The following is a 56,917-nucleotide window of genomic DNA, read 5'->3' as shown; positions in this document are numbered from 1 at the left end:
GGTAAGCCTGCTCGGCCTCCTGCACGCGCCCCGCCTCACGCAGCGCGGTCGCGTAATTGCCCCAGTGCAGCGAGTCGTCGGGATGGTTTTGCGCCAGCGCCGCATAAACCTCCAGCGCCTCGGCCAGCCGGCCCTGCTGCTGCAGGCCGATCGCAAGGAACAGGGTGAGGTCGGGGTCGTCCGGACGCTCGCTCAGGGCGGCCCTGGAAAGGCGCTCCACTTCGGCCGGCCGGCCGCCTTGCAGGGCGCTGAGAATGTCGTTGATCACGTGAGAGGCAACTTTCCAAAAAAAAGAGCCGCGCGGGTTGCCCGCGCGGCTCGTCAGCTTCAGCTACTCAGTGCTGTCCAGTCAATCAGAACGACACCGTCACGCGAGCCCAGTAGTAGCGGCCCTGCAGGTCGAAGTCGCTCGGATCGGTGTTGGCGTTGAGCGTGTTGTTGGCGTACAGGAACGGCGGCTGCTTGTCGAACAGGTTGTTCACGCCGACGTCGATACGGGTGTTGAGCGGCTCGAAGTTGTAGCCGAGCGACACGTCGTTGTAGATCGTCGCACCGTACTTGAGCACCACGCCCGGCAGGCCCTGCACCGGGTTCGTGTCCTGCGACGGGCTCTTCGAGCCGTTGCGGAACGCGCCGATGTAGCGCATGCGCCAGGAAGCACTCCAGTCGCCCAGGTTCCAGTTCACGAAGCCGTTGCCGCGCCAGCGCGGGAACAGGCACACGCCGCCACCGCTGGGGCAGGTCGACGCCTGGCTGGAGCCGAACGGCATGAAGTGGCCGGCGTCGTGGAACACCGTGTTGGCATTGGTGCCCGGCGCGGTCTGCTGGTCATAACGCGACATGTAGGTCGCATCCAGGCCGACCACGAACTTGCCGAACGAGAACTCCGGCAGGCTGTAGCGACCGGAGAAGTCGACACCCGCCACGTCCGTGCGGCCCAGGTTGCCGGTCGGCTCGACGATCTGCGCGATCTGGCCGGGGTTGGCACTGCTGGCCGGGAAGCGGGTGATCAGCGGGCAGTACTGGGTGGCGCCGTTGTAGCAGAGGTCGAGCACGGTCTGCGCGCCGATCGAGGAGATCGTGTCGTTCAGGTACAGGTGCCACGCGTCGGCACTGAGCGACAGCCCAGGCACGTAGCTCGGCGAGTAGACGAAGCCGAGGTCGAACGACTTGCCCTTCTCCGGCCCGAGCGGGAAGCCGGCGTACTGCGAGCCGGAGGAAATGCCCTTGATCTGCTGGCCGAGCGCCACGTCCTGGTTGACGAAGCTGCCGTTGGTCGGCACGCCCACGCAGGCCGGATTGGCGGCGGTGATGCCGTCGCAGGGGTCGCTGCTGAGCTTCGGTGCGTCGCTGATCGGCGCGCCGAAGACGTTGCCGATGGTCGGCGCGCGGAACACCTCGGACATCGTGCCGCGCAGCAGCAGGTCGGTGATCGGGCGGTATTCCACCGCGAACTTGGTGTTGTTGGTGCTGCCGAAGGTGCTGTACTTCGAGTAGCGGTCACCGATGGTGACGTTCAGCATCTGCGCGAACGGCAGGTCCGACAGGATCGGCACGAATACCTCGGCGTAGGCCTCCTTCACGTTGTAGCCGCCACGCAGCGGCGAGCTGCACTGGCTGCCCAGGGTGCAGTTGCCGGTGGCCGGGTCGATCAGCAGCAGCGGATCGATTTCCGAACGGGTGTATTCCTTGCGGTAGGAAGCGCCCGCGGCCAGCTGCACGGTGCCGGCCGGCAGGTCGAACAGGCCGCCGTTGACGTCGGCCGAGTAGACGCGCTCGATCGCGAAGTTGTTGCTGATCGCCGGCACCGCGGCGGCCTGCAGGGCCGCCACCGAGTTCGGGTCGAACAGGTTGAACGGGTTGAACGGCATGCAGCCGGCCGCGCCCGAATCGCACACCACCTTGCCGGTAGCAGGATCCAGGTGCGACGGACCCAGGTCCGCGTTGATCTTCTCCTGGTTGGGCAGGCCGCGGGTGATGGTCTGCTGCGAGAAGTGGCCGTAGCTCATGCCCACGTCCCAGTTCCAGTCGTGGTTCAGCAGGTTGAAGTCACCCTTGAAACCGGTGTGGATCTGGTCGGTGGTGGTGCCGAAGTTGGCCGAGCGGTTGCCGGCGGAGACCAGGCGCGCGCGGTAGTCCAGACCGGCCCCCGAATACTCCTGGCCGAACGGGTTGTAGTACGCATCCTTGGAGATCACCGCACCGTAGATCGAGCCCAGCAGCGCCGGGGCCAGCTGGAAGCCGGAGCTGGTCTTGTTGTGGTACGCGTCCATGTAGGTCTGGACGTGGTCACCGAGGTTGTAGGTACCCTTCAGCCACAGACTGGTGCGCTCCTGCGGGGTCTGGATCAGGTTGACCGTCGCGTAGTTGTACTTGTCGGCGTTGGTGAAGCAGTGGTAGTCGGTGGCGATGTTCTGGCCGCTGGCACCCGGGTTCAGTGCCACGTTCTTGCAGTTGTACTGCCCCGGGCCGGTGCCCCGATACTGGCTCGGCAACTGGACGCGGCCGTAGGCCGGGAAGCTGGAACCGCCGACGTAGCTGTAGATCGGGGTCTGGCTGCTGCCGTAGATCGACACCGCGTTCTTGGAGAAGTCGCGGTTCTTGGCCAGCACGGCTTCGGTCTTGTTGTAGTCGACGCCGCCCATGATGCTGCCCTTGTCGGACGTCTGGCCGAACGTGAAGGTGTAACCCTTCGAGCGACCGTCCGCATGGCCGGACTGACCGTAGTTCACCGTGAACTGGGCGCCCTGGTAGTCCTTCTTCAGGATGAAGTTGACCACGCCGCCGATCGCGTCGGAGCCGTACACCGAGGAGGCGCCATCGGTCAGCACTTCGATGCGCTCGATCATGTCGGCCGGGATCGAGTTCGGATCGCCGTTGATGATGCGCTTGCCGTCGATCAGGATCAGGGTGCGCTGGGCGCCGAGGCCACGCAGGCCGATCGAGGAGCCGCCGGTGCCGCCGCTGTTGTTGACCTGCGGGTTGATGTTGCCGCCGGTCACCGCCGGCAGCTGCTGCACGATGTCGCCCAGCGTCAGTTTGCCGGTGGCCTTGATCTGCGCGGCATCGATGGTCACGACCGGGTTGGACGTTTCCAGGTCCACGCGGCGGATGTGCGAGCCGGTGACCACCACCGTCTGCAGTGTCTGCGCCTTCTCCTGGCTGGGTTTGGTGGTCGTGTCCTGACTGCCCGTGTCCTGGGCGAAGACCGTGCCCGAGGCACCGACCGCGATGACAGCACCCAGCGAAAGCGCGAGGCGGACTGCCGAAGAAAGTTTTGTGACCCCAAGTTTCATTTAAGACACCCTCCAGTTAATTATTGTCATGGGTCAGAACCCGACTTGAATTCTGCCCAGAAGCACAATCCAGCCTGTTGTCAGACCCGTGGACTTCAGACTCACGAACCCCAAACCGGGCCGATACTAACAGGCAGATAACACTTGTGTGAACCCATATCAAACGCACACCCTGTCCGGGTGGCCCAATGACTGTTCTGCGCGTCCTGCGGTTTGGTCGATCATTCGCCCACGCTGCCGGCCCTCCGACGGCTACTTTATTACTTTGCGTTTACATATTGTCAACATTCTCAATACGAAACTTTTTGCACTTCGGCACGCAACCACCCCTCGGACGCCCACCACCGCCAGCGGCGGCTGTCCGTGGCAAGGGGACGCCGAGGGCGGTGTCCGAAGCTGGTCGGTTGCCCTGACGGCAGAATCCGACACGGCAGCCCCCGGCAACCGTCCCTGATGGCACAACAACCCCGCAGCGTGATGCCGGGTTCGGGCCGAGCGCCCCGTTGCCGCATCCGCGAGGCTCAGTCCGTCTCGACATCCGCCTCGAAGCGCAGGTGCTTCACGCTGCGCCCGTTGCGGCGCACCAGCTTGAGCGCCTCGATGCCGATCTTGATGTGCGCCTCGACGAATCGCGAGGTGATGGTGCGGTCGCTCGCTTCGGTCTTCACGCCTTCCGGGATCATCGGCTGGTCGGACACCAGCAGCAGGGCGCCGCAGGGAATCCGGTTGGCGAAGCCGGCGGCGAAGATGGTCGCGGTTTCCATGTCCACCGCCATGCAGCGGGTGCGCCGCAGGTAGGCCTTGAAGGTGTCGTCGTGTTCCCACACGCGCCGGTTGGTGGTGTACACGGTGCCGGTCCAGTAGTCGTGGCCGAGGTCGCGGATCATGGTGGAAACCGCGCGCTGCAGCTGGAACGCCGGCAGCGCCGGCACTTCCGGCGGCAGGTAGTCGTTGCTGGTGCCCTCGCCGCGGATCGCGGCGATCGGCAGCACCAGGTCGCCCAGCTGGTTCTTCTTCTTCACGCCGCCGCACTTGCCCAGGAACAGCGCGGCCTTCGGCGCGATCGCGCCGAGCAGATCCATCATGGTGGCCGCGTTGGGGCTGCCCATGCCGAAGTTGATCAGGGTGATGCCGTCGGCGGTGGCGTTCGGCATCGGCCGGTCGCGGCCCTGCACGTCCACCCCGTGCCACTGCGCGAACAGCTCCACGTAATGACCGAAGTTGGTCAGCAGAATGTGTTCGCCGAATTGCTCCAGCGCCGTGCCGGTGTAGCGCGGCAGCCAGTTCGAGACGATTTCCTGTTTGCTTTTCATCAGAGCTCTTGCCCGAATCGCGTTGCCGGCGACGCCACGCCGGCGGGATGCCAGATCAGTGGCGCCATCTTAGGGCCTGTTCGTCCACGCCCGGCGATCATGCCGACGCGCCGGCTTGCCGCCGTGCGGATGCCTCGTCGCCCCCGGCTTGCGGCCGCCGCCGTGCGACCATCGGACAAATGCCCGATCACGGCCAGCATGCTATGTTCCTCCTGCCATTGATGATCGGGGGGTCACGTGATGAGGATGGGCCTGGCAATCGATGCATCCTGCGATCTGTCGCAGGAGTTTCTGCAGAAGCACCGTATCGCGATCATGCCGATCACCGTGCGGGTGGACAGCGAGGTCTTCATGGACGACCGCAAGCCGGCCGAGATCCAGCGCTTCATCGATCGCCGCCTGGGCAGCCGCAGCCACTCGGCGGAAACCGAGCCTTGCCCGGTGGAAGAGGTGCAGAAGCTGTTCCTCGAGAAGCTGGTACTGGAACAGGACTGCGTGTTCTGCCTGACCATCACCGCCACCCGCAGCCCGATCAACGAGCACGTCAACAAGGCCAGCTTCGCGATCCTGAAGAACTACCGCCAGGTGCGCGAGAAGGCCGGCGTACCCGGACCGTTCATGATGCGCGTGGTGGACACCGGCAACGTCTTCACCGGCGCCGCCCCGGCCGTTTACGAAGCGGCCCGACTGATCGCCGCCAACGAGTCGCCGTCGACGATCCGCGAACGCCTGGTGCACATCGCCAGCCACAGCTACGGCTACATGCTGCCGCGCGACCTGATCCACCTGCGCAACCGCATCAAGAAGCGCGGCGACCGCAGCGTCAGCCTGCTCAGCGCGGTGGTCGGCACCGCGCTGGACATCAAGCCCATCCTGCGCTGCTTCCGCGGCGAGACCAGCCCGGTCGGCAAGGTGCGCGGTTTCGACCAGGGCGCGGAGGCGCTGTTCGGCTACGTGACGCGGCGGGTGCGCGCCGGCCTGATGGTGCCGGTGGTCTGCGTCAGCTACGGCGGCGACCTGGAGGTGCTGCCCCACTTGCCGGGCTACATCGAGCTGCGCCAGGCCTGTGCGGAATGCGGCGTCGAGCTGATGGAGGCGCCGATGAGCATCACCGGCATGGTCAACGTGGGCGAAGGCGCGGTGACCGTCGGCTTCGCCGCCGAGGAACACGAGGCGGAGTTCTGAGGCCGCCGCTCAGAAGCCGTAGTTCAGGAACCCGCCGTCCACCGCCAGCACCTGGCCGGTGACGTAGCTGGCCGCCGGCAGGCACAGGAAGGCGATCGCGGCGGCCACCTCCTCCGGCTCGCCGATGCGCTTCAGCGGCGTGCGCTCGAGCACCTCGTCCAGATAGTCGGCGTCGGCCAGCGCCGGGTCGGTGCGCTGGGTGCGGATGTACCACGGCGCCACCGCGTTGACGCGGATGCCGTCCACCGCCCACTCGGCGGCCAGGTTGCGGGTGAGCTGGTGCAGCGCCGCCTTGCTCATGCCGTAGGGCGCACCGGTGCGCACGTGGGTGATGCCGGAGACCGAGCCCACGTTGACGATCGCCGCATTCGCGTGCTGCACCAGCTGAGGGTGCGCCAACCGGCACATCTCGAAGGCGGAGAACAGGTTCTGCTCGAAGATCGCGCGGTAGTCGTCCTCGCGATAGTCCAGCGTGGCGCCGGGCTGGTTGCCGCCGGCGTTGTTGACCAGCAGCGACACCGGCGCGCCGAGGTCGGCGATCCAGTCGAACACCGCCAGGCGTTCCTCCGCCTCGGCCAGGTCCGCGCCGAACGCCAGCACCTCGACGTCGGCGAATTCGTCGGCCAGCTCCACCCGCACCTGCTCGAGGTAATCCTCGTCGCGCGCCACCAGCAGCAAGTCGGCACCAAGCCCGGCCAGCTCGCGCGCGGTGGCGTAGCCGATGCCCTTGCTGGCGCCGGTGACCAGGGCGGTGTGGCCGTGCAGTTGCCAGGCGTCGAGGCGGCTGTTCATGGCCACAGCTTAAAGCGCCCGGGCAATGCCTTGCCAGCGGCCGGGCGCGGCGGGACACTCGGCGCATCGACCACGCGCGAGAACCGCCATGAAGCCGCTGCCGCTCCTGCTCTGCGTCCTTGCCCTCGGCGCCTGTTCCAGCAAGCCGCCGGAACCCCAGGCCAAGCCGGCGGCGGCCGACACCGCCACGCCGTTCGACGCGCTGAAGGCGGACGAGCAGCGCGCCAAGGACGTGCAGAAGACGGTCGACAAGCAGGCCGAGGAACAGCGCAAGCAGATCGAGGCGCAGGAGCAGTAGGGGCTACCGCCTCAGCGCGGGCTGCACAGGCAGTCCGCGTAGATGTTAGGCGTGCCGGCCTTCGCGTTGCGCAACAGCTGCAGCTCCGGCGCCAGCGCGGGCAGCTGGGCGAACCAGGCCGGCAGGCGCACGCCCCACGACTGCAGCAGGTGCACGCCGGCGCCCTGGTTGAGGCCGATCAGGAAACGCTCGAAGCCGCCCAGCGGCGCCTCCACGTAACGCACCGGATAGCCCTTGCCCAGTCTGGCCACGCTGGCCGCCTCGGCGACGGCAGCCTGCAGCCCGCCGAGCTGGTCGACCAGGCCGCGCTCGAGCGCCTGCTGGCCGGTCCACACGCGGCCCTGCGCGATCGCGTCGATCGCCTCGTAGCTCTTGCCGCGCGCCTTCGCCACGTTGCCGACGAAGTCGCGATAACCCTTGTCGATGATCGCCTGGATCACCGTGCCGACCTTCGGATCGAGCGGACGGCTGATGTCGAACGCGCCGGCCATCGGCCCGGTGCCGACGCCGTCGCTCTGAACTCCGAGCTTGGCCAGCGTGTTCGGCACCGTGTAGTACATGCCGAAGATGCCGATCGAGCCGGTGATGGTGTTCGGTTCGGCGTAGATGCGGTTCGCATTCATCGCGATCCAGTAGCCGCCGCTGGCCGCCACGTCGCCCATCGACACCACTACCGGGATGCCCGCGCTGCGGGTCAGCTCGATCTCGCGGCGGATCTGCTCGGCCGCATACACTTCGCCGCCGGGCGAGTTCACCCGCAGCACCAGCGCCTTGGTCTTGCGGTCCTCGCGTGCGCTGCGGATCAGCGCCGCGGTGGATTCGCCGCCGACCGAACCGGCCGCGCGCTTGCCGCCGGCGATCTCGCCCTCGGCCACCACGATCGCCACGCCGGGCGCGAACGCATTGACGGCATGCGGCACGCCGGCCGCGTAACGGGCGAACTCGACCTGGCGGAAACTGTGGCCTTTGCGGTCGGCCGGGATGCCTTCCTTGCGCATCATCGCGATCAGCTCGGCGCGGGTGGCCAGGCCGTCGACCAGGTGCTGGTCCAGTGCCAGCCGGGCCAGGTTGCCCTGGGTGCTGGCGATGTGCTGCGGCAGGTTGTCGATGTCGTCGCGCAGCGTCGCCGGGTCCAGCTTGCGCATGGCCGCCACCTCGACGAGGTAGCCGTCCCACAGGCCGCCCATCCAGTAGCTGTCGGCCTGCTTGGCCTCGGCCGAGGCGTGATCGAGGATGTACGGCTCGGCCGCGCTCTTGAACTCGCCGACGCGGAACAGGTGCACGTCGACGCCGAGCTTGTCCAGCAGATCCTTGTAGAACAGCCGGTAGTTGGCCAGCCCGGTGATCATCACGCCACCCTGCGGATCGACCAGCAAGCGGTCGGCATGCGCGGCCAGGTAGTACTGGCCCTGGTCCAGGTTCACCGCCCACGCCACCACCGGCTTGCCCGCCGCGCGGAAGCGGTCCAGCGCCGCGCCGACCTCGCGCAGCGCGGCAAAGCCGCCGCCCTGCAGCTCGTCCGGCAGCAGCAGGATGCGGCTGATCCGGTGGTCCGTCGCCGCCGCGTCGATCGCGCCGACCAGGTCGCGCAGCTGCACCTGCTTCGGCTGCTCGCCGGACAGGCCGGCCAGCGCGCGCTGCAGCGGATCGATGCTGTACTGCTCGACCAGCTGCCCCTGCGGCCGGATCACCAGCACGCTGTCGTCCTGCACCGCGCGTTCCATCCGGCTGCCGGCCACGCCGGCGGTCACCAGCAACAGCAACACGAACAGCACGCCGAAGAACACCAGGTTGATGATCACCAGCCGCAGCAGGTTGATGCCGCGCCCGAGCGTGCGCAGGAAGGCCCAGAAACCGTGGCGGCGGGGCGGTGGCGGCGGTGGCAGCGTCATGTGGGTATCCGGATATCGTCGGGGCAAGCGTAGCCGGTCAGGCCGGCGCGGTCATTGGCAGGTGACGGCGCCAGCGCTGTTTCCACGCGCTGCGCCAGAAGCGGGTGAACAGCATCGCGGCGGCCACCGACAGGCCGGCGATCAGGCCGATCCACATGCCGCGCGCACCCATGCCGTGGTGGAAGGCCAGCCACCAGCCCGTCGGCATGCCAACGATCCAGTACGCGAACAGGGTAATCGCCATCGGCACGCGGGTGTCCTTGAGGCCGCGCAACGCCCCGTTGGCGGCGACCTGGACGCCGTCGGAAAACTGGAACAGCCCGGCCAGCATGATCAGCTGCGCGGCCAGCGCGATCACCTTCGGCTCGTGCGTGTACAACGACGCGATGAAGTGCGGCAGGCCCAGCATCAGGCCGGCCGAGAAGATTTGCGTGACCAGGGTCAGGCCGATCCCGCAGAAGCCGGCGTAGCGCACGCCGCGCTCGTCGCCGCGGCCCACCGCGTTGCCCACGCGCACGGTGATCGCCATCGCCAGGCCGAGCGGGATCATGAAGAACAGCGAGGCGATGTTGATCGCCACCTGGTGGCTGGCGATCACGTCCTCGCCCAGCGTGGCGATGATCAGTGCGGTGGCCACGAACAGCCCGGCCTCGGCCAGCAGGGTCACTGCCATCGGCAGGCCGATATGCACCAGCTGGCCGATCCGGCGCAGGTCCGGCCACTGGAAACGATCGAACAGGCCCAGCCCGCGATAGTTGCGCCGCAAGATCACGTAGACGCCGAACGCCAGCAGCTCCAGCCACAGCACGATCGCGGTGGCCACGCCGCAGCCGTGCGCGCCCTGCGGCGGGATGCCCAGCTTGCCGAACATCAGCACGTAGCCCAGCGGCACCAGCAAGACCAGCCCGCCGAGGCTGAAGTACATCGACGGCCGGGTCAGCGACAGGCCTTCGGACAGGCCGCGCAGCGCGAAGTAGCAGGTCAGTGCCGGCGCCCCCCAGCTGATCGCCAGCAGGAAGCGCTGCACGTCGTGGCGCAGGCTCGCGGTCACCCCGATCAGCTCGATCAGCGGCCCGGCGTGGCGCACCGCGAACCACAGCAGCGCGCCCATGCCCAGCGCCAGCCACAGCGCCTGCTGGAACACCGTGCCGACCTCGCCGCGGCGCCCGGCGCCGTCCAGCTGCGCCACCGACGGCGGCACCGCCATCATCATGCCGATGCCGCAGACGATCGCCAGCGACCAGATGCTGGCGCCCACCGCCACCGCGCCGAGCACGTGCGCGCTGACGTGGCCGGCCAGCACCGCGTCGATCACGTTGCTGCCGACCGCGGCCAGCTGCGCGGCGATCAGCGGCAGCGCGAGGCGCACGGTGGCGCGCACCTCGTGCAGCAGATGGGCGCGTTCGGGACGCAAAGATTTCATGGGCACAGCGGACTCCAGGGCCGGCCATTCTACCTGAGCCATTCGTCACGCCCGCCGAGCCGCCGCCGTGTGCGAAGATCGCCCGCTGCACCGGACGGGAACCGCGATGAAGCAGCTGACCAGCTACGAAGGCCTGCACTGCGCCAACTGCGGCGCGACCATGCAAGGCGAGTTCTGCCACCAGTGCGGCCAGTCGATCCACAGCGTGCTAAAGCCGATGCACCACATGGTCGAGGAAACCGTCGAGACGGTGCTGCACATCGATGGCCGCATCGTGCACACGCTGCCGCCGCTGCTGCTGAAGCCCGGCTTCCTCACCCTGGAATACTTCGCCGGCCGGCGGGTGCGCTACATCGCGCCGTTCCGGCTGATGTTCGTGCTGTGCCTGCTGTCGTTTTTCGTATTCCACCTGGCGATCGACCAGGTCGCCGACAAGATCCCCGCGAACGGCCATCCCCTGGTGAGCGTGGACAGCCGGGCGATCGAGACCGCGGCCAGCCCCGCCGAGGTGCGCAAGGCGCTGCAGGACGAACTGGATGGTCTGCAGCGCGCCCGGGACACCGGCGTGCTGCCGCCGAACGTGCTGGAGCAGGCGCGCGTCGGCGAGCAGGAACTGCGTCAGGCAGCCAATCGGCGCCTTGCCGCACTCGGCGCGGCGCCCATGCCGGTAGCCTCGCTTGCCTCGCCGCCAGCATCCACGGTGGTGAAGGCCAGCAGCGACACCAAGCCGCGCGACGCTGCACGCAAGGCGTTCGAGAATGAATCGAAATCGGTCCGGATCGCCTGGCTGCCGGACGTGGCCAACGCGCGCCTGACCGCGCTGGGCCGCCAGTTCCAAAAGAACTGGCACGCCTTCAAGCATGGCGATCCGGCGGCCAGCGCCGAAGCGAAGCAGCGCATGATCAACGGCGTCTTCGGCGCACTGCCGCCGACCATGTTCGTGCTGATCCCGGCCTTTGCCATCCTGCTGAAACTGTTCTACGTATTCCGCCGGCGGCTGTACATGGAGCACCTGATCGTGGCCCTGCACAGCCACGCTTTCATGTTCCTCAGCCTGTTGCTGATCACTCTCGTCGGCATGCTGTCGACCTGGCTGCGACCGCATGCGGCGTGGACCGGCTACGCGCTGGGCTGGCTGCAGGCCGCGCTGATCCTGTGGATTCCCGCTTATCTGCTGATCATGCAGAAGCGGATCTACCGCCAGGGCTGGCCGATGACCTTGCTGAAATTCTGGTTCGTCGGCTGGTGCTACGTCTGGCTGCTGATGTTTGCCCTATTGGTCGCTTTAGTGCTTGGTGTGGCCCACTGAGGCCGTTTCGCGGCTCCTGGCGCAGCGGGTTTTGCACAGCGTCACGGGCCTGTCAAGGCAGCCGGGGACGGTGCGTCAATTGTGTGAACCGTGACTGATCGGCATTTGCAGACCATTGACTGACAAGGACATTTTTACGTGACCAAAACCTCGTCAGAGTGTCAGAAAAGGCTTCACGGTGCGCTTTGAAGCACCCCTTCCCCGCTGCATCCACAGACTTATCCACAGCTATTGTGGATAAGCACAAAAACTCCCCGGGGATAGTCACTTACCCATGACTCCTCGATAACCGGGCAGCAAGTTCGCGCAACTTGGCCGATCTGATCCACCTGCCATCGCAGCCATCAAAAACGCGGCCCGCGTGGAGGCGGCCGTTACACTGGCCTGCCACGAGGTAACCCATGCCTGCCGTTCTTCGCGTCGCCCTGCCGGTCCCTCTGCCAGGCCTGTTCGACTACCTGCCGCCGACGGTGGGCGCGGCCTGCGTGGGCAGCCGGGTGCTGGTGCCGTTCGGTCGCCACAAGCTGGTCGGCATGGTGGTGGCGATCGACGCCGAGGCGGCAGTCGGCAGCAGCCGGCTGAAGCAGGTACTGCGCCTGCTCGACGACGGCGCGCTGCTCGACCCCGAGCTGATGCAGACCCTGGCCTGGGCCGCCGACTACTGGCTGGGTGCGCCGGGCGAGGCCTACGCCAATGCCTTGCCGCTGGCCCTGCGCGAGGCGAAGCCGCTGCCGCCGATCGGCGACGAATACTGGTCGCTCAGCGGCGCCGGCCGCAGCGCGCATGATGCCGGCAGCCGCCGCGGCGGCAGCAAGGCCTTACTGGGTTTGCTGGCTGCCGGCGCATTGAGTGCGCAGGACTTGAGCGAGCGCCAGCCGGGCTGGCGCGAAGCGGCGCGCCGACTGGCCGCGGCCGGCCTGCTCGAACGGAGCGAACGGCCGCCGCCCGATCGCTCGTCGCCGCCCTCGCTGGCGCCGCAACTCAGCGACGAACAGCAGCAGGCGGTGGTCACCGTCGGCGCCAGCCTCGGCCAGTACCAGCCGTTCCTGCTCGATGGCGTCACCGGCAGCGGCAAGACCGAGGTCTACCTGGCGCTGATCGAACAGGTGCTGGCGCAAGGCAGGCAGGCGCTGCTGCTGGTGCCGGAGATCGGGCTTGCCCCGCAGACCGTGCGGCGCCTGCGCGAGCGGCTCGGGGTGATCGTCGAGGTGCTGCACTCGAACCTGTCCGAAGGCGATCGCGCGCGCGCCTGGCTGCGCGCCCGCGCCGGCAGCGCGCGGGTGATCCTGGGCACCCGCTCGGCGGTGTTCACGCCGCTGCCGCAAGCCGGCCTGATCATCGTCGACGAGGAACACGACAGCGCCTACAAACAGCAGGAAGGCTTCCGCTACCACGCCCGCGACCTGGCCCTGGTGCGCGCCCGCGCGCTCGGCGTGCCGGTACTACTGGGCTCGGGCACGCCGTCGCTGGAATCGCTGGCGAATGCCGAGGCCGGCCGCTACCGCACCCTGCATCTGCGCGCGCGCCCCGGCGCGATCCGGCCACCGCAGGTGCAGATCATCGACATGCGCGCACAGCGGCTGGAGCACGGCATGTCGCCGGCGCTGCTCGGCGCGGTGGCCGATACGGTGGCACGCGGCGAACAGGCGCTGGTGTTCCGCAACCGCCGCGGCTACGCGCCGGTGCTGCTGTGCCATGCCTGCGGCTGGCATGCCGGCTGCCCGCGCTGCGACCGGCCGCTGACCCTGCACGCGGGTCGGCGCCAGCTGATCTGCCATCACTGCGACTATCGCCAGCGCGTTCCCGCCGCCTGCCCGACTTGCGGCGCCGGCGACCTGAAGCCGCAGGGCCAGGGCACCGAGCGGCTGGAGGAAGCGCTGCTCGCGCAGTTCCCGCAGGTGCCGGTGCTGCGCGTCGATCGCGAAACCACCCGCCGCCGCGACGCGTTCGAACAACTGCTGGCCACGCTCCGGGACGACCAGCCGGCGATCCTGGTCGGCACGCAGATGCTGGCCAAGGGCCACGACCTGCCCAACCTCACCCTGGTCGCCATCGTCGGCGTGGACGAAGGCCTGCACAGCATCGACTTCCGCGCCGGTGAACGGCTGGCGCAACTGGTGGTGCAGGTGGCCGGCCGCGCCGGCCGCGCGCGCAAGCCAGGCCGCGTGGTACTGCAGACGCACCAGCCGGAACATCCGCTGCTGCGCAGCCTGCTGGCGCACGGTTATGCCGCCGCAGCGCGCGAGCTGCTGGCCGAGCGCCGACTGATCCAGCTGCCGCCGTACAGCTACCAGGTGCTGCTGCGTGCCGAGGCACCGCAGCGCGAACAGGTCGATGCGTTCCTCGCCGCGGCACACGCCGCGCTGCCGGTCAACGCGCAGTTGCAGATCGCCGGGCCGATGTCCGCGCCGATGCCGTTGCGTGCGGGCCGGCATCGCGGCCAGCTGCTGCTGGAGGCGGCCAGCCGTCGCACCCTGCACGGCATGCTGCGCTCATGGCAGCTGGCGCTGATCGCGCTGCCGTCGGCACGGAAGGTACGCTGGTCGCTGGATGTCGATCCGATCGATCTGTACTGAACTGGCTTGACAGGAGCGCGCTCAGCCCGCGTCCGGTTTCAGCGAACCCGGCTTGACCAGCCAGCGCACCGCCAGCATGCCCAATTCGTAGAGCAGGCACATCGGCACCGCCAGCATGATCATCGAGGTGATGTCCGGCGGGGTGATGAAGGCGGCGATCGCGAACGCGCCGACGATGGCATAGCGCCGGCTGCTGCGCAGCTTGTCCAGGTCGACGACGCCCACCGCGGCGAGGATCACCACCGCCACCGGCACCTCGAAGCACAGCCCGAACGCGAAGAACATCAGCATCACGAAATCGAGGTAGTGGGTGATGTCGGTCATCATCTCCACCCCCTGCGGCGTGATCGCGGTGAGGAAGCGGAACGCCGCCGGCAGCACCAGGAAATAGGCGAACGCGCAGCCCAGGTAGAACAGCACCAGTGCCGCGGCGAGCAGCGGCCGCGCCAGGCGTTTCTCGTGCTTGTACAGGCCGGGGCTGACGAAGGCCCACAGCTGGTACAGGATCATCGGCATGCTGATGAACAGCGCCGCGTAGAAGGCCAGCTTCAGCGGGGTGACGAACGGGCTGGCCACCTCGGTGGCGATCAGGTGCGCACCCTGGGGCAGCCGCGCCACCAGCGGCGCGGCCAGTTCCGTGTACAGGCGGTTGGCGAACGGCACCAGCGCCAGCAGCACCACCAGCACGGTGGCGCTGGCCTTGAGCAGGCGCGAGCGCAGTTCCAGCAGGTGGGAGAACAGGCCCTGTTGCAGGTCGACCTCGGGTTCAGGCGTGGCCATGTGGCGACTCCCGGGGCCCCGGCGCCGCCACGGCGGTATCGGCGAACAGGTCGCCGGTGGCGCGGTCCGGTTCCGCTGCCGCGGTCGCCGCCGGCGCGGCGGCGGAACCGGCGATCGCGGCGGACGGCTCGCCTGTCGCCGCCGCGTCAACCGGTGACGCGGCGTTCTGCAGGTCGCGCACCTGGGCCAGCGTGGCGTCCAGTTCGCCTTGCGCCGCTTCCGCCTTCGCCGCGGCCTCGCGCGCAGCGCGCTTGATTTCCTCGATCTGCAGCTCGCGCTCCACCTCGGCGCGCACGTCGTCCCAGCCGCTGCGCATGCGCCGCAGCAGGGCGCCGGCGGTGCGCGCGGCGCCCGGCAGCTTCTCCGGGCCGAGCACGATCAGCGCGATGAGCGCGAGCAGCACCAGCTTGCCGAAGCTGATCTCGATCATCGCCGCAACCTGCCCGTCGCCCGCGGCTTACTTCGCGTCGCTGGAGTCGCGCTGACTCTGCGTCGTGGTGTCGGCAGGGCTCGCCGGCGGATCGGCGCGCAGACGCTCCGCTTCCTTGCGCTTGGCCTCGTCCTCGTCGCCATTGAGGCCCTTCTTGAAATCCCGCATGGCGTTGCCGAGGTCGGAGCCGATGTTGCGCAGCTTGCCGGTGCCGAAGATCACCACCACCACCACCAGCAGGATTATCAGATGCCAGATGCTCATGAATTACCTCGAAAACGGACGAAGCCGGAAACCCGTCGCGCCGCGCGCGCCGGCCTTTCCGTATCAGCGTGAAGTGTACTCTTCGAGCCGGTCGCGAAAGTCGACCACCGGCGTCGGCACGTTGCTGACGCCACCCTCGAAGATGCGCCGCGGCGTGATGCCGGCGCCGTACACCGCAGCGTTCGCATCATAGTCGATGCGCAGGACCGATCCATCCAGCGCCACGCCGGCGAACAGGCCGCGGCTGCGCGAGTAGGAATAGATCTCGGCCTTCATCTGCGCGTCGGTGGAGGCACTGGCGGTGCGCCCGACCGGGCCGGCCGCGGCGGAGGCGTCGGCGCCGAGGGTGAACTTGCCGTTGACGATCGAATCCACGCCGCGCTGGGTGCGGAACACCAGGATCACGTCAGTCGAGGACACGCCGGCCTGGAAGCCCACGCTGCCGCCGGTCATGGTGATGAAACTGGGATTGGACCAGGTGCCGTTCGGGCTCTTCACCGAGATCAGGCCCTCGCCGCGACGGCCGCCGAAGATGAAGCCGGCCTTGATCATGTCCGGGATCACCGCGATCGCGCGGGCGTTCTGCAGCAGGTCCTTCGGGATCGCCTTGTCCGGCGCCTGCATGATGTCGTTCATCACGCGCACGGCGTTGGTGGCGCGCACCAGCGGCGGATCCTCGGCATGCACGGCCATCGCCGGCAACAGCAGGGCCAGGCTGGTCAGCAGCAGACGTTGCAGCGATGTCTTCAACATGGGGCAGCTCCACTCGGGTTCGGGGGATAGGCGCGGCGCCACGCGGTGCGCCGGGCTTGTGGCAGACTGCACGGTTCCAGCAGCCACGACTGTCACGATGCCACGCAGCAACCACTATACCGGCGTTGCCGACGATTCCGACGCGCCGGCCGTTCAGCCCGTTCAGGCTGGCGTGCTGCTGGTCAACCTGGGCACGCCGACCGCGCCGACCGCGCAAGCGGTGCGCCCGTACCTGGCCGAGTTCCTCGGCGATCCGCGGGTGATCGACTACCCGCGCTGGCTGTGGTGGCTGATCCTGCATGGGGTGATTCTGCGTGTGCGGCCGAAACGTTCCGCGCACGCCTACGCGCGCATCTGGGACGAACGCGGCTCGCCGCTGCGCTACGGCAGCGAGGCGCTGGCCGCGGCGCTGCAGGCCGAGTTCGACCGCCGGCGCCCCGGCACGCTGCGGGTGGCGCTGGCGATGCGCTACGGCGAGCCGTCGGTGGCACAGACGATCGAACGGCTGCAGCGCGAGGGCGTGCGCCGGCTGCTGGTGCTGCCGCTGTACCCGCAGTATTCGGCCACCTCGACCGGCTCGGTGATCGACGCGGTGGCCGATGCCTGCAAGCAACGGCGCTGGCCGCCCGAGCTGCGCTTCGTCAACGACTACCACGACGAGCCCGGCCACATCGAGGCGCTGGCCGCCGGCATCGAACGCTGGTGGGCGGCGCACGGCCGCGGCGAGAAACTGCTGCTGTCGTTCCACGGCATCCCCGAGCGCTACGTGCGACTCGGCGATCCCTACGCGGAACAATGCCGGCGCACCGCGCAACTGCTGCACGAGCGGCTGCGGCTGGGCGAGAGCGAGCTGATCGTCAGCTTCCAGTCGCGGGTGGGCCGCGAGCGCTGGCTGCAGCCATACACCGACGCCACCGTGCGCCGGCTGGCCGCCGACGGCGTGAAGAGGCTCGACGTGGCCTGCCCCGGCTTCGCGGTGGACTGCCTGGAGACGCTGGAGGAGATCGCGATGCAGAACCGCGACTTCTTCACCGCCGCCGGCGGCGAGTCGCTGCGCTACATCCCCGCGCTGAACGACAGCGCCGAACAGGTGGCCAGCCTCGCCGCGCTGGTGCGCCGGCACCTCGGCGGCTGGCCGGAAGCCGCCGCGTGAGCGCATCGGTCGAGCGCCGCATCGCGCTGCCCCACCTGACGCTGGCCGCGCAAATCTGGGGCGAAGACAGCCTGCCGCCACTGCTGGCGCTGCACGGCTGGCTCGACAACGCCGGCAGCTTCGCGCAGCTGGCGCCGCGGCTGGCCGCACGCTGGCAGGTGATCGCGCTGGACCTGCCCGGCCACGGCCATGCCGGCCATCTCGCCGCCGGTGCCGGCTACCACTACGTCGACCACGTGCAGGCCGTGCTGGCCGCCGCCGACGCACTCGGGCTGGAGCGCTACACCCTGCTCGGCCACTCGCTGGGCGCCGGCATCGCCAGCCTGGTCGCCACGGCGCGGCCCGAACGGATCGAGTGCCTGCTGCTGATCGAGGGCCTCGGCCCGCTCGGCGACGACGGCGCGCACACGCTGCAGCGCTTCCGCGACGCGCTGGCGCCGCGCGAGGGCAACGGCAAGCCGCTGCGCATCTTCCGCGATGTTGCCCACGCAGCCGCCGCACGCAGCATGGCCAGCGGCCTGCCCGCCGAACTGGCGCGGCCGATCGTCGAGCGTGGCCTGCTCGAAGCCGATGGCGGCTGGCGCTGGCGCAGCGACCCGCGGCTGACCCGCCCCAGCGCCGTGCGCCTGGCCGAAACGCAGGTGCACGCCCTGCTACGCGGCATCACGGCCCCCACCGCGATGCTGCTGGCGCGGCCCGCCACGGCTTACCTGCCCACGCCGATGATGCACTCGCGCGCTGCCTGCGTGGCGGACATCACCGTCAGCCACATGGAAGGCGGCCACCACCTGCATCTCGAACATCCGGCCGACGTCGCCGCGTGGATCGACGCGGCGACGTGACGCATGCGCCTCAGGGCTGCTTCAACCCCAGCACGTCGAGCCCCTGCTCGAAGCGGATGTCGACCGGGATATGCGCCTGGTCGAGCCGCTTCAGGTCGCCGGCCAGTTCGGCGTCGACGGCGCCCATGCGGTCGGTGAGCTGCCGGGCGGCGTCATAGTCGCCGTCGCCCTGGATGGTCAGCAGCTTGGCCGACAGCGCGTTCATCGCCGCGGTCATCTTGTCGAAGTCGACGCGGTAGCGGCCGGTCTTCTCATCGCGGCTGAACGCGCCCTGCTGCTTGAAGAAATTGAAGCGCACCATGTTCGCCTTGGCGTGCGCGTCGGACGCGCCGAAACGTACCGAGCGCAGGATGCCGGCGAGGAAGGTGACGTAGTTGTCCATCAGCTTCGACTTGTCCAGCTCGCCCTTGTCGGCCAGCTTCGTCACCATGTACAGGCCGAGGATGTCCGCCTTGCCTTCCTCGAAGCTGGAGGCTTGGTCCTTCAACGCCTTGCGCACGGTGCCCTTGCCGTCGAGTGTTTCCTTGATGCCGAGGCCGTGCGCCACCTCGTGGAACATGGTGTTCTGGAAGAACGCATCAAAGGTCAGGTTCTTCTGCTGGTCGTCGGCGATCAGTTCCTTCGCGATCGGCAGCATGATCTGGTCGAACTTCGCCTGCATCACGTTTTCCAGCTGCAGGCGGCGGGTGCCCTTCTTCAGCTGCACCTGCTCGTCGTTGGGCAGGTTGATCGCGATGGTCTTGGCGCCGACGTTGGCGTCGCCGCCGTAGTACACCGCGAAGTAGGCGTTGAGGTCGGCGTCGGAACCGGGCTTTTCCGCCTTGTACTTGTCGGCCACCGGCAGCTCGCGCTGCAGCTCGGGCAGGTATTTCGCGAAGCGCGCCAGCTTCTTGCTCCAGGCCTGGTCCTTGATCAGCACGTAGGATTCGTAGCTGGCCTTGTAGCCGTAGAGCTGGTCTTCATAGGTCTCGATCGGGCCGATCACGAGGTCGACCGGGTTGGTCTTCATGTCCATCCAGGCGAAATCGCTGGCCTGGTAGTCGTCGCTCTGCAGCGCGTCGGCGCGCAGCATGAGGTACTTGCGGAAGCCGGCATCCTTCGCCAGCTTCGCGGCGTGGCGCAGCAATCCGGCGGCCTTCGCCAGCTCGGGCTTGTACGCCTCGTGGTAGGGCACGCTGATCAGCTGGCCCTGCGCGTCGCGACGCAGCAGGGTGTACAGCGCGGTCTTGTCCTTGAGGGTGGACTTCTCGAACTCGGCCTTGCTCATGTCGGCCGGGTAGAACTGCGCGCCGGCCGGGCGCACGCCGATGCCGTCGACGAACGGCTTGTCGTTGTCCAGCCGGTCCCACGGGCCGTAGTTGATCCCGGCGAACTCGCGCGTGGCGGGGTCGGCGATCTTCGCCAGCAATGCATCCTTGTCGCCCCACGCCTGCTTCCAGTACAGCGCGTTCATGCTGTCGGCCGCCTCGACCAGCAGCGCGATCATCTTCTTCTGCCGCGCATCGAACTTCGACAGGTCGGCACTGAGTTTCACCGTGGCGTAGTCGGCCAGGCGCTGCTGCACGACGGCGCTGGTGCCGGCGTCGGCGGCCGACGTGGCGGGCGACGCGACGGCGGCGCTGGCGGTCGGCGCCGGCGCCAGCTCCTCCTTTGACACCGGCGCCGTGGCGGTGCTCCCCTGGTTCGAGGAACAGGCGGCCAGCGCCAACAGCAGGCACACGGGAAGCAGACGTCGGAGCATGGCGGTTCCTCGGCGAAGGGATCGCCCATGGTATCGCGCCGCACGTGCCGGCGGCGGTCGCGCCACGGATCGGGTGCGCCACGCCGCGGTGGCCGCGCTGGCCGGCGGACGCCGCCGAGCCAATGCACATGGCGCGCGGTCGCCATTCGGCTATCGTGCCCCTCCCCTTGCCTCGCCACGCCCATGGTCCCGTCGCCACCTCCCTCCGCACCACGCCACCGGGCCGCGCTGGCGTTCATCTACGTCACCGTGCTGCTGGACATGCTGGCGTTCGGCATCATCATCCCGGTGCTGCCGCACCTGATCGAGCAGCTGGCCGGCGGCGGCATCGCGAAGGCGGCGTGGTGGGTGGGCATCTTCAGCACGGTGTTCGCCATCGTGCAGTTCGGGTTCTCGCCGGTGCAGGGCGCGCTGTCGGACCGCTACGGTCGGCGGCCGGTGATCCTGATTTCCAACCTGGGCCTGGCGGTGGATTTCGTGGTGCTGGCGTTGGCGCCCACGCTGTGGCTGCTGTTCGCCGCGCGCATCCTGCTCGGCATGACCGCAGCCAGCTTCAGCACCGCCAATGCCTACGTCGCCGACGTGATCCCGAAGGAAAAGCGCGCCGCCGCATTCGGCATCCTCGGCAGCGCGTTCGGGCTGGGCTTCATCATCGGCCCCGGCGTGGGCGGCTTCCTCGGCGGCATCGCGCTGCGGCTGCCGTTCTGGGTGGCCGCCGGCCTGGCGCTGTGCAACTTCCTGTACGGCTGCTTCATCCTGCCCGAGTCGCTGCCGAAGGAGCGCCGCACGGCCCGGCTCGAACTGCACAGCGCGCACCCGTTCGGCTCCCTGAAACTGCTGCGCCGCTACCCGCAGGTGCTCGGCCTGGCGGTAGTGCTGTTCCTGGTCTACCTGGCGCACTACGTGCTGCAGACGGTGTTCGTGCTGTACGCGGATTACCGCTATGGCTGGGGCCCGCAGGCGGTCGGCTACGTGCTGATGCTGGTCGGCGCCTGCGACGGCTTCGTGCAGGCGGTGCTCACCGGCAGGCTCGCGCCGCGCTTCGGCGAACGCCGCGTGCTGCTGGCCGGCATGCTGTTCGGCGTGGGCGCGTTCCTGGTGATGGGCGTGGCCGACGTGGGCTGGGCGTTCCTGTTCGGGATTCCGTTGCTGGCGCTGTGGGGGCTGGCGATGCCGCCGATCCAGTCGATCATGACCCAGCAGGTCGACCCTTCCGAGCAGGGTCGGCTGCAGGGCGCGATCGGCAGCCTGGGCAGTTTCGCCGGCATCTTCGGGCCGTATCTGTTCGCCCAGGTGTTCGCGTTGTCGATCGCGCCGTCTTCGTCGGTGCACCTGCCCGGTGTAGCCTTCGTGCTTTCCGCCGCGCTGATGCTGGTCGGCATGCTGATCGCGGTTCGGGTGACGCGGCGGCCGCCGGTCGTCGTCCCTCCCGCCGAACCCACTCACCCACCACAGGAAGATCGTCCATGAGCATTTCGATGTACCAGGTCGCCGTTCCCGTCTGCGTCCGCGCCCTGGGCAATCTCGCCCACGTGCTGAAGAAGGGCGAGCAGCACGCCAGGTCGAAGAATGTCAGCGACGAGGTGCTGCTGCAGACCCGGCTGATCCCGGACATGCTGCCGCTGATCAAGCAGATCCAGATCGCCTGCGACATGGCGACCCGCGGCACCGCCCGCCTGGCCGGCGTGGAGCCGCAGAGCTTCGAGGACAACGAGACCACGCTGGAGCAGGCCTACAGCCGCATCGAGCGCTCGATCGCGTACATCAAGAGCTTCACGCCGGAACAGATCGACGGCAGCGAAACCCGTGCGATCCACCTGAAGATGCGCAACGGCGAGATGCACTTCGAAGGCCAGGCCTATCTGCTGCACTTCACCCTGCCGAACCTGTTCTTCCACTGCACTACCGCCTACGACATCCTGCGCGAGGCCGGCACCGACATCGGCAAAACCGACTTCATCGGCAACGCCTGACAAAGCGGCACGATGGGGGCCCGTGGGGGTCGCCATCGTGCCGGAATTGCCAAAGTGTGATGCACACCACATTCGACCGCCGCCCCGTGGCCTGCCTTCTGCTTGCAGGGAAGTGACACCTCCACCGTCCCCTCCCCCATTCCGAGCAAGCGTCATGGAACAGATCAAATGCATCATCGTCGGCGGCCCGCAGCATGGCCTGGTGCTCCGCCGCCCGTGGGACCGGCGCCGCCCGGCCCGGCTGTGCGTCATTGCCGCCGACGGTGAGCCGTGCATCGCCGCCGCCCGCCGGCACGACCGCAGCATGCGCCCGCACTACCTGCTGCTGCACCCGCGTGCCACCGGCGAACAGATCCTGACCATGCTGGCGGCCTGAACTGACGCATCGTGTCACCCCGGGGCCGCGCCGCGCAGGCGCCGGTGCCCGCCGGAAACCGGACACGATGTCGCAGGCCGGGCGCGCTTGTCGGCTGCGCACCGTCGCATCGACAATAGTCGGCCGGGCCCACGCCCACTCCAGCCGACCGACCGTTCCGGGCCTCCCATGCTGCGATTGACCGACCTCAGGCTGCCGCTCGACCACGGCGAGGCCGCGCTCACCGCCGCGATCCTCCGCCGGCTGGACATCGACGCCGCCGCCCTCACCGGCTGCACCATCGCCCGCCGCGGCTACGATGCGCGCAAGCGCGGCGCGATCATGCTGATCTACGCGCTGGACATCGACACCCCGCGCGAAGCCGAACTGCTCAAGCGTTTTGCCGACGACGCGCACGTGCAGCCCACGCCAGACACCAGCTACCACTTCGTGGCCAAGGCGCCGCCGCGGATCGAACACCGCCCGCTGGTGATCGGTTTCGGCCCGTGCGGCCTGTTCGCCGGCCTGATCCTGGCGCAGATGGGCTTTCGCCCGATCATTCTCGACCGCGGCAAGGCCGTGCGCGAGCGCACCAAGGACACCTGGGACCTGTGGCGCAAGCGCGAACTGCACCCGGAGTCGAACGTGCAGTTCGGCGAGGGCGGCGCCGGCACGTTCTCCGACGGCAAGCTGCACAGCCAGATCCGCGATCCGCAGCACCATGGCCGCAAGGTGCTGACCGAATTCGTCAAGGCCGGCGCGCCGGAGGAAATCCTCTACGTCAGCAAGCCGCATATCGGCACCTTCCGGCTGGTCTCGATGGTGGAGAACATGCGCGCCACGATCGAAGCGCTGGGCGGCGAGATCCGCTTCAGCCAGCGCGTGGACGACCTGCTGATCGACACCGACGCCGCCGGCGAACGCCACATCCGCGGCGTGACCCTGGCCAGCGGCGAACAGCTGCGCGCCGACCACGTGGTGCTGGCGCTCGGCCACAGCGCGCGCGACACCTTCGAGATGCTCCACGCGCGCGGCGTGTACCTGGAAGCCAAACCGTTCTCGATCGGCTTTCGCATCGAGCACCCGCAGTCGGTGATCGACCGCGCCCGTTTCGGCCCGCAGGCCGGCCACCCGATGCTGGGCGCGGCCGACTACAAGCTGGTGCACCACGGCAAGGGAAATCAGGGCCGACGCGGACGCTCGGTGTACAGCTTCTGCATGTGCCCCGGCGGCACCGTGGTGGCCGCCACGCCCGAACCGGGCCGGGTCGTCACCAACGGCATGAGCCAGTATTCGCGCAACGAGCGCAACGCGAACGCGGCGGTGGTGGTCGGCATCGAGCCGTCCGACTTCGCCGCCTACGATGACAGTGGCAGCCCGCTCGCCGGCATCGCCCTGCAGCGTGCGCTGGAAAGCCACGCCTACGTGCTCGGCGGCGAAAACTACAACGCCCCGGCGCAACGGGTCGGCGATTTCCTCGCCGGCCGTCCCTCGCGCGACTGCGGCGAGGTGCTGCCGTCGTACCAGCCGGGCGTGACCTTCGGCAGCCTCGACAGCGCGCTGCCCGACTATGCGATCGCCGCGATCCGCGAGGCGCTACCCGCGTTCGAGCGGCAGCTGCGCGGCTACGCCATGCCCGACGCCATCCTCACCGGCGTGGAGACGCGAACCTCCTCGCCCGTCCGCATCCAGCGCGACGACAGCCTGCAAAGCCTCAACACCCGCGGCCTGTACCCCGCCGGCGAAGGCGCCGGCTACGCCGGCGGGATCCTCTCCGCCGCCGTGGACGGCATCAAGGTGGCCGAGGCGGTGGCGCTGAGCATCGCCGGAAACTGAGACTCCGGCCGGCAATTGATTCGCCGCGTTGCGGCCATATTTCAAGCAGGTCCGCGCAGCCACGCTGTCCGCCTCACGAAAGGTATCCCGATGTCCACGCCCGTTCCGCTTCGCATCGACTTCGTCTCCGACGTGTCCTGCCCGTGGTGCGCGATCGGGCTGGCGTCCTTGCAGCAGGCGCTGGCGAAGCTGGAAGGCGAGGTCAGTGCGCAGATCCATTTCCAGCCGTTCGAGCTGAACCCGCAGATGGCGCTCGAGGGCGAGGATGCGACCGAACACCTGGTGCACAAGTACGGCAGCAGCGCCGAACAGATCGACGCGAACCGCGCGGCGATCCGCGAGCGCGGTGCGGCGCTCGGCTTCGCCTTCAACATGGACCGGCGCAGCCGCGTCTACAACACCTTCGACGCGCACCGGCTGCTGCACTGGGCCGGGCTGGAAGCGCGCCAGCTGGCGCTGAAGCGGATCCTGCTGCGCGCGTATTTCACCGACGGCGAGGACGTGAGTTCGCACGACACGCTGGCGCGGCTGGCCGTTGAAGCGGGGCTGGACGGCGAGCGGGCGCGGCAGTTGCTCGAAGGCAGCGAGTTTGCCGACGAGGTGCGCGCGCAGGAGCAGTTCTTCACCTCGCGCGGCATCCACTCGGTGCCGGCCACCATCGTCAATGGCCAGCACCTGATCTCCGGCGGGCAGCCGCCGGAGGCGTTCGAGCAGGCGTTGCGGCAGATCGTCGCCGCCGGCTAGGCAGGCTCGGCCGCGCCGCAACTGCGGCCCGGCTCACGCGTCGACCGCGCGCGACTCCCGCCACTGCGCGATCGGTGCCGGGCGGCCGAGCAGGTAGCCCTGGCCCATCTCGCAGCCCATCGCCATCAGCGCATCGCGCTGGGCCGGCGTCTCGATGCCCTCGGCGATCACCTGGATGTTCAGCGCGCGGGCCAGGGCCAGGATCGCCGCCACCACGGTGGTGCTGGAGGTGTTGGCGCCCTTGTCCAGCTCCTGCACGAAGGCGCGGTCGATCTTCAGGATGCGCAGCGGCAGCGAGTGCAGGTAGCTGAGCGAGGAATAGCCGGTACCGAAATCGTCCAGCGCCGCGCCGATGCCGATCGCGCGCAGGCGCTCCAGCGTGGCGCGCACGTGTTCGGGGTTGTCCAGCAGCGCGCCCTCGGTGACCTCCACCACCAGCCGCGACGGCGGCAGCCCGATGTGTTCCAGCAACTGGATCAGGCGGCGGTCGAAATGCGCGTGGCGCAGGTGCAGCGCCGACACGTTCACCGTCATGAAGCTGTCGTTGCGTTCGTGCTGCAGCAGCAGCCGGCAGCTGAGCTCGAACAGGTGCCAGTCGATCGTCTCGATCAGCCCGCTGTCCTCGGCGATCTTCAGGAAATCGCCCGGCCGCAACACGCCGCGTTGCGGGTGGTTCCAGCGCAGCAGCGCCTCGTAGCCGAGCGTGCGGTGGCTGCCATCGAGCGCGCAGATCGGCTGGAAGTACGGCTCGAACTGGCCATGCAGCAACGCCTGGCGCAGCTCGCCTTCCAGCGCGAGCACGTCGACCACGGTCTGCGCCAGCCGCTCGTCGAACAGCTCGTAGCGCTTGCGCCCCAGTTCCTTGGCCCGGTACAGCGCGATGTCGGCGTCGCGCAGCAGCTCGTCGGCCGCCGCGTAGTGGCCGTCGCCGATCGCGATACCCACGCTGGCGGTCACCTGCAGTTCCTTGCCGGCGACCGGCATCGGCGCGTCCAGCGCGTCCAGCACGCGCTGCGCCACGGCGGTGGCCGCCGACGGCAGGTCGTCCTGTTCCAGCAGGATCGCGAACTCGTCGCCGGACAGCCGCGCCACCAGGTCCGGGTGGCGCACGCAGCTGGACAACCGCTTCGCCACCTCCTTCAGCACCTCGTCGCCGGCCAGGTGGCCGAGGCTGTCGTTGATGATCTTGAAACGGTCCACGTCCAGGTACAGCAACGCACACTGCTGCTGCGGCTCGCGCCGCATCGCGACCAGTACGCGCTCGATGCGGTCGCGCAGGTAGCCGCGATTCGGCAGCCCGGTCAGCGCGTCGTGCATGACCTGATGGCGCAGCTGGTCCTGCATGCGCTCGCGTTCGCCGATTTCCTTGCGCAAAGCCTGCGTGCGCTCCTCCACCCGCTGTTCCAGCTGTTCATAGGCGCGCTTGAGCGACTCGGCGGAGCGGCGCCGGGTGAGGCTGTTGGCGACCTGCGAGGCGACGAAGCTGAGCAGTTCCTGGTCGGCCGCGCCGTACACCACGTCGGCACGGTAGCTCTGCACGGCGACCAGGCCGATCACCTCGTCGGCCACGATCAGCGGCACGCCGAGCCAGTACATCGCGGGGGAATTCATGCGCCCCGGCGCGATCTCGCCGCGCCGCTCCAGTTCCTCGATGTCCGCGTTGTCCACCCGCAGCGCCCGGCCCAGGCGCAGCACGTATTCGCTCAGGCCGCGCGCCAGCACGCGTTCGGCCGGCGGCGCCAGCACCGCGTCCACCGAATAGGGGAAGCTCAGCTTGCGGCCGTCGTCGGAGAGCAGCCCGATGAAGAAATTCTGCGCGTTCAGCAGTTCGCCCACCACCGCGTGCACGCGCCGGTAGAACGCGCCCTGGTCGATGTCCGCGGTAGCCAGTTCGGCGATCTGGAACAGCGCGGCCTGCAGGTGTTCGGCGCGCTGCCGCTCGACGATCTCCTGCTGCAGCCCGCGGTTCGCCTCGGCCAGCTGCAGCGTGCGCAGCTGTACGCGCTGCTCCAGTTCATCCTTGCCCTGCTTGCGCTCCAGCGCGGTGAGGATGTGGCTGCCGACGAACTGCAGCAGGGCGAGGTCCTCGTCGGTGAAGCCGATGTCCGGGCGATAACTCTGCACCACCAGCACGCCACACGGCTGGCTGCCGCGCAGCATCGGCACACCGAGCCAGTCGTGGCTGTCCGGACCGATCAGGGTCACCGGCCCGGCCACCTGGCTGCGCAGTTCCTCGGCGTCGCCCATGCGGGCCTTGCCATCGCTGATCACGTGCCAGGTCAGCGTGTGCTCGATCGCGCTCAATGGCAGGTCACGGCCGACCTCGAACAGGGGTGGCGACTCGACATCGACGAAATACAGGAAACGGATCGTGCTACGCGCGACATCATGCAGCACGATGAAGAAATTCTCCGCGTACATCAGCGTGCTGACGATCGCGTGGATGCCGCGCAGCATGTCTGGCATGTCGCGCTCGGAACCGGCCAGGTCGGAAATCGCGAACAACGCGCGCTGGAGCGCCTCGGAACGTTCGAGTTGCTCGTGCGAATCCTGCAGCTCGGCCCATTCCAGGGCGCGCCGCAGGTGCTGGCCGGCAAGCCGCAGCGGCGCCTCCAGATCGTCGAAAAAACCGCCGGCCGCCGGTTCGTCCAGTTGCAGCAGCAGCAAGGCCGGCTGCGGCTGCACGCACAGGCGGACCGCCACGCGCGATCCGTCCGGGTGCCGGTGCGGGGCGGTCGCGCGAACGGCATCGGCCAGCCATGCCTCATCCACCGCGGCCGGCAACGGCGGCATGCTGCGCCAGGTTGCGCCATCGTCCAGCCCCCACACCACGCAGGCGGCGGAACAGCCCGGCAAGGCCCGCGCCAGCTCGGCGATCGCGCCGGCCACCTCGTCCGGCGCATGCGCGGCGGTCAGCCGGGCCAGCCAGCCCAGCTGCAACGATCCCTCGTACGACATCGACCCGACGGTACCGGCATGCTTCATCGATGAGCTTCCCCCTTGCCCGGGCGTCCCCTCGCCGATCGGGCGAACCGCTCCTGCCGACCACATGGCGATGCCGGGCTGCCGCCAGCCTGCCTGCATGCGAGCGAACGCGCAATACCGATAAACTGCCGCCTGCCAGCCGGCGCCACGCTCGCCGCCGCCTTGCCCCTCGCGTCATCCGCGCCACAGGTTCCCGATCCACCGCATGCTCGCCGACACCACCAAGGACGCCATCCGCGCCGCCTACACGCGCCTGAAGGACGGCCTGCCGGATTTCCGTGCGCGCGCCTCGCAGGGACGCATGATCGCCGAGGTGGCCAAGGCGCTGGCCACCGAGGGCGGCGTGGCAGTGATCGAGGCGCCCACCGGCACCGGCAAGTCGATGGCCTACCTGATCGCCGGGGTGGCGGTGGCGCGCTTCCAGAAGAAGAAACTGCTGATCGCCACCGCCACCGTGGCGCTGCAGGAACAGCTGGTGCAGCGCGACATCCCGCTCTACCTCAGGCTCAACGGCATCGAGGCGAAGGTGGCGCTGGCCAAGGGCCGCGGCCGCTACCTGTGTCCGCGCAACCTGCTGATGGCGGCCAACAGCATCCACGACGCGCAGCTGGGCCTGGCCGGTTTCGAGGCGGACCTGATGCTGTGGAGCAAGCCGCCGCAACCGCGCGACAAGCAGGCGCTGGCGAAGCTGCGCGACGCGTTCGACCGCCGCGAGTGGGACGGCGACATGGACAGCACGCCGGAGCCAGTCAGCGAGCTGCTGCGGCCGATGATCACCACCAGCGCCGGCGGCTGCACCAACCGCAAGTGCGGCCAGTTCATGGCCTGCCCGTTCTTCGCCGCGCGCCGCGCGGTGGACGATGCCGAGATCATCGTGGCGAACCAGGACCTGGTGCTGGCCGACCTCACCATGCCGGGCGAGGGCGATGGCGGTGTCGACCCGGCCTGGGGCGGGGTGATCCTGCCGCGCCCGGACGAGACGCTGTACGTGTTCGACGAAGCCCACCACTTGCCCGGCAAGGCGCTCGATCGCGGCGCGGCCGAGGTCTACATGAGCGCCAGCGTGCGCCAGCTGAACCGGCTCGGCCGCCAGGTGCACGCGGCCTACTCGCTGACCGACAAGGAGACCCTGGGCCGGCTCGCGCTGGACGCCGGCGACGCGAAGCTGCAGGAGCTCAGCGACGCGCTGGAGGAACTGGAGAAGGCCATCCGCCTGGGCTGGCTGCCCGACCCGGCCGACACCGAGCCGATGTACCGCGGCTCGCTCGGCCAGCTGCCCACGCCGTGGGTGGAGCATGCGCGGGTGCTCGGCCTGCTCACCGGCGAGGTGCAGCGCTGGCTGGGCGCGGTGCGCCGCGCGGTGGTGGAGATGACCGACGGCGGGCCGACTCAGGAGGCGCTGTCGCGCGAGCTGGGCATCGCGCTGGAACGCATCGGCCGGCAGGCGGCCTGCTGGCGCGCCTGGTCAGCCGACGATCCGGATGACGCGCCGCCGTCGGCGCGCTGGGTCACCCTGGGCGCCGACCAGCAGCTGGTCTGCCACGCCTCGGCGGTGTCCGCCGCCGGCCTGCTGCGCGAGGTGCTGTGGGGCAACGCCAGCGGCGTGCTGCTGACCTCGGCCACGCTGAGCGCCGGCGGCAATTTCCGCGGCTTCGCCGATGCGGTGGGCCTGCCCGACGACGCGGTGACGCTGAGCCTGCCCTCGCCGTTCGACCTCGCCGCGCAGGCGCGGCTGGAAGTGCCCACGATGCGCACGCTGCCCGACGCGCGCGAGGCGCACGCGGAGGAGATCAGCGAGTGGCTGGCCGACCACCTCGACTGGGACGCCGGTAACCTGGTGCTGTTCACCTCGCGCGCCAAGCTCGACCGCGTGCTGCAGAAACTGCCGATCGCGCAGGTGCGCAAGGTGCGCGCGCAAGGTTCGCTGGGCAAGTCGCAGCTGGTTGCCGAGCATTGCGCCGACGTCCAGGCGGGCAAGGGCAGCACGCTGTTCGGGCTGGCCTCGTTCGGCGAAGGCCTGGACCTGCCCGGCAAGCTGTGCGAGACGGTGGTGATCACCCAGCTGCCGTTCGCGGTGCCGACCGACCCGGTCGGCGCCACCTACGCCGAGTGGCTGGAATCGCGCGGGCGCAACCCGTTCATCGAGGTCAGCGTTCCCGAGGCCACGCGTTTGCTCACCCAGTACTGCGGCCGCCTGATCCGCAACGAAAGCGACTGCGGCCGCATCGTGCTGCTGGACCGCCGCGTGGTCACCAAGCGCTATGGCGCTGGCATGCTGAAGGCGCTGCCGCCGTTCCGGCGCGTCATCGAGAGAAGCGCATGATCCTCCGTCTGGCCGACTGTCCCCCGCAGCCGTGGAAGAACGGCCTGGGCCGCACCCGCGAAATCGCCATCGAACCGGCTGGCGCGGGCATGGACGATTTCCTGTGGCGGGTCAGCGTGGCCGAGGTGGACAGCGCCGCACCGTTCTCCGCGTTCCCCGGCATCGACCGGCAGATCGTGCTGCTGGACGGCGCCGGCTTCACGATGACGCTGGACGACGGCCGCACGCATGCGCTGACCACGCCGTGCGCGCCGTTCGCGTTCCCCGGCGAAGCGCGGGTGGAGGTGGCGCTGGCCGGCGGGCCCACCCGCGACTTCAACCTGATGCTGCGCCGCGGCCGCGTGCGCGGCGGTATCGAGGTGTGGCGCGAAGCCGGGCCATACCCGACCGACGCCGCCACCGTGCTGGTGTACTGCGCCCGCGGCACGATCGATGGCGCCGACGGCACGTTGCAGGCAGGCGACGCCTGGCAGCGGTGCTCGCCCGCGGTGCTAACCTTGCGGCCGGGTGCGCTGGCGCTGGCCGTGCGGGTCGAGGACGTCGCCTGACGGCTGTCACTAGGATGGCGGACGCCACGCCCGTACGCTTGTCACTCACCGTCCCCCGGAGTTTCGACCATGCCCGTGCTGATCCTCGGTCTCGTGTTGTTCCTCGGCGTGCATTCGCTGCGCATCTTCGCCGACGGCTGGCGCAACCGGCAGCGCGCGCGACTGGGCGAGCTGCGCTGGAAAGGCCTGTACGCGCTGGTCTCGCTGGTCGGCTTTGCGCTGATCTGCTGGAGCTTCGGCCTGGCGCGCCAGCATGCCGTGCTGCTGTACGTGCCGCCGCTGGCCTTGCGTCACGCCAACGCGCTGTTCACCCTGATCGCTTTCGTGCTGGTGGCTGCCGCCTACGTTCCGCACAACCATCTCAAGGCGGCCTTCGGCCACCCGATGCTGCTCGGCGTAATGGTGTGGGCGTTCGGTCATCTGCTGGCCACCGGCATGCTGCACGACGTGCTGCTGTTCGGCGCGTTCCTGCTGTGGGCGGTGGCGCTGTTCGTCGCCTCGCGCCGCCGCGACCGCCGCGAGGGCACGCGGTATCCGGCCGGCACGCTGCGCGGCAGCGCGCTCACGCTGGTGATCGGCGTGGTGGCCTGGGCGGTGTTCGCGCGCTGGCTGCACCTGTGGCTGATCGGCATGAGCCCGATGGGCTGAACAGCGGCCGCCGGGGGTGTCGGGAGTCACCCGCGCGGCGGCGCCGGCCTGCGCTACAGTGGGCGCCGTCCAACCCTTCGCGAGGATCACCGCATGGCCGCCTTCCTGCTCTGGCTGTTGCTGCTGGTGTTCTGCTGGCCGCTCGCGCTGCTGGCGCTGGTGCTGTACCCGATCGTGTGGCTGCTGTTGCTGCCGCTACGCCTGGTCGGCATCACGGTGAGCGCCGTGTTCGCCTTCCTCGGCGCGCTGCTGATGCTGCCCGCGCGCGTGCTGCGCGGGCGCCCGGTCTGAGCCGCGCCGACACGTGGAAAAACCGCACTCGCCCGCGTGCGAGCGCAACCGCGAACCGATCCTCGGCGTGCTGCGCGCGCATTTCGCCGACCGTCGGCGCGTGCTGGAGATCGGCAGCGGCAGCGGCCAGCACGCGGTGCACTTCGCCGCCGCGCTGCCGCAGCTGAACTGGCAAAGCTCCGATCGCGCGGAATACCTGCCCGGCATCCGCGCCTGGCTGGACGAGGCGGCGCTGCCGAACACACCGGCGCCGCTGGCACTGGACGTCGGCGGTGCCTGGCCGAGCGGCCCGTTCGACGCGGTGTTCAGCGCCAACACCCTGCACATCATGGCCTGGCCCGAGCTGCAGCAGCTGTTCGCGCGCCTGCCTGCGGTCACCACCGGCGATGCCGTGCTGGTGATCTACGGCCCGTTCAACGAGCACGGCCGCTACAGCAGCGACAGCAACGCCGCCTTCGACCAATCGCTGAAGGCCCGCGGCGCGCACATGGGCATCCGCGACGCCGAAGCCGTCGACGCGCTGGCCGCGGCGGCGGGCTTCGCGCTGGTCGACGACGCGGCGATGCCGGCCAACAACCGCTGCCGCGCGTGGCGCCGCGTGCACGGCTGAACCGCCGCCAGCACGGTACGCCTGCACAACCGCGCCGAACCGGGTACAAAGGCGGCATGAAGGCCATCGACACGTTGACCCCCTGTCCCTGCGGCAACCCGGCCGGTTACAGCCAGTGCTGCGGACCGCTGCACGACGGCGCACCCGCTGCCAGCGCCGAACAGCTGATGCGCTCGCGCTACAGCGCCTACGTGCTCAAGCGCGAGGACTACCTGCTGACCAGCTGGCATGCCGACACCCGCCCGGCCTCGCTGCGGCTGGCCGCGCAGCAACCGCCGCCGACCTGGCTGGGGCTGGAGGTGCGCCGCCAGCAGGCCCTCGACGACGACCACGCCACAGTGGAATTCGTCGCCCGCTACCGCCTCGGCGGCGGCCGCGCGCAGCGCCAGCACGAGACCGGCCGCTTCGTGCGCGAAGGCGGCCGCTGGTACTACCACGACGGCGAACTGAAGAGCTGAGCCTCAGAAACCCTGCACGCCGGCCGCGTGCAGGCGGGCGGCTTGCGCGCGAACCGCGGGGCAGTCGAAGAACGCCACCAGCTGGTTCGCGCGGCCGGCGCCGATGCCTTCCATTGCCTGCCAGTCGCCGGCCGCGCGCGAGCTCAGGGCGGCCCAGTCGGGCAGTCCGGCCGCCACGCCGGAGGGCGCGCCCAGCGCCTGCAACCAGCGCGCGAACGGGCGATCGCGCGCCGCGGCAAAGCTGCGCGCCAGCGCCGTCGCACGGCTGGTGCCCAGGCCGGGCACGCCCGCCAGCTGTGCCGGCGTGAGCTCCATCCAGTCCAGCAGGCCATGCACCAGCCCGGCGTCGATCAAGGCCTGCCACGTCTCCGCGCCCAGCCCCTCCAGCTGCAGGCCCTGCCGGCCACCCAGCCACACCAGCCGCGCGCGGAACTGCTGCTCGCAGCCGGGCGTGGCCTGCCAGCAACTCAACGGGCCGTGCGCCTGCGGGTCGGGCGGCGTCACCGCAACGCGCTGCTGCGCGCGCCATACCACCGATTGCAGGCGCGGGATGGTCAGCCCGGCGAGCACCACCTCGACCTGGTCGCCGGGGCGGATGTCGAGCTGTTGCCAGCGCTTGAGCGAACCCACGCTGACCCGCTGCACGCGATGGTCGTCCAGCTGCACCGGCGCCAGTTCCAGCACCGGCGTGATGCGGCCGCTGCGCCCCACCGTGAAATCCACCGCGCGCACCTCGGCCAGCGCCGACGCGGCCGGGTACTTCCACGCCACCGCCCAGTCCGGCGGTGCCGCCGGCCAGCTCGCGGCCGGCGGCCGATGGCCCTGGCGCAGCACCGTGCCGTCGGCGGCGAACGGCATGGGATGGCGATACCACCGCTCGCGCCAGCGCTTCACCTCGTCCAGCGTGGCCACCGGCTGCGTGTACGCCACGCTGTCGGCCAGCCCCATCGCCGCCAGCCCGGCCAGCCGCGCCGGCATGTCTGCCGGGCCGCTGGGCCAGTCCCACACGAACAGGCCGATCTGCGCGGCGCTGTCGGCATCCAGCGCCTCGCGCGCCAGCGCACCGGCCACCGCCGCGCGCGCGTTGGCGCCGCCGTCGTCGGCCTGCACGTGGCCGGGCAGGCGCCAGTACAGCTCGCCCTGCAACACCAAGCGTGCCGGCGCCTGCGGCAGCCGCTTCGGTATCGCGTCGATCAGTTGGGCCAGCGCCGTCCAGTCCGAGCCGTGCAAGCCATCGCCGCGACTGGTCGCCTGGCGCAAGCGGCCGTCCACATACAGCAAGGTAACCGCCACGCCATCGGCCTTCGGCTGCACCCACAGGTCGCGGTCGCCGTGCGCGTGCATCCAGGCGCCGATCGCGGCGGCATCCGGCAACTTGGCCAGGCCGGTCTGCGCCACCGGTGCACGGACCCGGCCGCCGGCGTCGGCCAGCGGCGCCAGCGGCGCCGGTGCCTGCGCGGGAAAGCAGCGCCGCCACGCGGCAAGGCGCTGGCTGGCCTGGTCGTAGACCGCATCGCTCACTGGCGACTGGCCCTCGACGCGGTACGCATGGTTCCAGCCGTCCAACCGCGCATGCAGCGCGGCGAGTTCCTGCCGCGCCCGCGCCGGCGGCCAGTCCGGGCAACCCGCCGCGTGCGCTGCACCGGCCATCGAGGCGAGCAGGATCAGCAACAGACAAGTCGTGCGCATGCGACGCTCCGTTCCGTGGATGGCGTCGGCGAGGCTAGCGGCGAGGCCGCGCGACGGTCAGGCGGCGACGGGCGCGGCGGCACGTAGGCGCGAGGCGTCAGCCGATGGCGGTCGACCGCTCGCCGAAGCGCAGCAGCGTCTGGCCGTGGTAGCGGCCGTTCGGCCCGAAGCGGCGCTCCGCGATCACGCCGCAACCGTCGCGGTCGATCGCCACCACGGTGCTGGCGCGGGTGCCGTACTGTTCGCCGCGGATGAACGCCGACGACAGCAGACGCTCGCGTTCCAGCCCCACCCCGGTGTCGGGCAATTGCGTATCCGGCGCCTGCCGTTCATCGGCAAGCGCCTCGAACAACGGCGCGAAATCCGTGTCGTCGCCGGCGTCGATCCATTGCTGCAGCCGCTGCATCAGCGTACGGGTCTTCGGCCACGGTGTGTTGAAGTCGGCGTTGGACAGGCCGTGCACGCCCGGCGTCACTGCCTGCGCGCGCGGGTTGGGGCGGTTGCCGAGATAGAACGCCGCGCGCGCGTCGAAGGTGAGCAGGTTGAACGGCCGGTAGTCGGCAGCCGCGCGCAACAGCTGCTCCGCATGCGCCGCCGCATCGGCCTCGCCGCGCAGGTAGTCGCTGGCCAGCAGGCCGCGCGAGGCGCCGAGTTGCGGATCACGCGGGTCGCGCACGTTGGTCACCACGCAGCAGCGCCCGCCGTCGGCAACGCCCAGCCAGGTGCCGCCGGCCTCGAGATCGCGGCCGCCGACGATCGGCGCGTCGTCCCAGCGCGCCAGTGCCGCGCTGGGCCGCGCGTGGAACTCGTCACGGTTGCCCGCCAGCAGCAGGCGCCAGCGCGGATGCGACTCCCAGGCGAACGCGATCAGGCACATGCGCGAAACTTACGCCACGCAGGCCACCGCTTCCAGCGGAAGCTCGGCGAGCATTCGTGCGATCGAGCCGGCTGCCTCGCGCCCGTCGTGCACCGCGCGCACCACCAGGTCGGCGCCGCGCATGTTGTCGCCGCCGGCGAAGATCTTCGGGTGGCCGGTCTGGAACGGCAGCGCACCCGCGTCGCCGGCCAGGATGCGGCCGCCGGCGTCCAGAGCGATGCCATGTGTGGCGCACCACGCGGGCGGACTGGGACGGAAGCCGAACGCCTGGATCACCACGTCGGCACGCAGCTCGGTCTCGCTGCCCTCGACGTGCTGCAGCCGCGCGCGGCCGTCCGCATCGCGTCCCACCTCGGTACGCACCAGGCGCACGCCGCGCACCCGGCCTTGCTCGCCGAGCAGGGCCAGCGGCTGGTGATGGAACAGGAAACCCACGCCCTCCTCGCGGCTGTAGGCGATCTCGCGGCGCGAGCCGGGCATGCTGGCCTCGCCGCGTCGGTACACGCAGGTGACCGAGGCGGCACCCAGGCGCACCGAGGTGCGATTGCAGTCCATGCCGGTGTCGCCGCCGCCGAGTACCACCACGTGCTTGCCGTTGAGGTCGAGCGCCGGCGGCACCGGCTGGTCGTCGAGCAGGCGGTTCGCGTTGGCGATCAGGAACGGCAGCGCGTCGTGCACGCCATCGAGCTCGCGCCCGGGCAGCTCGCCGTCGACGAAGGTGTAGGCGCCGGTGCCGAGGAACACCGCATCGTAGTCGGCCAGCAGCCGCTCGAACGCGAGGTCGCGGCCGATCTCCACGTTGAGGTGGAAACGCACGCCCATGCCTTCGAGCACCGCGCGGCGGGTGTGGATCACCGTCTTGTCCAGCTTGAACGGCGGGATGCCGAAGGTGAGCAGACCGCCGATCTCGCGCTGGCGGTCGAACACGTCCACCGCGATGCCGGCGCGGCGCAACCGGTCCGCGCACGACAGCCCGGCCGGGCCGGCGCCGACCACCGCCACGCGGCGGCCGCTTTCCACCACGCCGGACAGGTCCGGCCGCCAGCCCTGGCGGAACGCCTCGTCGGTGATCGAGCGCTCGATGCTGCCGATGGTCACCGCGCCGAAGCCGCCCTGCTCCAGCGTGCAGGCGCCTTCGCACAGGCGATCGTGCGGGCATACGCGGCCGCAGATTTCCGGCAGCGGGTTGGTCTCGTGCATCAGCGTGGCGGCCTCGAACAGGCGCCCGTCCTGCACCAGCTTCAGCCAGTCCGGGATGTAGTTGTGCACCGGGCAGGCGTGCTCGCAGTACGGGTTGCCGCAGTCGAGGCAGCGCTCGGCCTGGCCCACCGCCGCAGCCGGTGCGAAGTCGCCGCTGATCTCGCCGTAGCCGAGCACGCGGATCGCCACCGGCACCGCCTTGGGTGGCTGGCGGGGGAGATTGAGGAACTGGAACAGTTTGTCGCTCATGCCGCCCTCCGCAATTCGTCGGCCAGCGCGGCGAGGCTGGCCGCCTTCGGCTTGACCAGCCAGAAGCGCTGCAGCAGGCCGCGGAAATCCCCGAGCAAATGCCGCGCCCACGCGCTGCCGGTGAGCTCGGCGTGGCGCGCGATCAGGCTGCGCAGGTGCTGCATGTGGTGTTCCATGCCTTCGGGCGTGATGCGCACGATGTCGACCAGCTCGTGGTTGTAGCAATCGACGAAGTTGCGCTCGATGTCGAGCACGTAGGCAAAGCCGCCGGTCATGCCGGCGCCGAAGTTGAGGCCGCAGGCGCCGAGCACGGCGACCACGCCGCCGGTCATGTACTCGCAGCAGTGGTCGCCGGCGCCCTCGATCACCGCCAGCGCGCCGGAGTTGCGCACACCGAAGCGCTCGCCGGCGCGGCCGGCGGCGAACAGCTCGCCGCCGGTGGCGCCGTACAGGCAGGTGTTGCCGAGGATCGCCGCGTCCTGGCTGGCGAACGGCGACTCGGCCGGCGGCCGCACCAGGATGCGCCCGCCGGCCATGCCCTTGCCGACGCCGTCGTTCGCCTCGCCGGTGAGCTCGATCTGCACGCCGCCGGCATTCCACGCGCCGAGGCTCTGCCCGGCACTGCCTTCCAGTTGCAGGGTGATCGGTTCGGGCATGCCGTGGTCGCCCCAGCGCCGCGCCACCGCGCCGGACAGCCGCGCGCCGATCGCACGGTCGGTGTTGGCGATGGCGTAGCGGAAGGTGCCGCCTGCGCCCAGTTCCACCAGCGGCGCGGCATCGTGGGCGATGCGCGTGGCCAGCGCCGCTTCGTCGCGCATCGGGTTGCGCGCCATCGTGCAGCCGCTGTCGACCGCGGTGCCGAGACCGTCGGCGTCGATCAGCCGCGACAGGTCGAGCTGCCGCTGCACCGGCGTGCTGCCCTCGGCCTGGCGCAGCAGGTCGCTGCGGCCGACCAGCTCGCCGAGGCTGCGCACGCCGAGCTGCGCCAGGTGCTCGCGCACGTCCTCGGCGAGCAGGCGGAAGTAATTCATCACCATCTCGGGCAGGCCGGTGAAGTGCTCCTGACGCAGCGTCTCGTTCTGCGTGGCGATGCCGGTGGCGCAGTTGTTGAGGTGGCAGATGCGCAGGTACCTGCAGCCCAGCGCGGCCATCGGGCCGGTGCCGAAGCCGAAGCTCTCGGCGCCGAGCAGCGCGGCCTTGATCACGTCCAGCCCGGTCTTCAGGCCGCCGTCGGTCTGCAGCCGCACGCGCCCACGCAGGCCGTTGCGGCGCAGCGTCTGCTGCGCCTCGGCCACGCCCAGTTCCCACGGCGTGCCGGCGTACTTGATCGAGGTGAGCGGGCTGGCGCCGGTGCCGCCGTCGTGACCGGAGATGGTGATCAGGTCCGCGCCGGCCTTGACCACGCCGGCGGCGACCGTGCCGACGCCGGCGTGCGAGACCAGCTTCACCGAGATCAGTGCGGTCGGGTTCACTTCCTTCAGGTCGTGGATCAGCTGCGCCAGGTCCTCGATCGAATAGATGTCGTGGTGCGGCGGCGGCGAGATCAGGCCGATGCCGGGCTTGGCGTAGCGCAGCCGCGCGATCAGCTCGTTGACCTTGTGCCCGGGCAGCTGGCCGCCCTCGCCGGGCTTGGCGCCCTGCGCGATCTTGATCTGCAGCACCTCGGCGTTGACCAGGTACTCGGCGGTGACGCCGAAGCGACCGGAGGACACCTGCTTGATCTTCGAACTCTTCTCGGTGCCGTAGCGTGCCGGATCCTCGCCGCCTTCGCCGGAATTGCTGCGCGCGCCAAGACGATTCATCGCGATCGCCAGCGCCTCGTGCGCCTCCGGCGACAGCGCGCCGAGCGACATGCCGGCGGAGTCGAAACGCTTGAGGATCGCCTCGACCGGCTCGACTTCGTCGAGCGGCACCGGCTGGCCCGCCGCCTGCGGCAGCAGCAGGTCGCGCAAGGCAGACGGCGGGCGCGTGTCCACCTGTTGCGCGTAGCGCCGGTAGTCGGCCATCGCGCCGCTGCGCACGGCGACCTGCAGCGTGTCGATCACGTCGGGGTTGTACATGTGGTACTCGCCGCCGTGCACGTACTTGTAGATGCCGCCGGCGCGCAGCGGCTGCGCCTCGTTCCAGGCCTCGGCGGCGAGCAGGCGCGCGTCGTGCTCGAGTTCGGCGAAGCCGGCGCCGCCGATGCGCGACGGCGTGCCGGCGAAGCACAGCGCCACCACTTCGGGCGCCAGGCCGACGATCTCGAACAGCTGCGCGCCGCGGTAGCCGGCGATGGTGGAGATGCCCATCTTGGAGAGGATCTTCAGCAGCCCCTTGCGGATGCCGCGGCGGTAGCTGCGGCCGATCTCGCGCGCCGTGCCGTCGCCGCGCTTGATGTGGCCGTCGCGGCCCAGCTCGAACAGGCTCTGGTAGGCCAGCCACGGGTAGATCGCGGTGGCGCCGAAGCCGATCAGGCAGGCGAACTGGTGCGCGTCGCGCGCGGTGGCGGTTTCCACCAGCAGGTTGCACTGGCAGCGCAGGCCGCTTTCGACCAGATGCGCGTGGATCGCGCCGACGGCGAGCAGCGCGTGCGCCGGCAGCGTGTCCCGGTTCGGATAGCGGTCGGTGATGAAGACCATCCCGGCGCCGCCGCGTACGCCCTGCTCCGCTTCGCGGCAGAAGCGGCGCAGCGCCGCTTCCAGCCCTTCCTCGGGCCGGTAGCACAGGTCGATCTGCACGGTGGCGTCGACGAACTGCGGCAGCGCCAGCAGCTGGCGCAGCTTGCGCTGCGAGCAGATCGGCGAGTTCAGCAGGATCTGCTTCGCGTTGTCCGCCGACAGCTCGAACAAATTGCCTTCGCGGCCGAACTGGGTGACCAGCGACATCACCAGCCGCTCGCGCAGCGGATCGATCGGCGGGTTGGTGACCTGGGCGAAACCTTCGCGGAAGCGGTCGAACAGCGGCCGCACCTGGCGCGACAGCGCCGCCATCGGCGTGTCGTCGCCCATCGCGCCGGTGGCTTCGGCCTCGGTCTCGGCGAGCACTTTCAGCACGCTCTCGCGCTCCTCGCGGCTGAGGCCGTACAGCTTCTGGTAGCGGCGCAGCACTGGCGCCGGCAGCGGCTCGGCGGCGAGGCTGGGATCGATCAGGTCCGATTCGAGATAGCTGACACCGGCGCGCAACCAGTCGCGAAACGGCGCGCGGCTCTTGTTGATCGCATCGATGTCGGCGTCGTGCAGCAGGCGCCTGCCGGCGAAATCCACCGCCAGCATCTGGCCCGGGCCGAGCCGGCCCTTGGCCACCACGCGCGCGGCCGGCACGTCCCACAGGCCGGCCTCGGAGGCGACGATCAGCAGGTTGTCGTCGGACAGTGCCCAGCGCGCCGGGCGCAGGCCGTTGCGGTCCAGCGTGCAGGCGGCGTAGTGGCCGTCGCACATGACCAGCCCGGCCGGGCCGTCCCACGGTTCGCTGTGCAGCGCGTAGTACTCGTAGAAGCCGCTGAGGTCCTCGTCCAGATCCTCGCGCGCCGCGTACGCCGGCGGCACCAGCACGCGCATCGCGGTGAGCATGTCGAGGCCGCCGGCCAGCAGCACCTCCAGCGCGTTGTCCAGGCTTTCCGAATCCGAGCCGTCCTGGCGCACCAGCGGGCCGAGGTCGGTGAGGTCGACCCGCGGCGAACGCAGCACCGCCTCGCGCGCCTGCATCCAGCGCCGGTTGCCGCGGATGGTGTTGATCTCGCCGTTGTGCGCGAGCAGGCGGAACGGCTGCGCCAGCCGCCATTGCGGCGTGGTGTTGGTGGAGAAGCGCTGGTGGAACACCACCGCATCGCTGGCCAGCGCCGGATGGTGCAGGTCGGCGAACACGTCGCGCAGCCGGCCGGGCGCCGCCATCGCCTTGTAGCCGATCGCGTGCACCGACAGGCTCACCACGTAGAACTGCGGGTCATCCGCCAGTGCCGCCTCGGCGCGGCGGCGCGCGCGGAACAGCGCGCGCTCGAACGCATCGTCGTCCATCCCGGGCGCGGCATTCACGAACACCTGGCGCACGCGCGGGCAGGTGGCGTACGCCAGCGGGCCGCAGGCTTCGGCATGGATGGTCACCTCGCGCCAGCCGGCCAGCGCCAGCCCGGCCTCGGCCAGCTGCCGCTCGAACGCGATCGCGGCCGCCTCGCCGCCAGTCGGGTCGAGGAACACCAGCCCGGCCGCGAAACGCTCGCCCGGCACGATACCGTCCGCCGCGGCCAGCGCGCGCAGCCAGTCCGCCGGGCGATGGATCAGCACGCCGCAACCGTCACCGCTGATGCCGTCGGCGTTGACGCCGCCGCGGTGGGAGAGTTTCGCCAGCGCCGCGAACGCGGTGTCGACCAGCGCGGCGCCGGCGCGCCCGTCGATCTGCGCCACCAAGCCGAAGCCGCAGCTGTCGTGCTCGAAAGCCGGGTCGTACAACGTCGCCGTGCCGCTTGCCGCCATCTCACCCCTCCGGGCTGCGCAGGCTGCCGCGATGCCGATGGCACCGTCGTTTTGCGCAGGAGCGGTTCCGACTAGAGCACAATTGTTGCGGCGCGTCAAAACATTTGTTTGGACGGCTAGACTTCCATCCACTGTCGTCACCGGATGCAACCGTGGCGGGATCGGCGCGTCGAACGGCGCGCCCCCGCCGCAACCCTCGCCGTGGCCGGCGGCGGATCCGCGGCGAACCCGCGCCCGGCGTGCGGCACCGCCCGACACGCCCGTCTCGCTCCATCCGCTCCGCTCGGGGATAATCGGCTGCATGCCCAAACCCATCCGCTTCGCTGCCCACCCCGTCCGCTGCCTGATCTTTGCCGCACTGCTGGGCTGTCTGGCCGTCACTCCGCTGCAGGCGCGCCAGGACGGCACGAGCCGCAGCGAACAAGCCGAGGCGAAGCAGAAACTGGCCGAGCTGCGCCACAAAATGGAGGCGCTGGCCAGGGAGCAGGTCGACACGGCGGCCCGCCGCGACAGCGTCAACGCGGAACTGGCCAGGCAGGCCAACGCACTGGCCGGCGCGGCGCGCGCGGTGCGCCAGACCGATGCCGAGCTGGCGGCCAAGCAGCAGCAGCTGGACCAGCTGCAACAGCAGCGCGGCGCGCTGAAGCAGACGCTGGACAGCCAGCGCGCCGCTATCGCCGACCTGCTGCGCGCCACCTACGCGCTCGGCCACGGCTCGGACCTGCGCCTGTTGCTGGGCGACGAGGACGTGGCGCGCATCGCCCGTGCATTGGTGTACTCGAAATACTTCCAGCAGGACCGCGTGCAACGCGTGCAGCGGCTGATGGCCGACCTGGCCAAGCTGCAGGAGCTGGAGGACGCGATCACCGCCGAGCAGCAGGCGCTGCAGGCGACCCGCGCCCAGCGTGAGCAGCAGGCCGCCGCGCTGGCCCGGCAACGCGTCGCGCAACAGCAGCTGGCCGCCGAGACCGACGCCCGCTACAAAGACCAGGCGCAGCGGCTGGCCGCGCTGAAGCAGAACGCGCAATCGCTCAACAACCTGCTCGACAAGCTGCAGAAGGCGATCGACGAAGCCGCCGCGCGCGCCGCCGCCGAACGCGCCGCGACGGTCAGGAAACATCCCGGCCACCGGCCGCCGCCGCTCGCGGTCGGCGGCGCCGGCGCCAACATCCGCGGCAACCTGCCGTGGCCGGCCAGCGGCGTGGTCAACAGCTACGGCAACGGTGTGCTGATCAAGGCCGGCGGCGGCAGCGAGATCCATGCCGTGGCACGCGGGCGGGTGATCTACGCCGGCTTCCTGCGCGGTTACGGCATGCTGCTGATCCTCAACCACGGCAACGGCTGGATGAGCATGTACGGCAACAACGAGAGCCTGCTGCGCGAGGTGGGCGACCAGGTCGAGGCCGGCCAGGCGATCGGCACCGCCAGTCCGCCCACCGGCGTCAATACCGGGGTCTATTTCGAGCTGCGCAAGGCCGGCAAGCCGGTCGACCCGCGCAGCTGGCTGAGCCAGCGCCGTTGACGCGACCGCCGCCGCATCGCAGGCTAGCAACGAGTTAACGCTGAATTACCCCGGCATCTGGTTGTCTCATGCCTGACCACTTTTTCCGTCGCGCTCCGGCGCGGCGTTGGCTGCTGCACGGAGTCACACGCATGCGTCTTTCCCCTTCTAGCCCGCCGATCGGCATGGCGGTCCTGCTGCTGGCCGTTCCGTTCCTGCTCGCCGCGCCGGATGCCCGCGCGCAGAGCGCGCCGGCGGCTGCCGCCAGCATGGCGGCGCCGCCGGTCGACCTGCCGGCCACCACCAGCAGCGCCGACGCGCCTGCCGGCGCCCGTTCCGCCAACCAGGTGGATCTTGACGACATCCGCAACTTCAGCCGCGTCTACGAGGTGGTGCGCCAGGCCTATGTGGAGAAGGTTGACGACAAGACCCTGATGAAGGCCGCCATCACCGGCATGCTCAGCGGCCTGGATCCGCACAGCGAATACCTGGACAAGGACGGCCTGACCCAGCTCAGCGAGGACACCACCGGCGAGTACAGCGGCCTCGGCATCGAGGTGCTGCAGGTCGACGGCGGCCTGCGCATCGTCTCGCCGATCGACGACACCCCGGCGGCGCGCGCCGGCATCAAGCCGGGCGACAGCATCGTCAAGATCAACGGCAGCGTGGTCGACGCGCAGAACGTGGACGAGATGTTCAAGCAGCTGCGCGGCAAGCCGGGCAGCAAGATCGACCTGACCATCGTGCACCCGAACAGCGACAAGCTGATCGACCTGCACCTGGTGCGCGAGAACATCTCGGTCAGCAGCGTCAAGGTGCGCGAGCTGGAGCCGGGCTACGCCTACGTGCGGATCAGCCAGTTCCAGGAGGACACTGCCGGCGACCTGGAGAAGAAGCTGGGCCAGCTGATCGCCGAGCACGGGGCGCCGAAGGGCGCCGTGCTCGACCTGCGCAACAATCCGGGCGGCCTGCTCACCGCGGCGGTGGGCGTCAGCGACGACTTCCTCGATGCCGGCACCATCGTCACCACCCGTGGCCGGCTGCAGGACGCGAACATGAGCTTCAAGGCCCACCCCGGCGACCAGCTCGGCGGCGCGCCGATGATCGTGCTGACCAACAACGGCACCGCCTCGGCCGCCGAGATCGTCTCCGGCGCGTTGAAGGACAACCACCGAGCGCTGACCATGGGCCAGCGCACGTTCGGCAAGGGCGTGGTGCAGACCGTGCTGCCGCTGGACGCCGACCACGCGGTGAAGATCACCACCGCGCGCTACTACACGCCGAACGGCACCTCGATCCAGGCCGAAGGGATCAAGCCCGACATCGCGCTGGCCGACCTCACCGTGAACGAATCCGACCGCGGGCCGGTGCTGATCAGCTCGGAGGCCGACCTGCCGAACCACCTGGCCAACGAGAACGCCAAGGCCGGCGCCGACATCAACAACGACGGCAGCGCCGACGACGCCAAGCTGGCCACCAGCGACTACGCGCTGTCGCAGGCGCTGAACGTGCTCAAGGGCATGGCGCTGCGCCAGCCTGCCGCCGTGCGGCGCTGAACCGACGCCTCACCCCGTGCAGACAGACACGAAAACGGCCCCGTGCGGGGCCGTTTTCGGTCGAGCCGTGATGCGCTGTTCAGGCCACCGCGGCGAACAGACCGCGCATCTTCTTCATCGCGTTCGCCTCGATCTGGCGAATCCGCTCGGCGGACACACCGTACTCGTCGGCCAGGTCCTGCAGCGTGGCCTTGCTGGCATCATCCAGCCAGCGGCGCTGGATGATGTCGCGCGAGCGCGGATCCAGATGGCCGAGCGCATCGCTCAGCGTCTCCATCTGGTTGTCGGCGTAGTCCTCGTCGGCCGCGTTCTCGTACGGGTCGGCGCCATCGTCCACCAGGAACGCCGCCGGGGCCGGCTTGGCGTCGTCGTCGGCATCGGCCGGGGCCTCGAAACCGATGTCGCGGCCGGACAGGCGCGATTCCATCTCGCGCACGGTCGCCTCGGGCACGCCCAGATCCTTCGCCACGGTACTCACCTCGGCCGCGTTCATCCAGCCCAGGCGCTTCTTGCTCTTGCGCAGGTTGAAGAACAGCTTGCGCTGCGCCTTGGTGGTGGCGACCTTGACGATGCGCCAGTTCTTCAGGATGAACTCGTGCATCTCGGCACGGATCCAGTGCACCGCGAAGCTGACCAGGCGCACGCCCTGGTCGGGGTCGAAGCGCTTGACCGCCTTCATCAGGCCGATGTTGCCTTCCTGGATCAGGTCGGCCAGCTGCAGGCCGTAGCCGCTGTAACCGCGCGCCACGTGCACCACGAAGCGCAGGTGCGACATCACCAGCTTCTTTGCCGCCGACAGGTCTTCCTTTTCGTTGTAGCGGCGCGACAGTTCCTGCTCCTCGTCCTGGCTCAGCACCGGGATGCGATGCACGGCCGAGATATAGGCGTCCAGGCTGCCGACGACGCTGGGCAGGTTGCTGGGGGTGATCGCCAAGGCTTGGGACATGGGTGGAACCTCCTGAACGACGTCAAAGTTTAGCACTCGGATGGTTGGAGTGCTAAAGCGCGAGTTGGTTCCGCGCTTTTGTAAACTGAATGGTACAGATATTTGTCACCCTTGTCCAGCGCCCCACCCCGCCGGCAAAGACTACCGACACGGCCTTCAAGCGGGCGTGAAACCGTCCCCCAGCGCGGCGCGAGGCGGCAGCGACCAGTCGATCGGCGCCTGGCCGTGCGCTTCCAGATAGCGGTTCGCCGCGGAAAAATGTCCGCAGCCGAGGAAGCCGCGGTGCGCCGACAGTGGCGAGGGGTGCACGCTCTTCAGCACACAGTGCTTGCGAGTGTCGATCAGTTGCCCCTTGCGCTGGGCGTAGCTGCCCCACAGCAGGAACACGAGGCCTTCGCGCTCGCGGCCCAGTGCGTCGATCGCCGCGTCGGTGAAACCTTCCCAGCCCTTGCCCTGGTGCGAGCCGGCGCGGCCTTCCTCCACCGTCAGCACGCTGTTGAGCAAGAGCACGCCGCGGTCGGCCCACGGCGTGAGGCAGCCGTGGTCGGGGCGCGCAATGCCGAGGTCGCGCTGGATTTCCTTGAAGATGTTTTCCAGCGACGGCGGCACCCGCACGCCGGGGCGCACCGAGAAGCACAGGCCATGCGCCTGGCCGGGGCCGTGATACGGATCCTGGCCCAGGATCACCACCCGCACCGCGTCGAACGGAGTATGCGCGAACGCGGCGAAGATCTCCGGCCCGGGCGGGTAGATGCGCTTGCCGGCCTGCTTCTCCGCGCGCAGGAACGCCGCCAGCGCCTGCATCTCCGGGCGCAAGAGGTAGTCGCCGATGCGCGCCTTCCACGACGGTTCCAGCCGGATCTGCGCCGCGTCGCTCATGCCTCGGCGGCGTGTTCGCGCAGGTGCCTGGCCACGCGCAGCTGGAACAGCAGCTTGGTCACCAGCAGTTTTTCCTCGACCGGCTTCTCGACCAGGTCGTTGGCGCCGGCCTTGATCAGCGCGGCCTGGTTGGCCGGGTTCTCGTCGCCGGTCATCACCAGCACCGGCAGCCGGCCCTTGCCGTAGCCGAACTCGCCGCGGACGTGCTTGAGCAGGTCGCCGCCAGTGAGCTCGCCCTTCAGGCTGACGTCGGTGAGCACCACGTCGGCGCCCACCTCGCCTTGCGCCCTCGAGGTTTCCAGCAGGGCCAGCGCATCTTCCACGCTGACCACGTGGCGCACGGTGAGACCGATCTTCTCCAGCATGCGGCGCGTCGCCAGCGCCACCACGCGGCTGTCCTCGACGTACAGCACCACGCCCTCGGCGGTGGCGTCCGGCCGCACGTAGCCGCGGATGAACTCGGCCAGCGCCTGGAAGCCGAGCGCCTTGTCGAAGTAGTCGGTGACGTGCTCGCCCAGCGAGCGGCTGTGCAGGCGCCCCTCGACGTCGCCGGACACCACCACGATCGGCACGTACGCCTGCGGCGCCGACTCGCGCACGAAGCGCGCCAGCTCCAGCCCGTCCATGTCCGGCAGGCGCAGCGCGACGGTGATGAAGTCGAACACGCCCTCGCCGAGCACCTGCTGCGCCTCCGTACCGCTGCCGCAGCCGACCACCTCGACCCCGGGCAGCTCGGCCTGCAGCACACGGCTGATCAACTGGCGCACCACGCGCGAGCCGTCGACCACCAGCACCCGCGGTGCATCGGTCAGCAGACGGCCGCTGATATTCGTACTCATGGCTTAACTTACCCACCCGACTCGTGGCCGTCCTTCGCCGATGGACCTGCGGGTGCGTCCCCTGCACCCGTCGCAAATGGGGATAGTGCACCGGAGCGGGCACCGACGGCTGCGATTCACGTCACCCCGGCGCAAGGCCGTCATGCCGCCCGGCGCAATTGCCACGCGCTGACCAACCGCGCGCCGAGCCAGCCCAGCGCCGCGGCGACCAGCGGCACCGCCAGCAGCAGCCACAACGGCAGGCCTCCGATGTGGAGCTTGCCGTCATAGGCCTGGCTCAGCTGCGCCACCGGCGCGGCCAGCGCCAGCTCGATCGCCACCGCCAGCAACGCGGCCAGGACGCCGCTGAACAAGCCATACCAGATCCCCGCGTACAGGTAGGGCCGGCGCACGAACGCGCCACTGGCGCCGACCAGCAGCAGCACGCCGATCTCCTCGCTGCGGCTGGCGATGTCCACCCGGATCGTGTTGCCGACCACCAGCAGCGCCGCCAGCGCCAGCAGCGAAGCCAGCACCAGCACCACGCGGTTGCCCACGCCGAGCAAGGCATCCAGCCGCTGCCGCCAGCTGCCGCTGTCCTGCACCAGTTCGACGCTGCGCAACGTGCGCACGTCGGCCACCAGCTGCTCCAGCGCGTGCGCATCCACGCCGGCGCGCGGCTGCAGCTGCAGCACGTACGGCAACGGGTTGGCGTCCAGCGTCTGCAGCGCACCGGAGAAGCCCTGCATCTGCGCCAGCTCGTCCATGCCCTGCTGCGGCGTCTTCACCGTCACCGCGGCCACTTCGGGGCGGTCGCCCAGTTGTCTGGCAAGCAGTTGCGCCTGTGGCGCGGTCTGGCCCGGCTGCAGGAACACGCTGATCGCCTGGCTCTGGCCCAGCGCGTTGCCGAGCTGCTGCACGTTGCCCAGCAGCAGGTAGAACGCCAGCGGCAAGGCCAGCGCCAGGCCCATCACCGCGATGGTGAGCAGGCTGCCGAACGGACGCGCGGCGAGCCGGCGCAGGCTCGACCCCGCGCTCCAGCGGTGGTGTTCCTGCCAGCTGGCGAAGCGGTTGCCGCGGCTGTGGACGTTGCGCGGCGGCGCATCCGCCGGCACGTGCAGGGTCTCGGTCGACGTGTTCACAGCACCTCCTGCGCGGCCAGGTCGGCCACCAGGCGGCCGTGATCCAGCACGATCACGCGCTTCTTCATGCGCTTGATCAGCGGCAGGTCGTGGCTGGCGATCAGCACGGTGGTGCCGACCTGCTGGAACTCGCCGAACAGGCCCATGATCTCCACCGCCAGCTGCGGGTCGAGGTTGCCGGTGGGCTCGTCGGCGATCAGCAGCGCGGGGCGCGCCACGATCGCGCGGGCGATGCCGACGCGCTGCTGCTCGCCGGTGGACAGGGTGGCCGGCAACTGCCGCTCGTAGGCGAGCAGGCCGACTTTCTCCAACGCCGCGCGTACGCGCCGGGCACGCTCGGCGCGGGCGATGCCGCCGATCACCAGCGGCAGCTCGACGTTGGCGAACACGCTGCGATCCAGCAGCAGGCGATGGTCCTGGAACACCATGCCGAGATGCCGACGCCACTTCGGGATGCCGCTGTGGCGGATCTTCGCCAGACTCTTGCCGTCCACGCTGATGGTGCCGTGCGAGGGCCGCTCGATCAGCCCCAGCAGCTTGAGCAGGGTGCTCTTGCCGGCGCCGGAATGGCCGGTGACGAAGGCCATCTCGCCGGTCGGCACCTCGAACGAAAGCTGCGAGAGCGCCTCATGGCCGCCTTCGTAGCGCTTGCTGACTTGGTCGAAATGGATCACCGCGCGTCCCCGAGCCTGCGTTTCGTCGTATCCGCGCAAGGATAAGGGAAGCCGGCCGCAAGATGCGGACTTCCCTGACCGCCGCGGGCCAACCCGCGGCGGTCGCGGCACTCAGCGGCCGGTGAACAGCCGGGTCAGGCGACGGAACAGGCTCGGCTTCTTCGGATGGGCGTGCTCGCTGGGCTTGCCCGAAGTCACCGCGACCTGCCGCGACGGCCGGCTGTGGCCGCTGCCCGCGGACTCGGCCGCGTTGCGCTCGCGGGGCGGGCGACGCTCGCCGCGCGGTGCGCGATTGCCTTCGGCGACCGCGGGCTGGTGGCCGGTCGTCTCGACGCCATCGGTCGGCGCGCCTTCACGGCGACGATTGCGGCCGCCGCGACGGCGCCGCGGCTTGCGCGTCCCTTCGGCGGCCGGACCGGCATCTGCCCGCGGTGCCGCCTCGGTCTTGTGCACGCCCTCGACGGCCGGCTGTTCGGCGGCGGTGACACGGCCGTCGGCCAGCTCCGGCTTGCGCTCGCGCGGCGGACGCGCGGCGCCGCGGCTGCTTCCGCTGCGCTCGCCGCTGCGACCCGGGGCGCCGCTGCGGCGCGGCTTCTCGCCCGGCCGCGGCGCCACCACGTCGCCAAACGCGGCGCTGTCGGCGGCGGCGTTGGCGGCGAACTCGGGGTCGATCGCGTGCGGCTTCGGCATCACCAGCAGCTCCGGCTCCATCGCGCCGACCGGGATGCTCTGGCCGATGTAGGTCTCGATGTCCGGCAGGCTCATCGCGTACAGGTCGCAGGCGAAGCTGATCGCGTCGCCCTCGGCGCCGAGCCGCGCGGTGCGGCCGATGCGATGCACGTAGTCCTCGGCTTCGTGCGGCAGGTCGTAGTTGAAGACGTGGCTGACCGCCGGGATGTGCAGGCCGCGCGCGGCCACGTCGGTGGCCACCAGGATGTCGAGCTGGCCGTCCTGGAAGCGCTGCAGCAGCTTCTGCCGCTTCAGCTGCGGCACGTCGCCGGAGATCGCGCCGACCCGGCAGCCATGGCGCTTGACCCGCTCGGTGACGCGCTCGGCGGCAGCCTTGGTGTTGACGAAGATGATGCTGCGCGACGGCTTGTGCCGGTCGATCAGGTTCAGCAGCAGCGGCATCTTCTCTTCCTTGGCCGGGAAGTAGACGACCTGGCGCACCTTGTCGGCAGTGACGTGGTCGCTCTCCACCACCAGCTTCTCGGCCTCGTGCATGTGCTCGTAGGCCAGCTCCAGCACGCGGTGGCTCAAGGTGGCGGAGAACAGCAGCACTTGGCGCTGCTCGCGCGGCGGCAGCTTGCGGAAAATGAAGCGCACGTCCTTGATGAAGCCGAGGTCGAACATGCGGTCGGCCTCGTCGATCACCATCACCTCGACGCTGTTGAGGCTGAACACGCCCTGCTTGTGGTAGTCGAGCAGTCGGCCCGGGGTGGCGATGATGATGTCGCAGCCGTCCTTCAGCTGCTGGCGCTGCTTGTCGTAGTCGACGCCGCCGTAGATCAGCGCGCTGCGCAGGCCGGTGTGGCGGCCGATCGCCTTGGCGTCCTTCTCGATCTGGATGGCCAGCTCGCGGGTGGGCGCGATCACCAGCGCGCGCGGGTCGCTGTCCTTGCGCTCGGCCACCGCCGGGGTGGTCAGCAGGTGGTTCATCAGCGCGACCAGGAAGGCGCAGGTCTTGCCGGTGCCGGTCTGCGCCTGGCCGGCAACGTCGCGCCCGGCCAGCGCTAGCGGCAGAGTCATTTCCTGGATCGGCGTGCAGCGGGTGAAACCGCTGTCGTCCAGACCCTGCTGCAGCAGCGGATGAAGATCGAAGTTGGCGAAGAAGGTGTCGGTGAGTACGGTTTGTGACATATGCGGATGGTTGACCTTGCCTGACGGCGGCGTGATGCGCTGCACCCGTTTCAGCGGCCGGGGTTCGGCGCGAAACGGTGCAGGACGGGGTGCGCGTGGCGCAGCGAAGCGTTCAATCCCGGGGTCGGCAAGGTCGCGCCGCGGCGTGCGACGCCGGATTTGACGGCGGTCCGACGGGCGGCTTGAACGGCCGCCCTTGAATCGTGCCCGGAGTTGCGCTGGAATGAGAACTCGCCGCCCTCTTCCTGCCCAACCCGCGCTTCGTGGGCGCCTGAGTGTAGCCGATGACGGGCCCGCCCGTCGTCACTCCTTGTTTTTCGGCCCCGGCCACCCCATTGTTTTCCACCTGCCAGTTCTGGCCCCCCAGCCACGGAGATCCCCGGTGAGCGACCTGATTACCCATGTGAACGACGACGCCTTCGACGAGCAGGTGCTCAAATCCGAAACCCCGGTGCTGCTGGATTTCTGGGCGGAATGGTGCGGCCCGTGCAAGGCCATCGCGCCGATGCTGGACGAGCTGGCACAGCAGTATCAGGGCAAGCTGCGCGTGGTGAAGGTGAACATCGACCAGAACCAGCAGACCCCGCGCGCCTATGGCGTGCGCGGCATCCCGACCCTGATGGTGTTCAAGAACGGCAAGGTCGAGGCGACCCAGATCGGTGCCGTCAGCAAGGGCCAGCTGACCCAGATGATCGACAAGGCCATCTGACCCCTTCGTTGCACACCCGCTGCCCGCCGCCTGCCCGGCCCCGTCCGGCAGGTTGGCGAGGCTTTACGCCGGCACGCGGCGGGTGCTAGATTCATCGCGTCCGTCGGGACAGTCCTGTCCCCTTGCGCCTGCCGCGCGACGCACACCCTCCCTCCTGCAATTCAACGGCGCCCCGCGAGGATTGCCCGTGTCCGATACCGAAAACAGAACCCCGAACGACGCCCCGGGCGCCGACGCCCGCGCCGTGGCCGAAAACAAGCCCGAGCCGCGCCCCCGCGCGCCGCGCCGCACGGCCGCCGCGACCGCGGCGGCGAACGCCGAGAAGGCCGCCGTGGCCGACAGGCCGGTCGCACCGACGCCCGCCCCGGCGACGCCGGCAGCCGTGCCGGTGCAGGCCAGCCTGCCGGCCATGCCGGCGGAACCGGCCACCACGCGCCCTGCGCCGGAGCCGCGCGACTTCACCGCTCAGACCGGGCAGAACCAGAACCAGGACTCGCCGGCCGGCCAGAACCCCGGCCAGCCGCAGAATCCGAACCAGGGCCAGAACCCGAACGGCAGCCAGAACAACGGCGGCCGCGAAGGTCGCGAGGGTCGCGGCCGCCGCCGGCGCAACGAACGCGGCGGCAACCCGAACCAGCAGCAGGGGCGCCCGCAGCATCCGCGGCCGAACCCGAACGGCCTGCCGGTGGACGACGACAACGCCGACCCGGGCAGCAACGATCGGGTGATCAACCTCACCGAGTTGAAGCGCATGAAGGCGCCGCAGCTGCTGGAATTCGCCGAGTCGCTGGGCGTGTACGAAGGTGTCGCCCGCGCGCGCAAGCAGGACGTGATCTTCAACGTGCTCAAGGCGCATGCCCGCTCCGGCGGCGGCATCTGGGCCGAGGGCGTGCTGGAAATCCTGCAGGACGGCTTCGGCTTCCTGCGCTCGGCCGACGAGTCCTACCTGGCCGGCCCCGACGACATCTACGTCAGCCCCAGCCAGATCCGCCGCTTCAACCTGCGCACCGGCGACTACATCACCGGCCGCGTGCGCCACCCGAAGGAAGGCGAGCGCTACTTCGCCATGCTGCGCGTCGACGACATCAACGGCGATCCGCCGGAGGCGTCGAAGAACAAGATGCTGTTCGAGAACCTCACCCCGCTGTTCCCGCGCAAGGCGTACAAGCTGGAGCGCGGCAACGGGTCGAGCGAGGACATCACCGGCCGCATCCTCGATTTGATCGCGCCGATCGGCAAGGGCCAGCGCGGCCTGATCGTCTCGCAGCCGAAGTCCGGCAAGACGATGATGCTGCAGAACATCGCGCAGGCCATCCAGTACAACCATCCCGAAGCGCACCTGATCATGCTGTTGATCGACGAGCGCCCGGAGGAAGTCACTGAGATCGCCCGCACCGTGCGCGCCGAAGTCATTTCATCGACCTTCGACGAACCGGCCGTGCGCCACGTGCAGGTCGCCGAGATGGTGATCGAGCGCGCCAAGCGCCTGGTCGAGCACAAGAAGGACGTGATCATCCTGCTCGACTCGATCACCCGCCTGGCGCGTGCTTACAACACCGTGATCCCGAGCTCCGGCAAGGTGCTCACCGGTGGTGTCGACGCGAACGCGCTGCAGCGCCCGAAGCGCTTCTTCGGCGCCGCCCGCAACGTGGAAGAAGGCGGTTCGCTGACCATCATCGCCACCGCGCTGACCGAAACCGGCAGCAAGATGGACGAGGTGATCTACGAGGAGTTCAAGGGCACCGGCAACATGGAAGTGCACCTGAGCCGCCGCATCTCCGAGAAGCGCGTGTATCCGGCGATCGACATCAACCGCTCCGGCACCCGCCGCGAGGACCTCTTGATCGACCCGGACATGCTGGCCAAGATCTGGATCCTGCGCAAACTGCTGCACCCGATGGACGAGCTGGCCGCGATGGAGTTCATGCTCGACAAGATGAAGAACACCAAGTCCAACGACGAGTTCTTCAATTCGATGAAGCGCTGACAGGCGGGAATCGGGAATCGCGGGATGCGGCGATTCCGCCCGGTACTGGAACGGCGGCCACAGGCCGCCGTTTTCCCTCCTGTGCCCGTCTGATCCAGCTCAAGGCGGCACCCGGGCGATGCTGCTCCAATGCAGCTCCGACCCCGCATCCCACGACACCCCTTTTCGTCGCCTTGCGCCGCCCCCATAGTGTCGGCTCCCCCAGCGAGGCTTCGCCCGTGTCCATACCCAGTGCCGTCAAGAGCACCCCGATCCAGGGCCGCCAGCAACTTGCCGATTACCTCGCCGCCGGCGAGAAGCCGCGCGAGGCCTGGCGCATCGGCACCGAGCACGAGAAGTTCGGCTTCCGCACCGACGACCTGATGCCGCCGCCATTCGAGGGTGAGCGCGGCATCCGCGCCCTGCTCGAAGGCATCGCCACGCGCTACGGCTGGGACATTGCCCGCGAGGGCGAGACCCCGGTGGCGCTATCCCGCGACAAGGCCAACATCACGCTGGAGCCAGCCGGCCAGCTGGAACTGTCCGGCGCGCCGCTGGAAACCATCCACCAGACCTGCTGCGAGGTGAACTCGCACCTGGAGGAAGTGCGCTCGGTCGCCGACGGCATGGGGCTGGGCTTCCTCGGCATGGGCTTCCAGCCGAAGTGGCGCCGCGACGAGATGCCATGGATGCCGAAAGGCCGCTACAAGATCATGCGCGAGTACATGCCCAAGGTCGGCTCGCTCGGCCTGGACATGATGACGCGCACCTGCACCGTGCAGGTGAATCTGGATTTCTCCTCCGAAGCGGACATGGTGAAGAAGTTCCGCACCAGCCTCGCGCTGCAGCCGATCGCCACCGCGTTGTTCGCCGACTCGCCGTTCACCGAGGGACGTCCGAACGGCTATTTGTCCTACCGCTCGCAGATCTGGACCGACACCGACCGGGACCGCACCGGCATGCTCGACTTCGTGTTCGCCGACGGCTTCGGCTACGAGCGCTACGTCGACTACATCCTCGACGTGCCGATGTACTTCAGCTATCAGGACGGCCGCTACATCGACCTGGCCGGACAGGACTTCAAGCGCTTCCTCGCCGGCGAGCTGCCCACGCTGCCGGGCGTGCACGCGACCATGAAGGACTTCGCCGACCACCTCACCACCGCCTTCCCCGAGGTGCGCCTGAAACAGTACCTGGAGATGCGCGGCGCCGATGGCGGCCCGTGGAACCGGCTGTGCGCGCTGCCCGCGTTCTGGGTCGGCCTGCTCTACGACCAGCAGGCACTGGACGCGGCATGGGACCTGGTCAAGGACTTCAGCCGCGAGGAACGCCACGCGCTGCGCGACGGCGTGCCGAAGCACGCGCTGAAGCTGCCGTTCCGCGGCGGCAGCGTGCGCGATCTCGCCGAGGAAGCGCTGAAGATCGCCGGCCATGGCCTGAAACGCCGCGCCCGCCTCAACCGCCACGGCGCCGACGAGAGCGTCTTCCTCGAACCGCTGGTCGAGATCGTGCAGGCCAACCAGACCCCGGCCGAACGCAAGCTGGAGCTGTTCCACGGCCCGTGGCACGGCAGCGTCGATCCGGTGTTCCGCGAGTTCGCCTACTGAGCGTATGCACCGCCGCGCACTCGCAGGAGCCGCCGGCAGACTCTGCGAAAAAGCGCGGCAGCTTCATCCTTCGGGAGAAACCCATGCCCCTCGTCCGCATCGCCCTTCGCCGCGGCAAATCGCCCGCCCAGCTCGCCGCCCTGCGCGACGGCGTCTACCAGGCCATGCGCGAAACCTTCAACGTGCCTGAAGACGACCGCTTCATCCTGGTCAGCCAGCACGACGCCGGCGAGTTCGACTACGACCCGAACTACCTCGGCATCGCCCGCAGCAACGACCTGGTGATCGTGCAGATCACCTGCAACAGCGGCCGCACCGTGGAGCAGAAGCGGGCGCTGTATCGCAGCATCGCGGAGAAATTATCCGCCGACCCGGGCCTGCGCCCGGAAGACGTCTTCATCAACCTGGTCGAGGTAGCCAAGGAGAACTGGTCGTTCGGCCACGGGATCGCGCAGTACGCGTGAGGTTCGCTCCCGGCGGAACGACGCATTCAGCGCGGCGCCGCCTCCACGACCGACCAGGCGACCGCTTCGCCCGCCCGCATCGGCCTGCAGGTCGAGGCGGCCAGCGGATATTCCTCCGGCACGATCCACGGCGCGCGCTCCAGCGCAATGCGATCGGTGTTGCGCGGCAGCCGGTAGAAGTCGGCGCCGTGGAAGCTGGCGAACGCCTCCAGCCGATCCAGCCGGCCGACTTGCTCGAACGCCTCGGCATACAGCTCCAGCGCCGCGTGCGCGGTATACAGCCCCGCGCAGCCGCAGGCCGTTTCCTTCGCCTCGCGCGGGTGCGGCGCGCTGTCGGTGCCGAGGAAGAAGTGCGCGTCGCCGCTAGTGGCTGCCTGCAGCAAGGCGGCGCGGTGCGTCTCGCGCTTGAGGATCGGCGCGCAATAGTTGTGCGGGCGGATACCGCCCTCGAACAGCGCGTTGCGGTTGAGCAGCAGGTGATGCGCGGTGATGGTGGCCGCCACGTTGGCCAGCGCGCTGGCGACGAACTCGACCGCATCGCGCGTGGTGATGTGCTCCAGCACCATGCGCAACGCCGGGAACCGCTCGCGCAGCGGCAGTAGGTGGCGCTCGATGAACACGCGCTCGCGGTCGAAGATGTCGATGGCCGGATCGGTGACCTCGCCATGCATCAGCAAGGGCAGTTCGTGTTTCTCCATCGCCTCGATCACGGCGTACACCCGCGACAACTCGCGCACGCCGGACTGTGAATTGGTGGTGGCCCCGGCGGGGTAGTACTTCACCGCGAACACGCTGCCGCTATCCTTCGCGCGAGCGATCTCGTCGACCGGCGTGTCCTCGGTGAGGTACAGCGTCATCAGCGGCTGGAAGCGCGAGCCCGCCGGCAGACTCGCCAGGATCCGCCCGCGGTAATCCTCGGCCTGCGCCACCGTGGTCACCGGCGGCTTCAGGTTCGGCATCACGATCGCGCGCGCGAAGCGCTTTGCGGTATGGCCGATCACCGAGGCCAGCGCATCGCCGTCGCGCAGGTGCAGGTGCCAGTCGTCAGGGCGGGTAATTTCCAGGCGCGTGGGTGTCATGGATTCCGGGCTCGAGTTGCGGTCGGAGATGGCAATGGTATCGCGCGGACGCGATTGGAGCCCCCGCTGTACTTCGTCGCCATAAAAAGCAGAGCTTTCACCCTCCTGCGGAGGGCGAGGTACTTCTCTTTTGGGCAAGCCAGTACTGTCCGGGGAAATTGCTCGGCGATCTCAGTAAACGATTGATCATGCGATAAAAAATGACAGCTCCGGGGTGTTAGCGATTTCAACCATGCAGGCCTCAACCTGGACGACCTCACGGGGAGGGCGTCGCCATGCACGAAGGCCAGTTTGTGTTCACGCAGCTCATGCGGCATCTGCCTATGCATACGTTCCGACGCCTCGTCGCGAAGTACGACGGCGATCGCTACGTGAAACGCTTTGGCTGCCTCGACCAGTTTTTGTGCATGGCCTTCGCTCAGCTCAGCGGAC

At 69.4% G+C, this 56,917-nt stretch carries 47 protein-coding genes (1 of these 47 cut by a window edge); 24 read left to right on the top strand and 23 right to left on the bottom strand.

What is annotated here, in order from left to right; genetic code table 11:
• The 3 genes from RHOOR87_RS0113035 to RHOOR87_RS0113025 form a co-directional block, all read right to left on the bottom strand.
• A protein-coding gene (locus RHOOR87_RS0113035; RefSeq protein WP_027485252.1) for a tetratricopeptide repeat-containing sulfotransferase family protein crosses the window boundary here: on the bottom strand, positions 1–268 show its start. The gene continues 1,562 nt to the left of window position 1, outside the view; the window shows 268 of its 1,830 coding nt (coding positions 1–268); it begins with the start codon at positions 266–268; its stop codon lies off the left edge, out of view.
• A gap of 85 nt (positions 269–353) precedes the next feature.
• Complete coding sequence (locus tag RHOOR87_RS0113030; protein ID WP_007509791.1) at positions 354–3,296, bottom strand: TonB-dependent receptor plug domain-containing protein; 2,943 nt, start codon at positions 3,294–3,296, stop codon at positions 354–356.
• A 521-nt stretch (positions 3,297–3,817) separates the two neighbouring features.
• Positions 3,818–4,609: an AMP nucleosidase gene (locus tag RHOOR87_RS0113025; RefSeq protein ID WP_007509793.1), complete on the bottom strand. Its 792-nt coding sequence runs from the start codon at positions 4,607–4,609 to the stop codon at positions 3,818–3,820.
• A 246-nt stretch (positions 4,610–4,855) separates the two neighbouring features.
• Here RHOOR87_RS0113025 and RHOOR87_RS0113020 point away from each other — a divergent pair, with 246 nt between their 5' ends.
• On the top strand, positions 4,856–5,794 hold the full coding sequence (locus RHOOR87_RS0113020) for a DegV family protein (protein ID WP_007509795.1): 939 nt from the start codon (positions 4,856–4,858) through the stop codon (positions 5,792–5,794).
• Between the two features lie 9 nt (positions 5,795–5,803).
• On the opposite strand, the gene RHOOR87_RS0113015 is transcribed toward RHOOR87_RS0113020, so the two are convergent.
• Positions 5,804–6,586 carry an SDR family oxidoreductase gene (locus RHOOR87_RS0113015; protein ID WP_007509797.1) on the bottom strand — a complete coding sequence of 261 codons (783 nt, stop codon included), beginning with the start codon at positions 6,584–6,586 and terminating at the stop codon, positions 5,804–5,806.
• 88 nt (positions 6,587–6,674) lie between these two features.
• Between RHOOR87_RS0113015 and RHOOR87_RS0113010 the strand changes: the two genes are divergently transcribed.
• Positions 6,675–6,884: a hypothetical protein gene (locus RHOOR87_RS0113010; RefSeq protein WP_007509799.1), complete on the top strand. Its 210-nt coding sequence runs from the start codon at positions 6,675–6,677 to the stop codon at positions 6,882–6,884.
• Positions 6,885–6,895: 11 nt separating this feature from the next.
• On the opposite strand, the gene sppA is transcribed toward RHOOR87_RS0113010, so the two are convergent.
• Positions 6,896–8,776, bottom strand: coding sequence for a signal peptide peptidase SppA (sppA, locus tag RHOOR87_RS0113005; protein ID WP_015448857.1), 1,881 nt, complete (start codon positions 8,774–8,776; stop codon positions 6,896–6,898).
• Positions 8,777–8,813: 37 nt separating this feature from the next.
• Complete coding sequence (locus RHOOR87_RS0113000) at positions 8,814–10,199, bottom strand: MATE family efflux transporter (protein WP_015448858.1); 1,386 nt, start codon at positions 10,197–10,199, stop codon at positions 8,814–8,816.
• 106 nt (positions 10,200–10,305) lie between these two features.
• On the opposite strand from RHOOR87_RS0113000, the gene RHOOR87_RS0112995 reads away from it, so the two are divergent.
• The gene (locus RHOOR87_RS0112995) at positions 10,306–11,508 is read left to right on the top strand and encodes a DUF3667 domain-containing protein (protein WP_015448859.1); all 1,203 of its coding nucleotides are present in this window, start codon (positions 10,306–10,308) and stop codon (positions 11,506–11,508) included.
• Between the two features lie 401 nt (positions 11,509–11,909).
• Positions 11,910–14,084, top strand: coding sequence for a primosomal protein N' (locus tag RHOOR87_RS0112990; RefSeq protein ID WP_027485251.1), 2,175 nt, complete (start codon positions 11,910–11,912; stop codon positions 14,082–14,084).
• A 21-nt stretch (positions 14,085–14,105) separates the two neighbouring features.
• Here RHOOR87_RS0112990 and tatC read toward each other — a convergent pair whose 3' ends face one another.
• The 4 genes from tatC to RHOOR87_RS0112970 all read right to left on the bottom strand — a co-directional run bounded on the left by tatC (position 14,106) and on the right by RHOOR87_RS0112970 (position 16,311).
• On the bottom strand, positions 14,106–14,864 hold the full coding sequence (gene tatC, locus RHOOR87_RS0112985; RefSeq protein ID WP_015448860.1) for a twin-arginine translocase subunit TatC: 759 nt from the start codon (positions 14,862–14,864) through the stop codon (positions 14,106–14,108).
• Positions 14,851–15,294, bottom strand: coding sequence for a Sec-independent protein translocase protein TatB (tatB, locus tag RHOOR87_RS0112980; RefSeq protein WP_027485250.1), 444 nt, complete (start codon positions 15,292–15,294; stop codon positions 14,851–14,853). The genes tatC and tatB overlap by 14 nt, the downstream gene beginning before the upstream one ends.
• 27 nt (positions 15,295–15,321) lie before the next feature.
• A complete protein-coding gene (gene tatA, locus RHOOR87_RS0112975; protein WP_027485249.1) occupies positions 15,322–15,558 on the bottom strand; it encodes a twin-arginine translocase TatA/TatE family subunit in 237 nt (78 codons plus the stop codon).
• A 63-nt stretch (positions 15,559–15,621) separates the two neighbouring features.
• Entirely contained in the window at positions 15,622–16,311 is a 690-nt protein-coding gene (locus tag RHOOR87_RS0112970; RefSeq protein ID WP_015448863.1) for a lipid-binding SYLF domain-containing protein, read from the bottom strand.
• A gap of 97 nt (positions 16,312–16,408) precedes the next feature.
• Between RHOOR87_RS0112970 and hemH the strand changes: the two genes are divergently transcribed.
• Both hemH and RHOOR87_RS0112960 read left to right on the top strand, forming a co-directional pair.
• Entirely contained in the window at positions 16,409–17,464 is a 1,056-nt protein-coding gene (gene hemH / locus RHOOR87_RS0112965; RefSeq protein WP_015448864.1) for a ferrochelatase, read from the top strand.
• Complete coding sequence (locus RHOOR87_RS0112960; protein ID WP_015448865.1) at positions 17,461–18,306, top strand: alpha/beta fold hydrolase; 846 nt, start codon at positions 17,461–17,463, stop codon at positions 18,304–18,306. Before hemH ends, RHOOR87_RS0112960 begins: the two co-directional genes overlap by 4 nt.
• 10 nt (positions 18,307–18,316) lie before the next feature.
• On the opposite strand, the gene RHOOR87_RS0112955 is transcribed toward RHOOR87_RS0112960, so the two are convergent.
• On the bottom strand, positions 18,317–20,047 hold the full coding sequence (locus tag RHOOR87_RS0112955; protein WP_015448866.1) for a peptidase M49: 1,731 nt from the start codon (positions 20,045–20,047) through the stop codon (positions 18,317–18,319).
• A 183-nt stretch (positions 20,048–20,230) separates the two neighbouring features.
• On the opposite strand from RHOOR87_RS0112955, the gene RHOOR87_RS0112950 reads away from it, so the two are divergent.
• From RHOOR87_RS0112950 to RHOOR87_RS0112930, 5 genes are all read left to right on the top strand, one after another.
• Positions 20,231–21,517 (top strand): tetracycline resistance MFS efflux pump, encoded by a 1,287-nt coding sequence (locus RHOOR87_RS0112950; RefSeq protein ID WP_027485248.1) that lies wholly within the window; start codon positions 20,231–20,233, stop codon positions 21,515–21,517.
• Positions 21,514–22,020: a DUF1993 domain-containing protein gene (locus RHOOR87_RS0112945; protein ID WP_007508703.1), complete on the top strand. Its 507-nt coding sequence runs from the start codon at positions 21,514–21,516 to the stop codon at positions 22,018–22,020. The genes RHOOR87_RS0112950 and RHOOR87_RS0112945 overlap by 4 nt, the downstream gene beginning before the upstream one ends.
• Before the next feature lie 154 nt (positions 22,021–22,174).
• Positions 22,175–22,396 carry a hypothetical protein gene (locus RHOOR87_RS0112940; protein WP_007508709.1) on the top strand — a complete coding sequence of 74 codons (222 nt, stop codon included), beginning with the start codon at positions 22,175–22,177 and terminating at the stop codon, positions 22,394–22,396.
• A 168-nt stretch (positions 22,397–22,564) separates the two neighbouring features.
• Positions 22,565–24,211 carry an NAD(P)/FAD-dependent oxidoreductase gene (locus RHOOR87_RS0112935; protein ID WP_027485247.1) on the top strand — a complete coding sequence of 549 codons (1,647 nt, stop codon included), beginning with the start codon at positions 22,565–22,567 and terminating at the stop codon, positions 24,209–24,211.
• Positions 24,212–24,301: 90 nt separating this feature from the next.
• Complete coding sequence (locus RHOOR87_RS0112930; protein ID WP_027485246.1) at positions 24,302–24,955, top strand: DsbA family oxidoreductase; 654 nt, start codon at positions 24,302–24,304, stop codon at positions 24,953–24,955.
• 33 nt (positions 24,956–24,988) lie between these two features.
• Here RHOOR87_RS0112930 and RHOOR87_RS0112925 read toward each other — a convergent pair whose 3' ends face one another.
• Positions 24,989–27,940: an EAL domain-containing protein gene (locus RHOOR87_RS0112925; RefSeq protein WP_027485245.1), complete on the bottom strand. Its 2,952-nt coding sequence runs from the start codon at positions 27,938–27,940 to the stop codon at positions 24,989–24,991.
• 205 nt (positions 27,941–28,145) lie between these two features.
• Between RHOOR87_RS0112925 and dinG the strand changes: the two genes are divergently transcribed.
• The 6 genes from dinG (at position 28,146) to RHOOR87_RS0112895 (ending at position 32,818) form a co-directional block, all read left to right on the top strand.
• A complete protein-coding gene (gene dinG / locus RHOOR87_RS0112920; RefSeq protein ID WP_027485244.1) occupies positions 28,146–30,263 on the top strand; it encodes an ATP-dependent DNA helicase DinG in 2,118 nt (705 codons plus the stop codon).
• The gene (locus tag RHOOR87_RS0112915) at positions 30,260–30,811 is read left to right on the top strand and encodes a HutD family protein (protein WP_027485243.1); all 552 of its coding nucleotides are present in this window, start codon (positions 30,260–30,262) and stop codon (positions 30,809–30,811) included. The genes dinG and RHOOR87_RS0112915 overlap by 4 nt, the downstream gene beginning before the upstream one ends.
• Positions 30,812–30,880: 69 nt before the next feature.
• Positions 30,881–31,459 (top strand): NnrU family protein, encoded by a 579-nt coding sequence (locus RHOOR87_RS0112910; protein ID WP_027485242.1) that lies wholly within the window; start codon positions 30,881–30,883, stop codon positions 31,457–31,459.
• A 93-nt stretch (positions 31,460–31,552) separates the two neighbouring features.
• The gene (locus RHOOR87_RS0112905) at positions 31,553–31,750 is read left to right on the top strand and encodes a hypothetical protein (RefSeq protein WP_007508724.1); all 198 of its coding nucleotides are present in this window, start codon (positions 31,553–31,555) and stop codon (positions 31,748–31,750) included.
• 13 nt (positions 31,751–31,763) lie between these two features.
• Positions 31,764–32,360 (top strand): DUF938 domain-containing protein, encoded by a 597-nt coding sequence (locus tag RHOOR87_RS0112900; protein WP_027485241.1) that lies wholly within the window; start codon positions 31,764–31,766, stop codon positions 32,358–32,360.
• A 56-nt stretch (positions 32,361–32,416) separates the two neighbouring features.
• The gene (locus tag RHOOR87_RS0112895) at positions 32,417–32,818 is read left to right on the top strand and encodes a YchJ family metal-binding protein (protein WP_007508729.1); all 402 of its coding nucleotides are present in this window, start codon (positions 32,417–32,419) and stop codon (positions 32,816–32,818) included.
• A gap of 3 nt (positions 32,819–32,821) precedes the next feature.
• Here the strand turns inward: RHOOR87_RS0112895 and ligB are convergent, their stop codons facing one another.
• The 4 genes from ligB to gltB form a co-directional block, all read right to left on the bottom strand.
• Complete coding sequence (gene ligB, locus RHOOR87_RS0112890) at positions 32,822–34,507, bottom strand: NAD-dependent DNA ligase LigB (protein ID WP_027485240.1); 1,686 nt, start codon at positions 34,505–34,507, stop codon at positions 32,822–32,824.
• Positions 34,508–34,604: 97 nt separating this feature from the next.
• The gene (locus tag RHOOR87_RS0112885) at positions 34,605–35,384 is read right to left on the bottom strand and encodes an NRDE family protein (protein WP_007508732.1); all 780 of its coding nucleotides are present in this window, start codon (positions 35,382–35,384) and stop codon (positions 34,605–34,607) included.
• A 9-nt stretch (positions 35,385–35,393) separates the two neighbouring features.
• On the bottom strand, positions 35,394–36,833 hold the full coding sequence (locus RHOOR87_RS0112880) for an FAD-dependent oxidoreductase (RefSeq protein WP_027485239.1): 1,440 nt from the start codon (positions 36,831–36,833) through the stop codon (positions 35,394–35,396).
• The gene (gene gltB, locus RHOOR87_RS0112875) at positions 36,830–41,284 is read right to left on the bottom strand and encodes a glutamate synthase large subunit (protein ID WP_027485238.1); all 4,455 of its coding nucleotides are present in this window, start codon (positions 41,282–41,284) and stop codon (positions 36,830–36,832) included. The genes RHOOR87_RS0112880 and gltB overlap by 4 nt, the downstream gene beginning before the upstream one ends.
• 301 nt (positions 41,285–41,585) lie before the next feature.
• On the opposite strand from gltB, the gene RHOOR87_RS0112870 reads away from it, so the two are divergent.
• Together RHOOR87_RS0112870 and RHOOR87_RS0112865 are read left to right on the top strand one after the other, a co-directional pair.
• Positions 41,586–42,806: a peptidoglycan DD-metalloendopeptidase family protein gene (locus tag RHOOR87_RS0112870; RefSeq protein WP_027485237.1), complete on the top strand. Its 1,221-nt coding sequence runs from the start codon at positions 41,586–41,588 to the stop codon at positions 42,804–42,806.
• Between the two features lie 131 nt (positions 42,807–42,937).
• Positions 42,938–44,341, top strand: a complete 1,404-nt coding sequence (locus RHOOR87_RS0112865) for a S41 family peptidase (RefSeq protein WP_027485236.1) — start codon at positions 42,938–42,940, stop codon at positions 44,339–44,341.
• Between the two features lie 79 nt (positions 44,342–44,420).
• Here RHOOR87_RS0112865 and rpoH read toward each other — a convergent pair whose 3' ends face one another.
• The 6 genes from rpoH to RHOOR87_RS0112835 form a co-directional block, all read right to left on the bottom strand.
• Positions 44,421–45,287 carry an RNA polymerase sigma factor RpoH gene (rpoH, locus tag RHOOR87_RS0112860; RefSeq protein WP_007508743.1) on the bottom strand — a complete coding sequence of 289 codons (867 nt, stop codon included), beginning with the start codon at positions 45,285–45,287 and terminating at the stop codon, positions 44,421–44,423.
• Between the two features lie 156 nt (positions 45,288–45,443).
• The gene (ung, locus tag RHOOR87_RS0112855; protein ID WP_027485235.1) at positions 45,444–46,166 is read right to left on the bottom strand and encodes a uracil-DNA glycosylase; all 723 of its coding nucleotides are present in this window, start codon (positions 46,164–46,166) and stop codon (positions 45,444–45,446) included.
• Positions 46,163–47,005 carry a response regulator gene (locus RHOOR87_RS0112850; RefSeq protein ID WP_027485234.1) on the bottom strand — a complete coding sequence of 281 codons (843 nt, stop codon included), beginning with the start codon at positions 47,003–47,005 and terminating at the stop codon, positions 46,163–46,165. The genes ung and RHOOR87_RS0112850 overlap by 4 nt, the downstream gene beginning before the upstream one ends.
• A gap of 140 nt (positions 47,006–47,145) precedes the next feature.
• On the bottom strand, positions 47,146–48,126 hold the full coding sequence (gene ftsX / locus RHOOR87_RS0112845; protein ID WP_015448883.1) for a permease-like cell division protein FtsX: 981 nt from the start codon (positions 48,124–48,126) through the stop codon (positions 47,146–47,148).
• Positions 48,123–48,800 (bottom strand): cell division ATP-binding protein FtsE, encoded by a 678-nt coding sequence (gene ftsE / locus RHOOR87_RS0112840; protein WP_015448884.1) that lies wholly within the window; start codon positions 48,798–48,800, stop codon positions 48,123–48,125. Before ftsE ends, ftsX begins: the two co-directional genes overlap by 4 nt.
• 111 nt (positions 48,801–48,911) lie before the next feature.
• Positions 48,912–50,660, bottom strand: a complete 1,749-nt coding sequence (locus tag RHOOR87_RS0112835; RefSeq protein ID WP_027485233.1) for a DEAD/DEAH box helicase — start codon at positions 50,658–50,660, stop codon at positions 48,912–48,914.
• A 382-nt stretch (positions 50,661–51,042) separates the two neighbouring features.
• Here RHOOR87_RS0112835 and trxA point away from each other — a divergent pair, with 382 nt between their 5' ends.
• The 4 genes from trxA (at position 51,043) to RHOOR87_RS0112815 (ending at position 55,406) form a co-directional block, all read left to right on the top strand.
• Positions 51,043–51,369, top strand: a complete 327-nt coding sequence (gene trxA, locus RHOOR87_RS0112830; RefSeq protein WP_007515050.1) for a thioredoxin TrxA — start codon at positions 51,043–51,045, stop codon at positions 51,367–51,369.
• Between the two features lie 187 nt (positions 51,370–51,556).
• Positions 51,557–53,356 carry a transcription termination factor Rho gene (gene rho / locus RHOOR87_RS0112825; RefSeq protein ID WP_015448886.1) on the top strand — a complete coding sequence of 600 codons (1,800 nt, stop codon included), beginning with the start codon at positions 51,557–51,559 and terminating at the stop codon, positions 53,354–53,356.
• Between the two features lie 218 nt (positions 53,357–53,574).
• The gene (locus tag RHOOR87_RS0112820) at positions 53,575–54,942 is read left to right on the top strand and encodes a glutamate--cysteine ligase (RefSeq protein WP_015448887.1); all 1,368 of its coding nucleotides are present in this window, start codon (positions 53,575–53,577) and stop codon (positions 54,940–54,942) included.
• An 83-nt stretch (positions 54,943–55,025) separates the two neighbouring features.
• Positions 55,026–55,406: a tautomerase family protein gene (locus tag RHOOR87_RS0112815; RefSeq protein ID WP_027485232.1), complete on the top strand. Its 381-nt coding sequence runs from the start codon at positions 55,026–55,028 to the stop codon at positions 55,404–55,406.
• Positions 55,407–55,432: 26 nt separating this feature from the next.
• On the opposite strand, the gene pyrC is transcribed toward RHOOR87_RS0112815, so the two are convergent.
• The gene (gene pyrC, locus RHOOR87_RS0112810; protein WP_027485231.1) at positions 55,433–56,485 is read right to left on the bottom strand and encodes a dihydroorotase; all 1,053 of its coding nucleotides are present in this window, start codon (positions 56,483–56,485) and stop codon (positions 55,433–55,435) included.
• A gap of 275 nt (positions 56,486–56,760) precedes the next feature.
• On the opposite strand from pyrC, the gene RHOOR87_RS19925 reads away from it, so the two are divergent.
• Positions 56,761–56,917 (top strand): DUF4372 domain-containing protein (locus tag RHOOR87_RS19925; protein WP_155950953.1); only part of this gene is annotated, 157 nt, incomplete at its 3' end.

The sequence above is a fragment of the Rhodanobacter sp. OR87 genome, from assembly GCF_000473345.1.
Lineage (GTDB): Bacteria > Pseudomonadota > Gammaproteobacteria > Xanthomonadales > Rhodanobacteraceae > Rhodanobacter > Rhodanobacter denitrificans.
This window is presented reverse-complemented; position numbering and strand designations above follow the sequence as displayed.

Excerpts from the sequence above, each read along its gene's own strand:
- RHOOR87_RS0113030 (WP_007509791.1), bottom strand. The coding sequence starts at position 3,296 with ATGAAACTTGGGGTCACAAAACTTTCTTCGGCAGTCCGCCTCGCGCTT.
- RHOOR87_RS0113025 (WP_007509793.1), bottom strand. The coding sequence starts at position 4,609 with ATGAAAAGCAAACAGGAAATCGTCTCGAACTGGCTGCCGCGCTACACC.
- RHOOR87_RS0113020 (WP_007509795.1), top strand. The coding sequence starts at position 4,856 with ATGGGCCTGGCAATCGATGCATCCTGCGATCTGTCGCAGGAGTTTCTG.
- RHOOR87_RS0113015 (WP_007509797.1), bottom strand. The coding sequence starts at position 6,586 with ATGAACAGCCGCCTCGACGCCTGGCAACTGCACGGCCACACCGCCCTG.
- RHOOR87_RS0113010 (WP_007509799.1), top strand. The coding sequence starts at position 6,675 with ATGAAGCCGCTGCCGCTCCTGCTCTGCGTCCTTGCCCTCGGCGCCTGT.
- sppA (WP_015448857.1), bottom strand. The coding sequence starts at position 8,776 with ATGACGCTGCCACCGCCGCCACCGCCCCGCCGCCACGGTTTCTGGGCC.
- RHOOR87_RS0113000 (WP_015448858.1), bottom strand. The coding sequence starts at position 10,199 with ATGAAATCTTTGCGTCCCGAACGCGCCCATCTGCTGCACGAGGTGCGC.
- RHOOR87_RS0112995 (WP_015448859.1), top strand. The coding sequence starts at position 10,306 with ATGAAGCAGCTGACCAGCTACGAAGGCCTGCACTGCGCCAACTGCGGC.
- RHOOR87_RS0112990 (WP_027485251.1), top strand. The coding sequence starts at position 11,910 with ATGCCTGCCGTTCTTCGCGTCGCCCTGCCGGTCCCTCTGCCAGGCCTG.
- tatC (WP_015448860.1), bottom strand. The coding sequence starts at position 14,864 with ATGGCCACGCCTGAACCCGAGGTCGACCTGCAACAGGGCCTGTTCTCC.
- tatB (WP_027485250.1), bottom strand. The coding sequence starts at position 15,294 with ATGATCGAGATCAGCTTCGGCAAGCTGGTGCTGCTCGCGCTCATCGCG.
- tatA (WP_027485249.1), bottom strand. The coding sequence starts at position 15,558 with ATGAGCATCTGGCATCTGATAATCCTGCTGGTGGTGGTGGTGGTGATC.
- RHOOR87_RS0112970 (WP_015448863.1), bottom strand. The coding sequence starts at position 16,311 with ATGTTGAAGACATCGCTGCAACGTCTGCTGCTGACCAGCCTGGCCCTG.
- hemH (WP_015448864.1), top strand. The coding sequence starts at position 16,409 with ATGCCACGCAGCAACCACTATACCGGCGTTGCCGACGATTCCGACGCG.
- RHOOR87_RS0112955 (WP_015448866.1), bottom strand. The coding sequence starts at position 20,047 with ATGCTCCGACGTCTGCTTCCCGTGTGCCTGCTGTTGGCGCTGGCCGCC.
- RHOOR87_RS0112950 (WP_027485248.1), top strand. The coding sequence starts at position 20,231 with ATGGTCCCGTCGCCACCTCCCTCCGCACCACGCCACCGGGCCGCGCTG.
- RHOOR87_RS0112945 (WP_007508703.1), top strand. The coding sequence starts at position 21,514 with ATGAGCATTTCGATGTACCAGGTCGCCGTTCCCGTCTGCGTCCGCGCC.
- RHOOR87_RS0112940 (WP_007508709.1), top strand. The coding sequence starts at position 22,175 with ATGGAACAGATCAAATGCATCATCGTCGGCGGCCCGCAGCATGGCCTG.
- RHOOR87_RS0112935 (WP_027485247.1), top strand. The coding sequence starts at position 22,565 with ATGCTGCGATTGACCGACCTCAGGCTGCCGCTCGACCACGGCGAGGCC.
- RHOOR87_RS0112930 (WP_027485246.1), top strand. The coding sequence starts at position 24,302 with ATGTCCACGCCCGTTCCGCTTCGCATCGACTTCGTCTCCGACGTGTCC.
- RHOOR87_RS0112925 (WP_027485245.1), bottom strand. The coding sequence starts at position 27,940 with ATGAAGCATGCCGGTACCGTCGGGTCGATGTCGTACGAGGGATCGTTG.
- dinG (WP_027485244.1), top strand. The coding sequence starts at position 28,146 with ATGCTCGCCGACACCACCAAGGACGCCATCCGCGCCGCCTACACGCGC.
- RHOOR87_RS0112915 (WP_027485243.1), top strand. The coding sequence starts at position 30,260 with ATGATCCTCCGTCTGGCCGACTGTCCCCCGCAGCCGTGGAAGAACGGC.
- RHOOR87_RS0112910 (WP_027485242.1), top strand. The coding sequence starts at position 30,881 with ATGCCCGTGCTGATCCTCGGTCTCGTGTTGTTCCTCGGCGTGCATTCG.
- RHOOR87_RS0112905 (WP_007508724.1), top strand. The coding sequence starts at position 31,553 with ATGGCCGCCTTCCTGCTCTGGCTGTTGCTGCTGGTGTTCTGCTGGCCG.
- RHOOR87_RS0112895 (WP_007508729.1), top strand. The coding sequence starts at position 32,417 with ATGAAGGCCATCGACACGTTGACCCCCTGTCCCTGCGGCAACCCGGCC.
- ligB (WP_027485240.1), bottom strand. The coding sequence starts at position 34,507 with ATGCGCACGACTTGTCTGTTGCTGATCCTGCTCGCCTCGATGGCCGGT.
- RHOOR87_RS0112885 (WP_007508732.1), bottom strand. The coding sequence starts at position 35,384 with ATGTGCCTGATCGCGTTCGCCTGGGAGTCGCATCCGCGCTGGCGCCTG.
- RHOOR87_RS0112880 (WP_027485239.1), bottom strand. The coding sequence starts at position 36,833 with ATGAGCGACAAACTGTTCCAGTTCCTCAATCTCCCCCGCCAGCCACCC.
- gltB (WP_027485238.1), bottom strand. The coding sequence starts at position 41,284 with ATGGCGGCAAGCGGCACGGCGACGTTGTACGACCCGGCTTTCGAGCAC.
- RHOOR87_RS0112870 (WP_027485237.1), top strand. The coding sequence starts at position 41,586 with ATGCCCAAACCCATCCGCTTCGCTGCCCACCCCGTCCGCTGCCTGATC.
- RHOOR87_RS0112865 (WP_027485236.1), top strand. The coding sequence starts at position 42,938 with ATGCGTCTTTCCCCTTCTAGCCCGCCGATCGGCATGGCGGTCCTGCTG.
- rpoH (WP_007508743.1), bottom strand. The coding sequence starts at position 45,287 with ATGTCCCAAGCCTTGGCGATCACCCCCAGCAACCTGCCCAGCGTCGTC.
- ung (WP_027485235.1), bottom strand. The coding sequence starts at position 46,166 with ATGAGCGACGCGGCGCAGATCCGGCTGGAACCGTCGTGGAAGGCGCGC.
- RHOOR87_RS0112850 (WP_027485234.1), bottom strand. The coding sequence starts at position 47,005 with ATGAGTACGAATATCAGCGGCCGTCTGCTGACCGATGCACCGCGGGTG.
- RHOOR87_RS0112835 (WP_027485233.1), bottom strand. The coding sequence starts at position 50,660 with ATGTCACAAACCGTACTCACCGACACCTTCTTCGCCAACTTCGATCTT.
- RHOOR87_RS0112815 (WP_027485232.1), top strand. The coding sequence starts at position 55,026 with ATGCCCCTCGTCCGCATCGCCCTTCGCCGCGGCAAATCGCCCGCCCAG.
- pyrC (WP_027485231.1), bottom strand. The coding sequence starts at position 56,485 with ATGACACCCACGCGCCTGGAAATTACCCGCCCTGACGACTGGCACCTG.